The following is a 57671-nucleotide window of genomic DNA, read 5'->3' as shown; positions in this document are numbered from 1 at the left end:
TATATTATAAGATCGTTTTTTATGCAAAAAGAGCAGAATTAAGAGGGGGCTATCCGTCATTGCGAGCGAACGTAGAGAGCGTGGCAATCTCATGAAGTAGTACAAAATTCCTGAGATTGCCACGTCGAGGCTTTGTCTCTCCTCGCAATGACGAGTTAGTAGTATCCACGCAACAAAACAAAATTAACCAAATGACTGAAAAGCTGCAACCACTCCGAGGAATGAAAGATCTCTTGCCGGATGATTATAAAGTTCACGACTATATAATTAACAAAGCAAAAGATGTTGGAGTATTGTACGGCTATAAACAAATGAGTACTCCTATTTTGGAGTATACTAAAGTCTTTAACCGTTCGATGGGTGAAAGCTCTGATGTAATCAGCAAAGAAATCTATAGTTTTTTAGATAAAAGCAATGATTCCGTAGCATTACGACCTGAATTTACAGCATGTATTATAAGAAGCCTCATCTCAAACGGATTACAACATAAATTACCATTAAAGTTTTTCTCTACCGGTCCTGTTTTTCGTTATGATAGACCGCAAGCAGGGCGTCAAAGACAATTTCACCAACTAAATTATGAGTATATCGGTGCTAAAGGAGTAATTACTGATGCTGACACTTTGAAGTTAGCCGTTGATATATTAAAAGCACTCGAAATAGAGCAGGATACTACCTTAGAGCTTAACTCTCTTGGATGTAATGAATCAAGAAGCGTTTATCAGCAAAAATTAGTAGAATATCTAAATGATTTTAAAGATCAATTATCAGAAGAAAGCAAAATAAGGTTATCCAAAAATCCAATGCGGATACTTGATTCTAAAAGTGAGACCGATCAGAAAATAATAGCAAACGCACCGGTTTTATCTGAATATTACACTGATGAATCCAAAGAATATTTTGAGGAGTTAATAAAGTATCTAGATATTTTAGGCGTGAAACATAACATAAATCCACGCTTGGTTAGAGGGCTTGATTATTATTGCCATACTGCTTTTGAATTCACTACAAAAAAGCTAGGGAGCCAATCTACTATTCTAGCCGGTGGACGTTATGACGGGCTTGCTAAAATCATGGGTAATAACGATGATGTGCCGGCTATCGGTTTTGCTGCCGGTATTGAGCGAATTGCTTTAATACGGGAATATAATATATCTGAAGTTAAGCCGGTATTTGTATTACCTATAGGCAAAAGTAATATTTGCTATGCTTTAGAAATTGTAGATAAATTGCGCACAGAAAATATTGCTATTATCATAGAACCCCTAGGTAAAATAGCTAAAAGAATGCAACGCATTTTTAATGAAAATGCTAAATTTATTATTTTTATAGGTGACGAAGAGCAGGCGAATAATAACTTAAAAATTAAAGACTTAAAAAAAGAAGAAGAATATATAGTAGATTTTGCAAAAGCTCTTGAACTATTGAAGAAATAAGATTTTTTATTGTTATACTGTGAACCTTCCATGGTATCCATCAAAACTAACTTTAAGTAATAAGCATTTATGAATCTTGCCACAAGCTCGGCATTGCCCGTATGGCTCTTATGTTATGCCTGCATAGGTCTTGTTGTGTAGATACTGGAGGTCGTCATTGCAAGGAAAAACTGTAAGTTTTGATGAAGCAATCCAGTAAAAAATTCTGATTTACAGAATTTTTTTATTATTGTTTTGGACTGCCACGCAGTCTACGACTGCTCGTAATGACGGGGCGGTATCTACGCCACAACGCCTTTGCTGGAATGACATAAAACCAAGCCATGCAACAAGACCTGTAGTTGTTCACAATGGCGATTAGGTGTCTATACAATAACACCATTTAACCACGACATCTAAAAATATGATTATTATAAACGATTTAGCCACGATTATTTAAATGCTACTACAAAATTATCCTAAGTTTTAGGCATTGCTCATTAAATATAGATATCATCATTGCGAAGAGGCGTTGTTGCGTGGATACCACCACGTCATTGCGAGCAGCCATAGGCTGCATAGCAATCTCGTCAAATATCCTGAGATTGCTTCGTCAATTGCTATGCAATTTCCTCGCAATGACGATAAAAATCGAGTCATACAACAAAGCAGAATCTTAAAGTTAATCACTCCACATTATAAAACTCCAAATGATGACCGCTAATAAACTTTTTTATTTCAGCATGGTTACCATACTCATCAACATTTAATAATAATCCTTGTTCATTAAAATATAATATATTCGTAAATAATCGGTCATCACAGTCCCACTTAGCTTTAAAAGCATTTTCCTTAATAAGTTTAACTCCGTTTACTCCGTGTTTGTGATATATTATTCCTTTTTTTAAAGCAGAAACAAAAGAGGTCACTTTACTTTTATCAAAGGTATTATAGATTTTTTTAGACATTGTACCGTAACAATCTAATCCTCTATATTTGCCAAGAAATTTATCCGTACCTTTTGTTACTTCCTGATTATCAATTTTAATTTGACCTTCTTTAGGAATATTCCAAGAATTATTATTGAAGTTGGTAATCTTTTGAATGGCTAGATAAAATTCATGTTTCTTTTTTAGTTGATAATATTGATGGATTTTTTTGTATCATATTGAAGGGTTAATTGTTCTAAGTTTTCTATTGGCTTATTATCGGGGGAATAGCTTGCAATAATCCCTTCTTGTTTTTTTGACTTAATTTACTTGCATATTCTTGTACTTTTTTGGGTTATTATTTAATAAGGCGGTAACTACTCCAATTTCTAAAGTGTTTTCGTTGCAAGAAGCATTTTGCAGAGCATTTTCAACATTTTGGAAAATCTTTTCAGATTTTTCAGAAGTTAATTTAGTCTCGTTATCTGCTATTAAACCGGTATTAACGGCGTTAAGAACCTCTGCTTTTTCATTGGACGTTAGAGTATTATTTTGAGGTAACGTATAATTTGGGTCCACGTAACTCCGAAGTGTTATAATAGCCTTTTCATACAAATTTATTTGATGCTCAGGTATCTTATTTAAAAGATCAGAAGCCGTTTTAAATTGCTTACTACATAGGGCAAGTGAGAATGCTAGAAGTATGTTGTTTGGGGTATCACTAATTGCTTTTAGTTTTTCGGTTAATATTGATTGCTGGTTTTTGTTAATTTTTTTTATTGGAAATGCTGTTATAAAAAGCCATGTATTCACAGCCATCATATATTGATGAATAGAAAGGAACTAAGGTATTTTTTTAATTACATCTAACGTCTTATAAGAAATTTCATATGGATTAGTTAACATTTCTAGAATGTATTTTATATATTCTACCGGCACATATTGTATTAAGTCATTAGCTTTATCACATTTGCCTTGTATTCTATAATTAGACCATAAATGATAGGCTGCTGTTGGATGTGTGGGTAGAAGCACAAAAGCATGTTCATAACATTTAGTGGACATATCATAGCTTCCGGTTTCCTCATAAACACGCCCTGTTCTATAATACCACTGGGCTAAAACCTGATTTTCAGTATTAGTATTTAACGAAAAAATAGATTCTTCAAGTAAAGCTTTTACCTCTTCAAAATTTTTATTTTCCATTAATAAATCAGAGAATTGACCTGACAAATCTAAGCTGGATTTTATATACGGTACTAGTGCTTGGGTAATTTTAAGTTTAGATTCCGGTTCAATAAGCTTTAGCACGGGGAGCAGATATTCTGCACATTTGCTATATTGTTCAACTTCTTTTGCAAAGTAATTAAAATATAGATTTATTGCTGCAATTATACATTTAAATATCTCTTTAGCAGCTTCATTGTGTCTATTTAATATACTACATTGAAAGGCAAGACTCATTATTTGAATTTTGGTTAGCGTATCAGGTGGTATAGAAATGATTTTATCCGGCATCCATTTTATGAGTTCACCATCTAATTGATATTCAAAAAAGCCTGGTCTCTGTATTATTGCATAATTTTTCAACAATTCATGATTTGTGTAACTTTCATATGGATAATTAGGCATTAATTTATGTATTAGTGAATGTTTAATTTCTGTAGCTTTCTTGCTACTTACTGTAGATTTTTCACTATTTACAATGTCCAAATATATAATGCATTACTTCTATAACGGCACCAACAGTTAGTATAGATGAAAAGTTTTTATCCATTTCTACTACATCAAGACCGGAAAAGTTTTTTCTAAAATTTCTTATGTTACTTTCTGATAATATATTGAGGGTGTTATAAACCGTGGTAATATCAGGCTTAAAAGTAATTGAAGGCTCTGCGTTGTTCATGAATATAATTTAGTATTAGTTGGGCTTAAGAACTGCTACAATGTGATAGGAAAGGTTTAAAATTTTACATAGAATTATTATTAAAAACTTACAGTGTATGAACTTTTTATTACTGGATTCCTGCTTCTAGCTAGGAATGACATCGAGAGGCTAAATTAACTCACAAAGCAATTCTTTCTAAGTAATGTCTATTCAAACCCAAATCCAGTAAAATATTTATGAAAATATCCGGTATCATGACCTATCATTTTAACTTTATCATAATGATGAGGTGATTCAGATTCACGATATATAGTTGTGCCGTCATCCATATAGTAAATAGAATAAGATGGAAGGTCATAAGATCTAAAAAAAGTGTCTTTACGTATAACTTTAGGAGCTTTATCGGATTTTTGTATATTTTCTGATTTCAGCATATTAATTTTCTTAATAAATGATTGTTTTATTAATATATAATTTTTATATATTATCACAAGAATAATTATAATAGCTATCTACAGAACCTAGAAATTCAGATTTATCAATTGCAGTATTATATTCATAAGGATATTCTAAATATTTTTGCAATTTTAAAGTATTTTCTTGAAACAATGGGTAATTATTTGATGGTTCGTGCTTTGATAAATTGAAATATTTTCTCGCTAAGCATTTCTTATCTTGAACATTATTAAAAGCTTTGATTTTTGAATATCCGTCTTGTTGTTTTTCTTGTAAAAAATAATCTTCATAGTCCTTATAATTCTTTGGAAGATTTAATATAAATCTAACATATTGTTCTAACTGAAAGTTAGTTAACCAAGTAAATATAGAATATAAATTTGCTCTATAGTCCGAAGAAAAAATAACAGCAACTTCTGATTGCTTTACTTCTTCTCTTTTCTTTCTCAATAACGTTATTAGATAATATAAATAACTCTTTATTAAAATGTTTTTTATTTTCTTGAGCTTGAATGATCATATCAAACAGCTCAGTTTCTAATTCGTTTGAGGTAAATAATTGTTTGTATTTATTAAGCCATGGACCAAAAGCTATAGATTCAAGTTTTTTAAATATTGAATTAATTTTACGTGCAATTTTAAGTTAAATTTAAGAGCAGCATTTTATATGAACAATTGACATAAGTCAAGAGATATTAAATTAATGGTTTAAAAAATATGTGTCACCTCGTGATTTATTCACAGAATCCAGTTAAAAATACTAATATTATTAGTATTTTTAGTTGTTTTCTGGATACCGTGGTCAAGCCACGGTATGACACTGAAGTGTTTTTCAAAAGCCATACTAAATTGATTACTAAAATTTTTCACATAACCTAATGACAAAAATAAAATATGAATATATTATTTAATTTTAGAATAATTTAATAATATATATTCAATGAGTGCAGATACTAATATTAGCGACGGTTTAGAAGTCGTTACGCAAGATCATTTATCGATTTTTTCTTTAATAAGCTCCTCCGACATTATCGGTAAGTCAGTTATGCTGATGTTGCTTATTGCCTCTATTTGGTCATGGGCTATTATTTTGGATAAAATATTTAAGCTAGTGCAAGTGCAGAAAAGCATGCGGGCATTTGAAAATGTGTTTTGGTCTGGTGGAGTATTAGAGCAATTGTATGAAAGCATAAAGAGGTCGGTTAATAATCCGCTAGCTTTAATTTTTGTCTCAGCTATGGATGAGTGTAAAAGCTTAAGCACTAAAGGGCTTTCTGAAGGCTTAAAAAACAACCATAAAGAGCGTATAACGGGTGCAATGTACTTAGCTCAAAATAGGGAAGTCGAAAAGCTCGAGAAAAATTTAAGCTTCTTGGCAACTGTTGGATCAAGTGCTCCTTTCGTAGGTTTATTCGGTACCGTTTGGGGGATTATGCATAGCTTCCAATCGATTGCTACTTCAAAAAATACTTCTCTTGCCGTAGTAGCTCCCGGAATTGCCGAGGCGTTACTTGCAACTGCGATAGGCTTATTTGCAGCTATTCCGGCAGTAATTTTTTATAATTATCTGATTTCCCGTATTACTCTTATCAATAATAAGATTGAAGATTTTATTAGTGAGTTACACTCTATACTTTCTAAGGCAATTGATCAGGAGAAAATGTAATGGCTATAAAGCTTGCCGGAAGTAATAGAAAAAGTAAAAGAGCGGTAGTTAGCGAAATTAACGTTACGCCGCTTGTTGACGTGATGCTTGTGCTATTAATTATTTTCATGATTACTTCTCCAATGCTTGTTTCAGGAGTAAACGTGGATTTGCCTGAGACAAATTCAAGCCCGATTTCAGGTCAGGATGAGCCTTTGGTTGTTACCATCAATAATAAAGGCAAAATTTTCTTACTTGAAATTCCAATAGAAAGAATGCATTTAACCGACAAGCTTGCAAATATAACTAAAGAAAAAAAGGATGCTAGAATTTTTGTAAGAGGCGATAGAAATGTTTCTTATGGGCAGGTAGTAGAGATAGTTGCCGAAATTCATGCTGCTGGCTTTTCTCGTGTAGCTCTTATTTCACATATTAAAAATAATGAAAAGTAATCAAAATAAGGATAATTTTACGGTTTTCCTTAGCTTCTCTGTTGTTCTGCACTTACTTCTTTTATATTTTTTTCTATTCGGTATGCCGTCACTTTTTGAAAAATTACCGGAAGAGCAAACTATAACTTTTGAAATGTTACCTATTAGCGATAAATCAAATATTATCACTCAGACAAAGCAAAAAGAAGCCTCTATAGAAAACGAAGACGCTAAAAAATCTGAGCAGAGTAAGCCAAAAGAAGAAGAACCGCAAGCTTTGCCTAAAGAAGAAAAAGCAAAAGAGCCTGAGGCTAAAACAATGGAAGAAAAGACTAAAATAGAAGAGAAAAAACCTATAGAAGAACCAAAGTCTGAAGAAGCAAAAGAAGCGTTACCTGAGAAGAAAGAAGAAGTAAAGGAAGAAAAACCTAAAGAAGAAGAAAAAAAACAAGCAGAAGAAAAGAAGAAGCCCGAAGAAAAGAAAGAGGAAACGAAACCGGCTGAGAAACCTAAAGAGGTGAAGAAAAAAGAGCCTAAAACCGATGAGCTTGATTCTTTGCTGAAGAATTTAGAGCAATCTTCGGAAGGGGATAATGTAAAATCCAATAAGCATCAAAGGTCAAAAAGAGCTGATAATGCAAAAGAAGCTAAAGGGGTTTATACGGATGGGCTGCCTCTTTCTGATAGTGAAACATCTTTGATAAAAAGACAGATTGAAAGACATTGGAGTAATATACCGGCAGGAGTTAGAGGTAATAATAAGGTAAAAGTCATTATTAGTATTACGCTAGATAAAGCAGGTAATGTTGAGCAGGCAAAGGTTAATGAAAAAATCTGTCCTAATATTCCAGCTAGTGTTTGTGAAGCTTTGGCGGATAATGCAATTAGAGCGGTATGGCAAGCAAGCCCTATCGAAAACCTTGACTCTGCACGCTTTAACCATTGGAAAGAGATTAATTTTAGCTTTGATCCAAGTAAATTGTAGGTTGGGCATTGCCTGCGTGGATACCACCCCGTCATTATGAGCAGTCGTAGACTGCGTGGCAATCTCATGAAATAATAACAAACTCCTGAGATTGCTTCGTCAATTGCTATGCAATTTCCTCGCAATGACTATTTTCGAGCCACGTAGGCAAGCCTTTCGCAGGAATGACATTAAGAACCATGCAATAATTAAAAAATATTATTCATCATGTTCGTGGTGATCACCGATTAATTCAAGCCCCATATCTTTTTGCTCATTATTGAAACAACAGTAGCAGCAATAACCAAACAAGAATGATAAGGTTGCTTCCATTAAAAATAGGGGCAAAGCAGCATTACTAGAGCTTGCTAACTCATATTCTGAAGGTAATAAATCGTAGGGATGTCTTTGTTCATAAAACCTAGTTATTATGTTTACTATTTGTAAATAAAAAAACTCTATAACTTTGTCTATTAAAATTACATTTATTTCACAAAGTTTTAAGAGCAGGATAAGTAAATAATAATACATGGCATAAATTTAGACCGAAATGAACTATCATAGAGCATAATATTTTGCCTGTTTTATAATATGCATAACCATAGAAAAAACCGCATATAGTGCTTAAAGCTATATATATTAGTCTGCCTTGAAAAGGTTGGTGATCCCAAATATTAAAGATGCTATAATAACAGCTAAAATCTGCTGTTTTGGTAAAAGATTTTGTAATGTTCTTTGTAAAAATCCTCGAAAGAATACTTCCTCAGCCATACAGACGAAAAAGAAATATTGTTGTAATGAGAAAAAATGTAGGTGATAGTTAAGGATGACATATAAACCTTTGTAAAAAACTATTTTTAATATATAATTATTTTTTAGCATTAAAAATAGAAAAATTATTAAATATAGAGATTTAATAAATAATAATTGGATTTTAAAAAGAAAATATAAAAGATAATCATAAAAAAAACCAATAAAATAATATATATAGAATGGAACGATTTTATGAAAAATATAGAATATTGGGAAAAAAATTTTGAAAGCTGTAAATATTCAGGTCAATTAATCGAAAGGCTGTTATTTTTAAATACCCAAGTAAAACAACCTATCGATATTAGAGAAGTTAAAAAAGGTATTTATTATGCTCGTAAATATCATGGTGAGCAAATGCGTCAATCAGGGGACCCTTATTATTCTCATCCAATCGCAGTAACAATTATGGTAGCGGAATTTTTAGCAAAAGAAGTGCCTAAACTCTTTACTTTTAGAATGCTACAAGCTGCATTACTTCATGACACTATTGAAGATACTAAACTTACTGAAGAAATGATTAGCAATATTTTTGATGAAGAAGTAGCAAGGCATGTAGCAGGTCTAACTAGAATTAAACCTTGGGGCAGAATAAGTAGCGAGAAAAGTCTTATTTTATTAATTAAACAAAAAAGATACGATACTGCTCTTATAAAACTTTTTGATAGAATACATAATTTACAAACTTTGGAAGCAAAATCGCCTGAAAAAGCTCATAAAATAATTAAAGAGACATTAAAAAGCTTTTTAGTGTTAAGTGAAATACTTGAAATACCTTCAGTTTCAGAGCTTATATATGCTGAATGTTATAAAAATAATTTAAAATTTAGTATGAATTCTACTTTTAATAAAATTATAAATTTTGATTCATTTCCATTTTCTCAAAATAAGTTACTCCCATAAAAAAAGTTATACCTACCGGAATGAAAATTAAAAATAATCCCCAATATCCTAGATAATTGGTAATATAAACTAAACCAAATGACGTTATAATATAAGTAAATAATTTTGCTATTGCACTTAGCATACTAGTGTATGTAAATCTCTTAAGAACCGGAAAATATTTATAAAATATAGGAGCTGCCGGTACGTGATCAAATACGAATAATGCAGCTAAACATTGAAAAATAAAAATATATAAAGGAGTAGGGTTATAATTTAACATTATAGGAAAAAAAATGAGAGAGGTAAAAAATAGATATAATTTTACCTTTAGGATTTTTAAAGGATGGATTTTATAGCTAATAAATGCAAGACCGATAATACCGAGTAAATCTATTATAGATACCCAAAAATTTTGATTTATAATTTGATTTGGAGTAAATCCGCATTCTCTTTTTAATATATCACCGCAATATATATATACGAAATAAAAACACGGTGGTCTAGCACACTGGATAAAGAAATACCAAATAGAAGTGGTGTTTGGAACTTTTTGATCTAGAATATCTTTGTCAATTTCTTCAAGCATAATATTATTTTCTTGAAGTCTTAGTTTTAATTTGTTTCTTTTATTTGAAAATGCATCTGCTTCTTTTAAACTAGTCCTTGCAATAGTACCTACAAAAGCGATAGTTGCACCAACGAAAAAGGCTATACGCCAACTTGATTCATGGTGATAAATATTTTGATTAGTAAAAATTGATGCAATACCTAGTGCTACCGTAGTGCCTACGGCAGAAAATACGGTTATAATTGTTACTAATGGATATTGTATAGGAGGAGATGAATTTTCGGTTAAGTACAGCTCTGCACCTCGTGCTTCTGCAGTTGCTGACATACCTTGAATTATACGACATATAGTAAGAATCCAAGAGGCTGTTATACCTATCTGTGCATATGTTGGCATGCTGCCTATAATCACACAAGTAATAGCCATTAATAGGGTAGTTAAAACAACTACAATCTTACGTCCAAAATGATCGCCTATATACCCAAATATTAATGCTCCTATAGGTCTTAGCAAATAGGTAGAACAGAAAGAAAAGGCAGTAAGCAACGAAAAAGTGAAAGGATCATATTCCGGAAAAAATAAATTATTTAAAAGCATCGCCATATGCACATAAAGCATAAGGTCAAAATACTCTAGAAATGTACCTATAGAAAGTAATCCGACTGCTTGTTTTTGTTCTGTATTTAAACGTCTTTGTTCTTTGTCGTAGCCTAACATAACTTTATATATTAATTAGATTACAAAATAAGCTATACTGCTTTTGATTCAAAGTCAATAAAGGATTAAGAATTTTTAATAAATATTGTTACAAAATATTTAGGTTCCGTAAAGTTATCTAACTTAAAATTTTCAAATTATCTATTTTTCTCTGAAAGCTTTAAATGCCGTATCAGTAACGGGATCAAGTAAATATCTAAGTAGTGTTCTAGTACCTGTTACGATTTGTACCTCAGCTTGCATACCAGGGTGTAATTCAAGATTTTTAACTTTAGCAACTTTGTTAAATTCATCCATATCGATTTCAACTCTTGCAACATAATAATTATCTTGCTGTTGTCCCGGGTGCTGTCTTTCATCTTGTACGATATCGGGAGATATGCTTACTACTTTACCGGTAAATATTGGAGTTGTTCTTGATTTAAATGCACTGAAACGTATTTTTGCAACTAATCCCTCATGTACTGAGTCAATGTTTTTTTGAGATACCTTTGCTTCTATTATTAATGGGTCATTAGTTGGCGAAATTTCCATAATAGGTTGTCCGTGACTTATAACACCGCCTATTGTATGATATTTTAAATTATTAACTATACCGTCAACAGGTGATCTGATTATCACACGATTAAGCGAATCCGTCAGGGCATTATATTTTTCTTTAAGAGATGCGGTTTGTACTTGAGCTTCACGAAGCTCTGTTAAAGTCCGTTCAGTGTATTTATTTTGTTGATTTATAATTTTAATTTGAGTTTCGGTAATAGCATGGCGTATTCCTGCTATTTCAGCTTCAGTTGTTGCAACATCGCTTTTTGAAGCGGCAACTTTTGCCTCTTGGTCTAATAAGGCTGCTTTTTGTACAAAGCCTTTTTCTTTTAACGTTCTTAAAGCTTTTAAACGGTCTTGATAAACTTCAGCAGTTTTGGAGGTGGCAACTTTTTTTGCTTCTAAACCTTCAATTTTTTTCTCAAGTTGAGCAATATTTTGATGTAATGCATCTTTCTCTGAGTTATATACTTCTTTTCTAGATCTAAATAAATTTTCCTGCGTATGAATTATTTTAGCTACTTCCGGTAAATTGATATCCTGCATTAGAAAATCAGAGAATTCGATTTGTTCTAAATTATCACGTTCGGCAATTAAACGATTTTCAGTTGCTAAAAAATTACGGTATTGACCAAGAATATTTTCATGTTCGCTTTTTATTTTAGTTTCTTCAAGCTCTATTAATTTATCGCCTTCTTTGACTTTATCACCTTGCTTCACATAAATAGCATTGATTATTCCGCCTTCATGATGTTGAATCGTTTTTTTATTTGTGCTTGGCATTACGATACCGACAGCTACAGCACCACTATCAAGCGGAGCAAGAGCCGACCATAATCCGCCTATTAATACTAAAAAGATCACAACATAAATACCGAAAAGTATAGGTGATCTTGCAGCTTGGGCTACGTTATTACGATCTTTATCAGTTTTCTTGGTAATAAAATTAACAAACCTATCAAGTTTTACTAATAAGAATTCTATAGCATGAGAGGTTTTCTTTAATGTAGTATTTATTAAAGCTTTACGTTTAGAACTTTGACCTTTAAGGTTTAGCGCATCTTCTCTTAAGGACAATAATTGTTTTAATTGTTCCGGAATAATTTGAGGTTTATTGTGTTTTAAGTCCTGCATAATATTTAATCATTATTATATTTAGTCAGCATTGTTTGTATTTTGCGTCATTGCGAGGACATGACGTAGTAATTGACGAAGCAATCTCGATAGAATTCATGAGATTGCCACGCTTACTAACGTTCGTTCGCAATGATGATTTGGAAGCCACGCAGCAATGCCAATCAAGTCACGATATGACACTTTAGTTATTAATATGAATTGTACCGCTTTTTAAAGTTTTAAAGTGTTTTTGAATCTCTTCTTCCGTTCCGTAAACTGCAACGGCTCCATCCTGTAATATTAGAATTTTATCAACAACGGATAATACGGATGGCCTATGTGAAATTACAAGAACTGCTATTCCTTTAAGTTTTGCTTGTTTTAAGGCACTTGCAAGGGCAATTTCACCTGCCTCATCTAAATTAGCATTAGGCTCATCTAAAATGATGAGTTTTGGATTACCGTAAAAAGTTCTAGCAAGCCCGATACGCTGTCTTTGACCACCTGATAGATTAGAGCCTGTAGGACCGATATCAGAATCATAACCGTCAGGGAATCTTAATATCATTTCATGAGCTCCGGCTATTTTAGCTGCTTCAATAACTTTTTGTGGATCGGCATCTTCTTCCATTCTAGCTATATTTTGTTTAATACTACCGCTAAAAAGTTCTATTCCTTGAGGAAGATAGCCGACATGTCTACCGAAATCTTCTCTATTCCAACGATAAATTTCAGCACTATCTAAACGTACGGAACCTGATAATTCTTTCCATACCCCGACTATGATTTTAGCTAAAGTTGATTTTCCTGTAGCCGAAGGACCGATAATTGCTAAAACTTCGCCCGGTTGTACTGCAAAACTAACACCTTTTAAGATATATTTCGGTACGGGAGGTTGCGGTAAATGTTTCGGTATAGGGTGAGCATAATAAATATTTTCAACAGTAAGATGACCATCAACGTTCGGAATTGGCATCGTTTCGTCTCTAGAAGAATAAGTGTTAAATAAATTATTAATGTTTTTGTATGATTTAATAGCACTGCTCATACTTTTCCATAAATCAATAGCATTATCGAAAGGAGCAAGAGCTCTACCGACTATGATAGAACTCATAATCATATTACCGGGAGTCATATCTGCACTGTGAGATTTTACAACAATGTAAGCACCGACTCCGGTAACAGCCATTTGCATTATATTACGGATAAACCTTGAAAAGTTAGAAATAACACCGTTACGATAGCTAGCAACCGATTGCTTATCAAGTGCTAATATGTTAAATTTATGCCAATTTTTTGTAACATTCTTCATCATTCCCATTGCTTCAATTGCTTCTGCATTTCTGTTTGCAATATCGGCTTGTGTCATACCTTTTATCGAAAATTCGGTAGCTTCACCGAGTGTTTTATTAGTAGCTGCAGCGTTAAAGAAAGCGGTTGAAACTATTATAATTGCACCAAAAACGGTAATAAGACCGATATATGGATGAATTGAAAAAATAACCGCAATATAGATAAGGCTCCAAGGGGCATCGAATAAAGTATTAATTCCTGTACTTGTTAGGAATGTTTTGACGGCTTGAAAATCACGTAATAATTGGCTAGAACCCATATTTGCTCGTGTTGCAGCTGCAGAAATTGAAGAAGCAAAAATGACGGGAGCTACTGTTCTATCAAGCCATTCTCCTACCTTTATAAGTGTAAAAGAACGAGCAATTTGTAATAATCCGTAAACAAAATAAATATATGCGATTATTATTGATAAAAATAATAATGTTTGTAGATTACCGCTTCCAAGGACTCTATCAAGAACTTGTAGTGAGTAAAGAGGAGTAATTAACATTAGTAAGTTGATTACAAAAGCAAACCAAAAGACTATCCAAAAAGCTGTTCTACATTCGCCTAATGCTATTACTAGCGGGTTTTTTTTATTTAGATTATTATTTTTATTATCCATATTAGTTATATTATAAATAATTATTAATTAATTCTTCAGCAATTTGAACACTGTTTAAAGCTGCTCCTTTACGTAAGTTATCACATGTGATCCATAGATTTATTGTATTGTCTCTACTTACGTCATTTCTAATTCGGGAGACATATACGGCATCTTCGCCTACCACTTCAACGGGTGAGATATATGCAAGGTAATTATTATTAGAAATTGTAACAATTCCATCGGCATCTTGTAATATTTCTTCGACTTCTTTGGCATCAATTTTGTCGTTAAATTCTATGTTAACCGATATAGAATGACCGATAAATACCGGTACTCTAACAGAAGTAACGCTAGTTTTAAAGTGATTACCTATAATTTTGTTTAGTTCAGAAGCAATTTTTGCTTCTTCACTTGTATAGCCATCTTTATTTAAATCACCTATATGAGGAAAAAGATTAAATGCAATCTGTTTTGGAAATTTCTTAGGATCATTCTCTCCAAAAACATATTTAGATTTTGTTTGGTCGTAGAGTTCATCCATTCCTGCTTTACCTGCTCCTGATACTGATTGATAAGTAGATATCACTACTCTTTTAATCTTTATTTCATTATCTAGCGGTTTTAATGCTACTGCAAGCGGAATGACGATACAGTTAGGGTTAGCTATGATATTTTTAGTATTAAACTCTTTAAGTGTTGATAAATTAACCTCAGGTACAATTAACGGCACTTGATTATCAACTCTAAAAAGTGAGGATTTGTCGATAACTACACAATTACTAGCAGTAGCTTTTGGTATAAATTCTTTTGAAACTTCTGAACCTGCACAAAAAAAAGCAATATCGATATCGTCAAAATGTAAACTTTTTAAACTATTAATTTGTAGTATTTTTTCTCCAAAGCTTGCTTCCCGTCCTAGAGAGCTATCTGAAGCTATAGCATAAACTTTATTAATGGGGAAATTACGCTCAGCTAGAATATTTAGAGTTTCACGCCCTACATTTCCTGTAGCTCCGATTACTGCAATATTGTATTTTTTAGTCATTATTTATTAATCCGATGAGTTTTTCACCTCCGATAATATGGAAATGGAAATGAAAAATAGTTTGTCCTGATTTCTCACCTTTATTAGTTATTAAACGATAACCATCTTTATCTAAACCCGCTTCATTTGCTATATCAGAAAGTTTAGCAAAAAAATGTTTTATTTCGTCTATAGAAGCTTTAGAGATGAAATCGGCATAATCTATATATTCGTTTTTAGGTATAACGATAATATGTACAGGTGCTACGGGTGCCATATCTTTGAATGCTAAAATTTGTTCGTCTTCACAAATTATTTCTGCCGGGAGATTTTTACCTATGATTTTTGCAAAAACATTTTCTTTGTTATACATCATTTTATTCCTGTTAAAAGCTTTATTGCATGGCTTGATTTCCCGTCATTGCGAGTAAAAAATGTAAGTTTTGACTAAGCAATCCAGTAAGAAATGCTAAAATTAGCATTTCTTTAATTTTTTTCTGGATTGCCGTGCAGTCTACGACTGCTCGCAATGACGATTTAATATTTATGAAACCACGTTTCTGTTAAACAAGCATACTACGTTTTAGAAATTTTAATTCAGCTTCAATTCTAGAGTTGGCAATTATTATATCTTCTAGTCGGTAATTATTGCTTTTTAAATAATTTTCTCTAATATCTGAAGCAAAAAAGCCGAAGCCTAATATTAAGACTATCTTAAATATAAACTTTAACTCTTCGATATTAATCGCCGTAACGATTGTATTCGCTATTACGGCAACAGCAACAACTAACCACATTTTATGGTACAATGCCCAAAATATACTTAAAAGAGCCGCTATCCATGAAAAGCCTTCTTCAATAACAATAAAATTATTATTTTTTTGTGTGGAATTAATGTATATTGCGTATATATTCATTATTTAAGTTTAAGCCTTGAAAATTCAAGGGACAATAATTAATTAAATTGGATTAGTCAAGTATACTCGTTTAATTTGGAAAATTGGCTACGTCGTTTTGGTAAGTCCTCGGATGCTCACATATTAATATACGCTCCGCTCCTCGGCTTACAGACTCCTTGCTCTTTTCCAAATTAAACTTCGTCTATTCGTCTTATTCGTCTACTTAACAGTAATTCTAATAGTACTTAATTAACAACTTAATATCAATAAATTTTATATTATGTCAGATAATTTAGCCTTACATGGCACAACAATACTTTGTTTAAAAAAGAACGAAGAAATAATTATAGCAGCAGATGGGCAAGTCTCGCATGGTAATACCGTACTAAAATCTACAGCACGAAAACTTCGGACTATAGCAAATAATAAAATTATTGCCGGTTTTGCGGGTTCTACAGCTGACGGTCTTGCGTTATTTGAAAAACTTGCAGTAAAGATAGAGCAACATAAGCATAATTTACTTAGAAGTGCAGTTGAACTTGCAAAAGATTGGCGTAGCGATAAATATTTGAGACGTTTGGAAGCAATGATGATTGTTGCTGATCGTAGTCATATATTAATTTTAACCGGTAACGGTGATGTCGTAGAGCCTGAAAATAATGTTGCAGCAATAGGTTCAGGCGGTTTATTTGCACTATCTGCCGCTCGCGCTCTAATGTCTTACGAGAATAATTTAACTGCTGAAGAAATTGCTTTAAAATCTATGAATATAGCTGCAGATTTGTGTGTATTTTCTAATCATAATATTATAATGGAAAAAGTTGTATGAAAGCTACTAAAACTACTTATAAAAAAGACCCTATGGGGCTTACCCCTTCTCAAATAGTGAATGAACTTAATAGATTTATCGTAGGTCAAGAAAAGGCCAAAAAAGCCGTTGCTATTGCACTTAGAAATCGTTGTCGTCGTAAAAGAGTAGAAGGTAATTTACGTAATGAAATAGTACCGAAAAATATTTTAATGATTGGTTCAACTGGTGTCGGGAAAACGGAAATAGCAAGACGCCTTGCAAAGCTGACTAATTCTCCTTTCTATAAAATTGAAGCAACTAAATTTACCGAAGTCGGATATGTAGGGCGTGATGTAGAATCAATAATTCGTGATTTAGTCGAAATAGCCGTTAATACTGAAAAAACTTTAGCAAAAACGAAAGTAGATATTCATGCCCGTGAAAAAGCGATAGAGAGAATATTAGATAGTTTAGTAGGTAAAACTTCTAGTAGTGAGACTAGAGAAAAGTTCAAAGAAAAAATTTTAAACGGCGAACTTGATGATACGGAAATTGAAATTAGCGTAGCTGATATTACACCTGTCGGCGGTGGAAGTTTTGAAATACCGGGTGTGCCGGGAGCATCTATGGGCGTTCTTAATCTTGGCGATATGATTGGACGAGCCCTTGGCAGCAGTAAGACTAAAACAAAAAAAATGCTAGTTAAAGATGCTATGGCTATTATTATACCTGAAGAATCAGAAAAATTAATAGACCAAGAAAAAATTATTCAGCAAGCTATAAATTTAGCTGAAAATGACGGTATAGTTTTTATTGACGAAATTGATAAAATAGCTTCAACTGGTAGTTCCGGAGCAAAAAATACCGAAATAAGTAGAGAGGGAGTGCAAAGAGATTTGCTACCTTTGATAGAGGGCACGACGGTTAATACTAAATATGGACCGGTTAAAACCGATCATATATTATTTATTGCTTCCGGTGCTTTCCATCTTGCTAAACCTTCTGATTTATTACCGGAGTTACAAGGAAGGTTACCGATTAGAGTAGAGTTAAATTCGCTTACCAAAGATGATATGATTAAAATATTGCTTGAGCCTGAAACTAGTTTAATAAAACAATATTCGGCGTTAATAGGTACTGAAGACGTGCGTCTTGAATTTGCTGCTTCTGCTATTGAGAAGATAGCGGATTATGCGATCACCGTTAATTTAGAGGTCGAAGATATAGGGGCTAGAAGGCTGCATACTATACTTGAGAATTTGCTTGAGGATATAAGCTTTGAAGCTAGCGAAATGAAAGGCAAAAAAATAACTATCGATGATAAATTCGTAGAAAATCAATTATCAAAAATAATAACTAATCTTGACTTAGCTAAGTTTGTTCTATAGTATGTTTTTTCGATCAATGGTTGAGATAAGATTGTTATTTTTCATCATTACAAGGAAATTACGTCAGTAATTGACGAAGTAATCTCAGGAGTTTGTTATTATTTCATGAGATTGCCACGCAGCCTATGTCTGCTCGCAATGATGATTTAGTAGTATCCATGCAATAACATCTACAACCTAGCAAAATAGCATTTTAAGAAAAATTTCATGATAATGCATATAGCAAGTCTAACGTGTTAAAGCAGCGTTATCTTCTATAGGGCTTGCACTACCTACTAAAAAGATTTTAATAAATTTAGCTCCGGCAGATTTAGTAAAAGAAGGAAGCCACTTCAATCTTGCGATTGCTTGTGCGATACTTACCGCAATGAATATTTTACCTAAACTTGAAATTGCGGAATATTTGATAATAGGAGAGCTATCATTAGACGGTTCAATCTTACCGATAAGTGGTGCTTTGCCTGCAGCGATTGGGGCTTCTGTTAGAGGTAAAGTTCTTATTTGTTCAAGTAAAAACAGCTCGGAAGTTGTTTGGTCGGGTAATGATAATATACTTGTTGCAGGTAATTTAATTGAACTAGTAAATCATTTTAAAGGTTCACAAGTTTTAACTCCTCCGGAAGCTAAGCTACAAGATGAGCCGATAAATTATCCCGATTTTAAAGATATAAAAGGTCAAAAAATTGCTAAACGAGCTTCAGAAATTGCAGCATCAGGTGGCATAATCTGTTAATGTTCGGTCCTCCCGGGACTGGTAAATCAAGACTTGCTGCCTGTCTTCCCAGTATACTACCTAAAATGTCTACAAAAGAAATTTTAGAATGTAGTACGATTACAAGTATTGCAGGAAAATTTTTAGACGGTAAACTTACCAAAGCAAGGCCGTGCAGAACTCCACATTATTCATGCTCACTGGCCACTATGGTCGGTGGCGGTGTCGGAAAAAAAGTAAAGCCTGGGGAAATTACGCTAGCTCATAACGGAGTATTATTTTTAGATGAACTACCTGAATTTCCACAGCATGTTATTGATGCATGAAGACAGCCTATTGAAAACGGTGAAATACTAATCTCACGATCAAATGCTCATATAAAATATCCGGCAAATTTCCAGTTAATAGCAGCTATGAATCCTTGTAAATGCGGTTATTGAGGCGATTCTTATAAAGAATGTATGAAAGCTCCAAAATGTGCTAGCGACTATCAAATGAAAGTATCGGGACCTATTATGGATAGATTTGCATATAGAAGTATCTAGTATTAATGTTTATAATTATGACTTGATTGTAGATAACTCTGAGGAAGAATCTGAATATATAGCTGCAAGAGTCGAGAAAGTGCGTTTAATTCAAGAAAAGAGATATGAGGGCTATAATATTAAAACAAATAACAGATTAGATGGGCAGTTGTTAATAGATTATGCTATGCCTGCGGATGAAGGTAAAGATTTACTGAATGAAGCGGCAAATAAATTTTGTTTATCAATGCGTGCTTATAACCGAATACTTAGAGTAGCATGCACGATTGCCGATCTTAAGAATGTTGATAAGGTCTTGAAAGTGCATATTGCGGAAGCTTTGAGTTACCGTAAAATGGAATTTAATAATATGTATACGAAGATCAACTTCAAAAATGCTACGTCGTCCTACAAGAGCTTCGGTACTCACGTATTAAGTATACACTGCGTTCCTCGCCTTGTGGACTCCTTGCTCTTTTTGAAGTTGATCTTCGTATACTGTCTTCATTTTTTGCAATATATTTAAGATGATTTAAGGATAAAAGATATGAGTACTATAATAAGTTTTGATTACGCTATTAAATATTTATTAAAAGATAAAGGGGATTATGAAATAGTCGAGGGATTTATTTCGGCTATTCTTAAAGATGCTGGTTATAGTTCTGTTAAAATAAAAGCCCTACTAGAAAGTGGCAGTAATAAAGAAAATGATAGCTTAAAATCTAGCGTAGCAGATGTCATTGTGGAAGATGAAGAAGGGCATAAATATATAGTAGAAATAGATAAATCCTATACAAATCTTTTTATGCATAAAGCTTGTTTTAATTCTAGTAGATTAATAGTTGATAGTCTTTCTAAGAGCGAGGATTATTCTACTATAAAAAAATAGTTCATATTAATTTAATGTATTTCCCTTTTGATAATATGAAAGCACCTTTATATCACGGTAAGACTATTTTTAGAGAAGTTGATAAAAAACACCCTATGAAATTTTCTTTGGGAGATATGAGAGGTAAAATATTTGATTTATATAATGTATTTCCAGAATATGTTGTAATATCAGTACCATTATTTAATGCTGTTATAAGAGATGAATTGTATGAATGGCTATATGTAGTAAAACATTCTGACGTTAAGAAAGATTTTAAATCACCATATATGAAGAAAGTAGCAAAACGTCTTGATATACTTAAGATGACTCCTAAAGAGCAAATAATTTATCGTGCCTATATGAATAAAAGCTATAAAGAGCGTGATTATATAGTTTCTGCTGAAGAAAAAGGTAGAGAACAAGGTATGGGCAAAAGGAATAGAGGAGGGGAGGAAAAAAGGTAAACAAGAAGGTGAAGTTACAAAAAATATAAAAATAGCAAAAAAGATGTTAATGAAAAAAACTCGATAGAAGAAATACATGAGATTACTGAAGTATCTGTAAAAGAAATAGAGCGATTACAAACAGAAATTGAGAACCTTAAAAAATAACTATCTTTAATGACAAAAATTTACTTTATAGCTGGTGAGGTGTCAGGAGACTTTGTAGGTGGTCGTATAATTCAGCATTTAAAAAACAATACAGGAGTACAACTCAATTCACCTGTATCAAGCTTTGTGAATGATGCTGTACAGTTTGTTGGTGTTGGCGGCAAATATATGGAGGAAGCCGGTAGCTTTAAAAGCTTATTTCCTATTACTTCCATAAATTTAATGGGTTTTGTAGAAATTTTGCCTCATATTTTTAAGCTTAAAAAATTAATTGATAAAACTGTGGAGGATATAATAAATAGTAAAGCTGATTTATTAATTACCATAGATTCACCAGGGTTTACTTATAGTGTGGCAAAGCGAGTAAGGAAACTTTTACCAAAGCTGAAAATGATTCATATCGTTGCACCGTCAGTTTGGGCATATAAAGAGGGTAGGGCAGTAAAATACGCTAAAATTTATGATTGTTTATTTGCTTTACTACCGTTTGAACCTCCATATTTTACTAAAGTCGGTCTTGATTGTAGATATATAGGTCATCCGATTATGGAGCAAGAGTTTTATAGTGATAAAATAGCTTTACGTGAAGAGTTTAAAATAGATGAGAATGAGAGAGTTTTGTGTGTTACTCTTGGTAGTAGAAAGGGTGAGATTCTAAGGCATTTATCGGTTTTTATTTCTTCTATTGAAGAAATATTCAAGAGTTGTAATAATCTTAAAGTTATATTTACTCTTGCAAATCCTGCTCATGAGGCAATAATAAAACCATTTCTAGAAGATGTTAAGTTTAATTATTTATTTTCAAGTGAGAGACTTAAAACTTATGCTGTTGCGGATGTAGCTTTAGCAAAATCCGGTACTAATACTTTAGAGATAGCAGCTTCCGGTACTCCTATGATTGTGGCTTATAAAGTTAATCTTATAAGCTTTTTTATTATCAGGCTATTGATAAAAATAAAATATGTCACGTTGATAAATATTATAGCCGATAAAGAAATAATTCCGGAATTTATCCAATTTAATTGCCAAGCTAATCTTATTAGTAATAAGCTTCAAGAGTTATTATTTAATTCTAAGAAAGCGTATGAGCAGGTAATAGAAAGCCAAAAAATTTTGCAGCAATTAGGATTTAAATCAAACCGATTACAGCTAAATTCAGCAAGTTTTAGACACGATGAATTTAAAGGCAAGCTAGCTAGGCGTACAAAAAAAGTACGTGAACACAGGCTTAGCTTGGAAAATTCACTTGTATCAAGTGATCAAGATGACGCTGTACCTTCTTATATAGCTGCAGAAATTATTAAACAGGAGTTCTTAGAACCTAAAATAAAGTTGTTAAAAGAGAAAGATTAGTACTTGAAACCGTTGGTCCACAACATTTTCTGAATTATAATAAACATTAATATTAATATAATAACAAAATATATTTCCATGTTTTTTCTTATAGTATTAATTTGTTTCATTAAAATTTTTAAATCATTGGAAATTTTTTTGTATTCCTCATTGTTATCAGAACGCATTGTTGTCAAGAAACCGGATAAGTTTCCTAACTTACTTTGTAAAGCTTTTAACCTTTCAGTATGTTCTTCGTGTTTTAGATCGGTATTGTGATCTTGTATCATAATATATAATGCCCATTATAAAATCAGTATTAACGCTGGTATAGTAATATGAACTATGAATAAAGATTTATATTTTTTGTTTGTAATAAAAATTCTAACTTTTCATTTTACAGGAGTATACTATTGTTATAGTAAATTGGTTTGCGTTATTAATTTGTTGCTCATTAGTCATCTAATTTTAATTACCAAATATTAAAACTATTGATTGATTTAGCAAAGACTATATAATTTAAATTTAGCAAAGAGTTAATTTTACTATATGTTATTTCAAATGTCAAGAAAAAACCATATTTCGTGGTAATTTTTTATCAATATTTTTAAGCCTTATAAAAATAATAGTTTATGTTAAACAACCTATTAAAAACTAAACTTTTTATAGTTATAGTATCTCTAACTATATTTATTACTTTGCTAAATTTTAGTATATTTTATATTTTGGTGCCGGGTAATCTTACTCAAAATAAAACAATAATTATTGAACCTAAATTATCCGTAAATCAAATAGTTACAAAACTTTATTCTAATGAAGTAATCAAATATCCAAGAATTTTTAAGGTAATTGCTAAAATTTATTCTATAAAAAGACCTCTTAAAAGTGGTGAATATGTGTTTACTCGTAATATATCGCCTCTGCAAACTTTAAGAATATTAGCAAGTGGTAAATCTATAATACACAAGATAATTGTCCCGGAAGGCACGGTAGTTAGTGAGGTTATAAGGAAAATTAATGCAGAAAGTCGATTACTTGGAGAAATAAAAGGGATAATACCTGAAGGTTTTTTAATGCCTTCCACGTATTTTTTTTCTTACGGTGATCAAAAAGAGCAGATAATTGATCACATGAGAAATTTAATGTCTGCTAATTTAGATAAAGTAATGCAAAATCTTGCACCGGATTCTCCATTAAAAACTAGACTTGAGGTATTAACGCTAGCTTCAATAATTGAAAAAGAAGCCGGCTCAAATGCAGAAAAGCCTATTATAGCAGCAGTATTCATTAATCGTTTAAAGAAAAATATGAAGCTACAAGCCGATTCGACTACTATATATGCTGTGACTGAAGGAGAATTTAAATTAGCAAGAGCTTTAACAAAAAAAGATTTATTGCAAGAACTACCCTATAATACTTATTATATAAAAGGTTTACCACCCGGTCCGATTTCTTGTCCGTCGTTAAAATCTTTAGAAGCAGTGGTAAAATCTGCTAAAACGGATGCATTATTTTTTGTAGTTGACGGTAAAGGCGGGCATAATTTTTCTAACAATCTTAATGATCATAATAGATTTGTTGAAACTTATCGAAAAAGTTTGATTGAAGTACCTGAGCCGGCAATTGATCCTGAAAAACCATCTACTCGATGAACTTCAAAAATTGGCTACGTCGTCTTATAAGAGCTGTGGTGCTCATGTATTAAGTATACGCTCTGCTCTTTGCCTTATAGACTCCTTGCTCTTTTTGAAGTTGATTTGCGTATATTTTTATCTACTTAAGGGATGTTATCATGAATAATAGTGAATTTAGTAAAATAGCCGAGACAACAATTGCATATATAGCAGAAAAGATAGAAGAGCAGGATAAAGAAGCAAGTATAGATGTAGATTTACAAGGCGATATATTAAACCTTGATACTGATAAAGGGGTATATGTAATAAATAAACAAAGTGCCGCCAAAGAAATTTGGTTGTCGTCGCCGGTTAGCGGTCCTTATCATTTTTTTTATGAACAAGGCGAATGGACCAATAGAGCAGGGCTTGAATTAATGGCTATTTTAACTGAAGAACTTAATATTAAATTTGATACTCGCCCCACTTGAAAAATTAGCAACAATGTCTTTGTAAGACCTCGGATGCTGAACGTTTAATATACGCTCCGCTCCTCGGTTTACAGACCGATTACTCTTTTCCAAGTTAAACTTCGTATCACTACTCTTCATTTTACTTCGGAGTATATATGAAAGATTTTGAAACTGCCGATAGTGCCGAAAAAGTTTATGATTTAATAATAAAAAATGCTCCTACTCGTGCATCTATATTCATTGATGTTGACGATACGCTTATAACTCCTAAATCAAAAACTTTTAAGAAGCCGCCTTATAATCAAATAATTGATAGAATAAAGAAAAATAAAAGTAGTTATGACAATTATGAGGAAATTATCAGTAATTGGCGTTTGCAGCGAAAAGTAATATTAATTGATTAAGAGTGGGTAGAAGTTATAAACAAGCTCAAGGAAAAGTTTCCGGTTTATGGTCTTACACAAATGAATACGGGAGCATTCGGCAATATTCCTTCTATGCAAGATTGGTGATATAAAGAACTAAAAGAGCTGGGTATCGAATTTTCAGATAATGAAAAATTAGCAATTTATAATTCAAGACAAAAGGATGATGCTATTTTTTATAAAGGTATATTTATAACCGGTAATCGCTCAAAAAGTGGTACTTTATCAAAATTTTCTGAAGAGCTAAATGCTAGTTTTATTGTATTTGTTGATGATCGTGCGAAGCATATTGAAGATGAAAATTTAACAAGCGAACCTTGATCCTACACTTGCCGAATTTTAAGAATCCTATTTAATAGAAAACGCTAAATGGCTTGAAGACATAGAAGCTTATGGGCTAATGGTTAGGAAGTAATAATTAAATAGAATACATGCCTACATAGATATCGTCATTGCGAGCAGCCATATAGGCGGTGTGGCAATCCATAAAAAATAATAAAAATTCTGTAAATCAGAATTTTTAACTAGATTGCTTCGTCAATTATAAAATAATTGACGAAGCAATGATGACTCAGTATCCACGCAACAATGCCACGCAGGAATGGTATCGAGAGTCGCACAACACTCTAAATAATCCCTAAAATCCATGAGTTTTAAAAATGTACTTTCTAAAAAATTTTTTGATAATATTCATAATTCTAATTTCAAATCTAGTATCCGCAAATACTTATAGGCAGATAAATTACAAAATAACACCTTTGTCTACTACGTCTGTTTCAGCTATCAAAGTTGAGACGGAAATAATCGGCAATATGAGTGGTGAGGTTGTTTTAGATTTATCTTATGCATGGGCAAATGCCTACATATTACAAGCAAATCAAAAATGTTAAGCTAGAATATCCTATTGGAAAATTACAGTTTAGAAATCAAGACTCGAATGAAGCTATTTTAAATACAGGAAAAATCAATATTATTCGTTTAAGCTACGAAATATATCAAAAAACCGGTAATCCTTGTGATATCCACAAAGCAATAATGAGACAAAATTTAATTCATTCACCGGGTTATGGGCTTTTTGCTACTCCCGGTGATCTAAATGGAAATGATATAGTAGCGTTTAACATTGAATGGAATAATATTCCTGATAGCTGGGAAACAATATCAGATTATGGTCTTGGTAAAAGCGCGAAATTTAAAGCTATGCCGATTGAATTATATAGTGCAGTTTATGCAGTGGGTGATTTACGTGTTTACAAAATTGTCGATCAAAAAAATCCTGTATATCTTTCGTTACATGGTCAATTTGATCTTAAAGATGAAGAAATAGCTTCTTATATAAATAAAATTATCAAGGGACAAAGAACATTTTTCCATGATAATGATTTTCCTTATTATCTAATAAGCTTAATCGAGGGGAATCAACCTAGACATATGGGCGGAACGGGCTGAACTCATAGTTTTACTGCATTTATTCCTCAAGGTTTGGACAAACAGGATTATATAACGTTACTTGCTCATGAACATCTACATAATTGGACAGGGAAGAAAATACGTAATAACTTAGAACGATTAAATTATTGGTGGAGTGAGGGATTTACCGATTATTATAGCAGGATTTTAGCCTTACGTTCCAGTGTTATAACGCTTGAGGAATTTGTAGAAGAATTTAATAAATTCTTTGAGAATTATTATTTATCACCTATTATAAATGAACCTAATAATTTAATCGAAACAGATTATTGGCAAGATTATGCAGTACAAAGATTGCCATATTATCGTGGATTTGTTTTGGCACTTTATTTGGACAATTTCATTAAAGAGAATAATAAGAGTAAATCGCTGGATAATGTTATACTTGATTTATTTAAAACCTCAAAAGAACAAGAATTTTCAAGCGATTATTTAAAACAATAGTTAAAAATTATGTTCCAAAGGGCATAGATAAAGAGATAAACGAATATATAGAACAAGGTAAAACTATAGATTTAGCTAATGTTGCTAAAATGCTGCCGATCGAGAAAATAATAATGTGGGCATATGATTGTGGTTTTGATAGAGATGCTTTAATAAATAATTATACAATAAAAAATATTGACGAAAATAGTAACGCTTATAAATCTGGACTTAGAAACGGGGACATAGTTATAAAAATATGATTTTCCTAAATGGGGTTCTCCTGATCAGATAGTTACAATCAACACAATTGAAGGCGAGTTTCAATTTAGACCTGAAAGTGCTAATAAAAAAGATATATACAGGTTCAAGCCTACTTTGTCTAAAGAAGATAAGCTAAAAATCAAAAAGTTTTTTAACAGCTAAACCTTCTTTTTATCTTAAAGTATTATTAATTTTTTATTAATAATATCCATTGACACAACCCAACAGTTAAGTTATGGTTGCACCACGATTTAATTTTAAGGGGAAAAATCATGACAAAAAACTATACGGGGCCATAAACTTCAAAAAAAACATCTAGTTACTTTGACAGTACTACAATTCATTTTCAAAATGCTACCAAAGCTGCGACAGCTTTCACAATGTTATGCTACCTTAAACGGAACATGCTATTAATGTGATAGAAAACGGTGCAAAAACTGTATGTTCCGTTCAGGGTTTTGTTTCTGATTTGAACAACTCTAATTATTCTGTTGTATCTACATTTGCTCAAGCAACCGTAGCAAGCCTTGCAACTTTTGCTTATTACAATCCTCCGGTTCTTATCGGTGCTTTTACCTTAGGAGCAATTTTAATTTCGCCGTCCGATTCTATCGAATGTGTAGAAAATACAGTAAAAGCAGGACTAACTGCAGGATATGTAGCTTATGAAACTGTAGGAAGGTTTAGTAGCAGGAACAGCAGGTATAGTTTCTCTTATTGCCGATAAATATTTACGGTGATACCGCAGAGCTTGCCGGTGCTATTAATACTAACATGATATATGACAAGAGTATTATAGTTAAAATATTGTCATACTCAATCATCATTGCGAGGGGTTGCATGGCTTCTATGTCATTCCCGCGAAAGCGGGAATCTAATAAAACATATAAAAACTTGTTTTTATATGTTTATTTTACCAAATATACAATTTTTGTACCAATAAGATTATTTTTACTGGATCCCCGCTTTCGTGGGAATGACTAGAGAGAGTCACGCACTAGTTAAACGCTTTATTATCTCTTCTCTATCAATCAAAGGTAAAACGCCTGCGATTTCCGGTCCTGATTCTCTGGCGGTTAAAGCAAGGCGAAGAGGTAAAAATAACTCCTTACCTTTCCTGCCTGTTATATTTGTTATTTCTTTAGTCCAAATGCTCCAGCTATCTTTAGTGATTTCACCTTCCGGTAATAATTCTGCTGCTTGCTTTAAATATTCCTTATCTAAATTTAGATTTTCTACATTCGGAGCTTGATGGCAAATTTCCCACCAATCTTTTACATCACGTAATTTTTGCAAGTTAGGGCTTACCGATAACCAAAAATTTTCATCAATATACTCGGCATCTATTTCTTTAAGGCGTTCTTTTACTGTATCAAAATCTAAACTTATAAGTAATTTATGATTTAATCTTTCTAAATCTTCCGGCTGATAGATAGTTGGACTTTTAGAGAAACTACTTATCTCAAATTGATTTGCTAGCTTCTCCATTGATTTATAAGGCAAGATTTGTGCTGATGAACCAAGTAAACTAAAAAAGCTAGCGATTGCCATAGCTTCGATTCCGACTTCTTTTCTAAGAGTTGCGATCTCAAACCCTCCAACTCTTTTAGAAATTTTCTCATCTTTATTGATTATTAAACTTAAATGCCCAAAAGTCGGAGGAGTAGTATTTAAAGCCTCAAACATTTGAATTTGAATGGCGGTATTGCTAACGTGATCTTCACCCCTAATAATATGAGTAATATCATAATCAATATCATCAATAACTGAGCATAACATATAGGTCATACTACCGTCTGCTCTTATCACTATTGGGTCGCTTAAAGCCTTGCCGTCATATTTAACTTCGCCTTTGATCATATCATGCCAGCTAATCGGTTCATGATTTACCAAAAATCTATAATGCGGTTTTCTTCCTTGTTCTATATATTTCTTTGCTTGCTCTTCAGTTAGATTTAAGCTAGCTCGATCATAAATCGGTGGTAAACCTTTAGATAATTGAAATTTACGCTTTAATTCTAGCTCTTCAGGAGTCTCATAGCAGGCATATAATCTTTTTTTGTCTAGTAATAGATTTTTGATTGCATCATATCTACTTAAACGACTTAATTGATTAAATGTCTGATCCCAATTAATTTTTAAAAATTTTAGATCTTCCTCGATAGCGTCTTTATATTCCTGTTTACTACGCTCTAAATCCGTATCGTCAAATCTTAAAATAAACTGTCCGTTATGCTTCTTTGCATATAGCCAGTTAAGCAATGCTGCCCTGATATTCCCGACATGTAACATACCGGTCGGTGACGGAGCAAATCGTGTTATAACTTTTGTCATAAATAAGTAATTTTATTAATTGTCATCTCCCGTGGCTTGACCACGGGATCTTGTATCACAGCCTGTGTCCTGAGACCCTGTGATCCAAGTCACGGGGTGAAACCATTTACGCCTGTTTCTTCTCTAATTTCGCTTTATTCTCTTCAATTAGCTTCATCGCATCATCTAAGCTTAAATTTAGAAAATCATATTTTTTTTGCACCGAAATAAATTTACCCATATATTTTATGTAAGGACCGAATTTACCGTATCCTATCATAATTTCCTCGTCGCTATCTTTATGAATACCTATTTTTAGCGGTAAGCTTAGAAGCTTTAATGCTATATCAAGTGTAATATCATTTTGGTTCAAGCTAGCAGGCACAGGGCTACGTTTCGGCTTTACTTTGCCTTCTTGTTCGCCAAGTTGAATATAAGGTCCGTAAGGTCCTTTTTTCAGATATATTTCTACTCCGTCTTTATCCGTACCTAAAACTTTATTCTCATTAGGCATAGCGGCAGGCTCGCCTTCATTCTCGTTATTATCGTTACCGCTAACAATAGATTTTCTAAAAGTACATTCAGGGTAATTACTACATGCTAAAAACGCTCCGAACTTACCAAGCTTCAAGCTAAGCTCGCCCGTGTTACATGAAGGACAAACTTTAGATTCTTTATCCTCACCGAACAGGTGATAATCAAGGGCTTTCTGTACATAGCTAATAATCTCGGTTATTTTCTGCTCGTTTACTGATTCAATATTATGGTTAAAACCGCTCCAAAAATTATTTAAAGCAGCTTTCCATTCAAGTTTGCCGGCTGCTATTTCGTCTAATTCGTTTTCAAGTCCTGCAGTAAAATCATATTCAACGTATTTTTTGAAGAAACCGACTAAAAATACCGTTACCAAACGTCCAAGCTCTTCAGGTATAAATCGTTTTTTCTCAAGAGCAACATATTTTCGATCTTGTAAAACCGATAAAATACTAGCATAGGTCGAAGGACGACCGATCCCAAGCTCTTCAAGTTTTTTCACTAAACTTGCTTCTGAATATCTTGGAGGCGGTTCGGTAAAATGTTGATTTGGAATAACTTCTTTAGTTTTAAGCGGCTCTTGTTCTTTTAAAGGCGGCAGCATTTTATTTTCTTCTTCAGCTTCATCGTCCACACTTTCACGATAAACCTTATAAAATCCGTCAAAGGCTATAGTCGATCCGTTTGCTTTTGCCAAATATTCTTTATTTTCCGAAGCTAAATTTGCAACTACCAAATCCATTATAACATTTTCCATTTGGCAGGCTATAGTTCTTTTCCAAATCAACTCATAAAGCTTATAATAATCCTTTTCTAGCTTTTCTTTTAAGCTATCAGGAGTATAAGTAATATTTGTGGGTCTTATTGCTTCATGAGCTTCTTGAGCATTTTTTACTTTGGATTTATAAATTCTAGGGCTAGTAGGTAAATATTTATCGCCGTAACTTTTATCGATTAACTTACGTATATCTGCTATTGCATCATTTGATAATGTAACGCCGTCGGTTCTCATATAAGTAATAAGCCCTATAGTTTCCTTACCTATATCAACACCCTCATAAAGTTTTTGTGCTATTTGCATAGTCTTTTTAGCACTAAAACCTAATTTTCTTGCTGCTTCTTGTTGTAGTGATGAAGTAATAAAAGGAGGTTGTGGTTGACGTTTTTGTTGTTTTTTTTCTATCTTATCAACATGAAATTTTTGAGATTTTAATTTTTCGGTTAAATCTTTGGCGTTTTTTTCGTTAATAATTGAGAATTTTTCTAACTTCTGATCGTTTACGTGAGTCAATTTAGCAGTAAATAGTTCGTTATTACTATTTTGCATTTTAAGGCTAATATCCCAATATTCTTCTGACTTAAAACGCTCTATTTCATCTTCTCGCTCACATATTAATCGCAGAGCCACGGACTGCACACGTCCTGCCGATTTACATCCCGGTAACTTACGCCATAAAAGAGGTGAAAGGGTAAAGCCGACTAAATAGTCTAAAGCTCTTCTTGCTTGTTGGGCATTTACTAAGTTAGTGTCAAGTTTCCTAGGGTTTTCAACGGCATGAATAATTGCTTTTTTAGTGATTTCGTTAAATGCTACCCTTTTGAAAAAATCATCGGATTTAACTTGATTCTTTTCTTTTATTACCTCTGCAACATGCCATGAGATAGATTCACCCTCACGATCAGGATCGGTTGCAAGATATACTGCATCAGCTTTTTTAGCATCTTTAACTAAGGCATCTACATATTTACCGGCTTTATCGGAAATACCATATTTCATTGCAAAATTTTCATCAGGTAACACCGAGCCTTTTTTAGAAGGTAAATCTCTAATATGACCGAATGATGCAATGACCTTAAACTCATCACCTAAATATTTATTTATCGTTTTTGCCTTTGCCGGCGATTCTACTATTACTAATTTCATCTACTTATTATAAACTAATGAATTTTATTGCCGGCGTGACGCATTACTGTCCCGGCGAGTTCTAATTCTAATATTACCGTATATATGATAGGAAGCGGTAATGCTATTTCTTTTTGTAAATGTTCAAAGTCTATGGGTACTGCCGATAATGATTCCAATATAGCAGTACGCTCCTTTTGTGACGGTTCTTTAACATATTTCGTATTTACTGTGCCTAGCTCAACAAAATCCTTAAATAATCCATCATCTTTTTTCATAAATTCTTCATATTGCGGTAAATTAGCTACAATATCGTCTACTGGTTCCACTAAATATGCTCCCTCTCTAATCAATTTATTTGTACCTTGACATCTTGGATCTAAAGGAAAGCCGGGAACGGCACATATTCCCCTATTTTGTTCAAGTGCAAATTTTGCAGTTATTAATGAACCGGATTTTAAGCTTGCTTCTACTACCACTACTCCTAAGGCTAGTCCCGATATTATCCTATTACGCTGCTATCTATTCCTTGTGCTAACCCTGAAACGGTTATGTCTTTTACTAAATCATTTGCAATTTTATGAGCAAAGCTTCTTCCGTTTGCAGCAGCGTTTTTTGCGCCTACTATTGCAACACATTTATTATGATTTAATAACTCTATATTACCTTTATAGCTTAATATTGGCGGTGGATCATAAATTTCAAGTAATAATTTTGATATTCCGGAGATTTATATGCGATGATCTTAGCATTGTCTTTTTCAAGAAGCTCTAACTCTTTTTCAGCATCGCTTTTACTGAAAATTTTAATTGGTTTTGACTTTCCGCCTCGCAATGAAAAATCCGGAACGTTATCTATGGCAGTTGCTACATCACCGAATAATTTAATTAAACTAAAGAAAGTTTTAGGACCGATATTTCACTCCTAATAAGACGTAAAATATTAATTGTTTCAATATTATAAGATATTTTAGGAGCAGAAAATAATTCTTTCAACATTATTTAGGGTTATTTGATATTGCGTTAGTGCTGTATGTCATTCCTGCCTAGGCGGGAATCCAGTCAAGCATATAAAAATTTGTGTTTTTATATGCTTATTTTGTTAAATATGTAATTGTTTATCAATGTTAAGGTTATTTTTTCCTGGATTCCCGCTTTCGCGGGAATGACATCGAACCATGCAACAACACTAGACAAGCCACGGTAGGACAGTTTTCCACTTTAATAACACAGTAATATATTACAGCTTCTCTGCATGTGAGCTTAAATAATGTGCTATACCTTCATGTGATGGGGTAATTGCTTCCTCACCTTTATGCCAGCCGGCAGGACAAACTTCGCCGTGCTTTTGATGATGAGTTAAAGCATCGATTACTTTTAATGTATAATTAATATCACGACCGATAGGTAAGTCGTTAACTAGCATGTGACGTACTATGAAATCCTTATCGATTAAAAAAGTTCCACGCAAAGCAACACCGTCTTCATTAAGTACATTATATTTTGAAGAAATATCCTTTTTTATATCGGAAACCATTGGGAATTGTACTTGTCCAAGTCCGCCTTTATTATGCGGAGTATTTTTCCAAGCTAAATGGCTAAAATGAGAATCAACGCTAACAGCTACTACTTTAGTACGTCTTTCGGTAAATTCACCAAGCTTATTGTGAAATGCTATAATTTCCGATGGACAAACAAAAGTAAAATCTAGGGGATAAAAAAATAACACTATATTATCCCCTGCAGCATAATCGCTAAGTTTAAACTTATCGTCTATATTATTATTAGGCATAATAGTTTTAGCTGTAAAATCCGGAGCAGTTTTGCCGACAAATACTGACATATTCATAACCTTTTATTAATTAATAATCTGATATGATATATAAAAAGAATTATTATTACAATAATAATTCTTTTTAAATTGCTACTTATCTATTTTCGTTCCCGAAGAAGCTTTTAATTGGTTAAATATAGTTAATGCGCCGGTTACAAAACTACTCGGTTCTGAAAGATTGGCGGGTAAAATTACGGTGTTGGTATCTTTAGCCAAATTACCGAACGCACTAATATATTGCTCGGCTATTTTGAGAGCTACTGCATCACTTCCTCCCGTTTTTTGTACGGCAGTTGCGACAATCTCAATACTATTTGCTGTAGCGGTAGCGACTAAGCCTATTGCTTCAGCTTCACCTTTTGCCCTGTTAACTTGATCTGTATAAGAAGCTTCTGAATTCAGTACGATTTGTGCTTTTTCACCTTCTGCATGGTTAATTTTTGCTTGTCTATTACCTTCCGACTCTAGAATTTGAGCTCTTTTTTGACGCTCTGCCGCTACCTGCAATTCCATAGCTTTAAGTATAGTTTGCGGAGGTTGAATATCTTTAATTTCATAACGCATACATTGTATGCCCCAATTTATAGCAGCCTGATTAATAGCTGCTACAATTGCTACGTTTAAAGTTTCGCGCTCTTCAAAAGTTCTGTCTAAAGGGAGTTTACCGATTTCCGAACGCATAGTAGTTTGAGCAAGTTGTGTTATGGCATAGTAAGGATTATTAACACCATAAGATGCTGCCATTGGATCAATGATCTTAACATATAAAACACCATCTATAGATAATGTTACGTTATCGTTTGAAATAGCTGTTTGAGCGGTAACGTCTATTGCTTCTTCTTTTAAAGTATGTTTGTATGCTACTCTCTGAATGACAGGGATGAGTAAATTTAAGCCAGGCTGCAGTACCTTATCAAATTTTCCAAGTTTTTCTACTACCCATGCTTGTTGTTGCGGTACAACTTTAACCATTTGTATTATAACTAAAAGCGCTATAATACTGAAAATTAATAATGCATATTCCATAATTCAATACCTTTTTTTATTTCCACTCTATATTATTTTTAATTATAAAAAAAGGATTTAAGTTAAACGGTACTTAATTATATATTTTTTTTATCACTAAAATGGGTTTTAATTACTGTGAGTAAAGAAAGAATGCTTGAATATTCTTCAAGTTGTTCATTTACATTTTTTATCTCATTTAAAGCGCTATTAAAATCTTTCTGCAATAAATACGTTTCAGCAGCTTTATTTTGTTCTAGTGTTTTAAGTAAAATACTTTGTAAAAATCTATAATAATAGTCGTCTAGTTTAGGTATATCAGACATAATAATAAATCATATAATTATTGAGTTCTTAATTTATATATAAATTTTTTAATAATTCAATAATTTTTAACTAGATTAACATATTTACATATACTTAAGTCTTTATCTATTATGTCGGAATCTATATTTAAACAGTCAAGGATTGAATGAAATACATAATCATGGCTAATTTCGGTATTAGCATAATTTTTAATTGAAGATACTGATTTAGGATATTTGGCTTGAAAATCATCTGATACCCAAACTATAAGAGGTACGGTTATTTGTTCTGCAAGTAGTGGACCGCCGTGACCGTAATAACCATTTTCTCCGAGGGACTCGCCGTGATCAGATACATATAATAAAAATGCATTTTTATCTTTAAGCAAATCTATTAAATTAGATAAAAAAAAATCGGTATATAAAATAGAGTTATCATAACTGTTAACTAAAGCAAGCTTATCGCAATCACTTGCATCTCCCTTAACCTTAATAGGACAGGTAGGGGTAAAATACTCAAACTCTTTTGGATATCTCGCATTATAGTTCCAATGGCTGCCGGAAGTGTGAACTACTAAAAATTGTTTCTCTGAGTTTGTTATTATTTCTTTTATAAAAGGCAATATTTTTTCATCATGATCATTTAAAGAAAATAGGGCAGAGCCGCCCGGTACTATAGTAAAATTAACGTCATTATATATATTACTGAGGTCAAAATTTGCAAAACTCCTCATTAAAGTTTGAGTACCGATCCAGGTAGTATTAAAGCCAAGATTTGTTAAAATTGATAAAAAGCTGTTCTCTTGTCTACTATTTTCAATTTGACTTGCAGGATAACGTGAAAGTAACGACGGTACGGAAAGATAGGTAAGGTTAGAAGAAGATTTAGCTTTGAAAGAAATTAGGTTTTGAGTAGTCTTTAAGTAAGGAGTCGTATCTCTTTCATAACCGTTAATACCGAAATGATCAAATCTTGCTGATTCTCCTATAACTAAAACACCGATAATATCTTTATCTGACTTATCTATAAAGTTATATTGTTTGCTAATATCTATACATGCATAATTTTTATCACCGAAATTTCCGGCAAAATTAAGGTAGCTATTATGTAAATACTGAATGGGAAAATAATTTTTTAGTATCTTAAATGAAGGAGTAATAATATTATATACAAAAATAAGTAAGCAAGCGGCAGATAATAGTTTTATTACGAATGATTTAGAATTTTCGGCGGCAAAAGATTTGAGAGTATAAAAACAGGTAAAAAGGCAAAAAATTATCCATATTATTAACTTAATGCTGGTTAATTCATAAACTTCGTTTAAATCCGTTGAGAAAAAACTACCTATTACTTGTTTAGTAGGATTGATTTTGAAGAAATAAATGTAATAACTAGCAATAGCGGATGTTATAAATAAAAACCCCACGCCGATTTTTAACACTAATCTATGTACGCTAAGACCGAAAAATGCTATAAAAGAAAATATATAAATATAGCAAAAATCTTTTGATAACTCTAATATCCCTCTAAAGATTGTTGCTTTATAATAATCAAATTTATAAATCAATATTACGGTATTAAATAATAAACAATAAATAAAGGCTAAAATCGCCGATAATTTAATTAATTTCGTATCTAAATGTTTCTGAATAGTTTTTAGCATAAATAATAATTAATAAAGTAATTTTTATAACTATCATGATCATAAAAAATCTTCAAGAATTTTATCGGCTTTTAATACCAAATGCTCCGCTTATCGCTATTGATTACGGAAGTAAAAAATTAGGAATCGCATTATCTAATCAAGAACGTAGTATTGCTATGCCCTTAAATACTATAACCGAGATAAATAAAAAAATTGTTATTACTCCCTTGCTTAATATCATCGAGAAATATAAAGTTTGCGGTGTTATAATAGGTCTACCGATTGATATGAGCGGAGCAGTAACGGAGCAAACAAATATAGTGATGAAATTTGCTGAAGAGCTAGCAAAATCTATAAACTTGCCTATATATTTACAAGATGAAAGATTAACTACCAAAGCTGCAAATAATTTCCTTAAATCGTTTGGAGTGAAAAGAAAAGACCGTAATAATAACGATGATGCAGTAGCTGCTAGTATGATTCTTGAAACTGTGCTTGATTCTATAAAAAATATTTAATTAGGGAAGAATTGAGGAGTTGTTGCATGGATCGAAAAATCTACTCAATGTCATCCCCGCGAAAGCGGGGATCCAGTACAATAACTTCAATATTGATATAGAAGTTGCATATTTGACAAAATAAACCTATAAAAACTTGTTTTTATAGGTTTTACTGGATTCCCGCCTACGCGGGAATGACATAAAACGGTCCATGCAACAAAGCCAAGAATAAATTACCTCCTATTTCACTGGGACAAATTTTACTAGCAGAATTTATGGAACCTATGGGGATGAGTCAAAGCAAACTTGCTCGTGATATTGATGTACCCGTTACTAGGATCAATAATATAATTAAGCATCATCGTTCAATTGCCGCTGATATAGCCCTTAGTTTGGGTAAGTATTTCAATATTAATCCTCGTTGGTGGAGGAATATGCAAGACCAATGTGATTTAGAGCTTGCAGAAGATGAAGGTTGGAAAATTACAGAAGATAGAATAAGAACCTTTTCTATGGCAAGTTAATTATTTATAACTCAATATTGTTACGCACTCAAAACACTATTGTAAAGATATATTATTTATGATAGAACCGATTCGGTAAAAATAAATAAAATATATTATGAAAATATTAATTTTAGGTGTTACCGGTATGCTAGGTAATAGCATATTCAGGTTTTTAAGTAGTGATAAAAAATTTGACATTTTTGCGACAGCCCGAAATAATTCAGCTCGTTCTTACTTTTCTAAGGATTTATCCGATAAATTAATTACAAATGTAGATGTTGAGAACCATGATGAGTTAGTTGAGGTATTTAATCAAACAAAACCCGATATAGTAATAAATTGTATAGGGCTTGTAAAACAATTGGCAGATGCTAATGATCCGTTAAAAGCATTACCGATAAATAGTTTGCTGCCTCATAGGCTAGCTAATTTATGTAAACTAGCCAATTCAAGGTTAATCCATATTAGTACTGATTGTGTGTTTTCAGGAAAAAAAGGTAATTATAAGGAAAGCGATTTTTCTGACTGTTATGACCTTTACGGTCGTTCAAAATTTCTTGGTGAGGTAGATTATCCGCATGCTATCACATTGCGTACTTCCATTATAGGTCATGAGCTAGCAGGCAATAGAAGCTTAATCAATTGGTTTTTAAGTGCAGAAGGTTCAGTGAAAGGGTTTGAGAAAGCTATTTATTCAGGATTCCCGACAGTAGAGCTTGCAAGAATAATAAGGGATTTTGTATTACCTAATAAAGAGTTGCATGGGCTTTATCATGTTGCCTCAAAACCGATTAATAAGTTAGAATTGTTAAAATTAGTAGCAGAAATATATAATAAAAAAATCGATATTATTTCGTCAGATGAGCTTGTAATAGATCGCTCACTAGATAGCACTCGTTTTAATGAGGTAACGGGATATACGTCTCCTGAATGGCGTGAGCTTGTAAAGCGTATGTGTGAGTTTAAGTAAATTGTCATTGCGAATATAGGCTTGTACACGGAATCCAGCATAAAGTGAGATAAATCGAGCTTTTTATGTTTGTATTTTTTATAACTGGACCCTGTGGACAAGCCACAGGATGACTATCTTAGGGTGTTTCTCGATTGACAGAATGAATAATAACAAAATAGGTATTTATATATAATGTTTGTAGATACAACTTTAATGATTACAGGAGGCACCGGTTCGTTTGGTAATGCGGTGCTTTCTCGTTTTCTTAAATCCGATATTATTAACGATATTAAGGAAATTCGTATTTACAGTAGAGATGAAAAAAAGCAAGAGGATATGCGTATTGCTTTAAATAATCCGAAACTTAAATTCTATATCGGGGACGTACGCAATTATAAAAGTATTGATGAGGCAATGCACGGTGTAGATTATGTATTCCATGCCGCTGCTTTAAAGCAGGTTCCGACTTGTGAATTTTATCCTATGGAAGCAATAAATACTAACGTCTTAGGTGCTGAAAATGTTTTAAGTGCTGCTATTAATAACAAAGTTACAAAAGTTATTGTACTGAGTACCGATAAGGCTGTATATCCAATTAATGCAATGGGATTATCTAAAGCATTAATGGAAAAGTTAGCAATAGCAAAAGCACGTATGCGTTCTCCAGGTGAGACTGTGCTTTGCGTCACTAGATACGGTAACGTTATGGCTTCTAGAGGTTCGGTCATTCCTCTTTTTATCAATCAAATAAAACAAGGTAAGGAATTAACCATTACAGAACCGTCAATGACACGTTTTTTAATGTCGCTTGTAGATTCGGTGGATTTAGTGTTATATGCGTTTGAGCATGGTAATCAGGGTGATATTTTCGTACAAAAATCTCCGGCAAGCACAATTGAAGTACTCGCAAAAGCGTTACAAGATATATTCGATAGCAAAAATGAAATACGTTTTATCGGTACACGTCACGGTGAAAAACATTACGAATCGTTAGTATCATCAGAAGAAATGGCAAAAGCTGATGATTTAAGGGATTATTACCGTATCCCTATGGACGGGCGCGATCTTAATTATTCAAAATATTTTGTTGAAGGTGAAAAGAAAGTAGCTCTTTTAGAGGATTACACTTCCCATAATACAAAACGTTTAAATTTAGAAGAAGTAAAAGAGTTATTACTGACTCTTGATTACGTACAAGAGGAGCTAAAAAATGCTTAAGGTAATGACAATTGTCGGTACTCGTCCTGAACTTATTAAACTATGCTGCGTGATTTCCGAGTTTGATAAATATACTAATCACATCCTAGTTCACACCGGTCAAAATTATGCATATGAATTACATCAGGTTTTTTTTGATGATATGGGAATTAGAAAACCCGATTATTTCTTAGAAGTAGCAGCAGATAATACGGCAAAATCTATCGGGCTTATTATCGAAAAAGTTGATGAAGTACTTGAGAAAGAAAAGCCCGACGCCGTTTTATTTTACGGTGATACTAATTCATGTTTATCGGCAATTGCCGCTAAACGCCGTAAAATTCCGATTTTTCATATGGAAGCGGGAAATCGTTGTTTTGATCAGCGTGTACCTGAAGAAATAAACCGTAAAATCATTGATCATATTAGTGACGTTAACATTACGTTAACCGAGCATGCAAGACGTTATTTAATTTTCGAAGGTTTACCGCCTGAGCTTATTTTTAAATCAGGTTCGCATATGCCTGAGGTCCTTGATCGCTTTATGCCTAAAATATTTGAGTCTGATATTTTAGATAAATTGTCACTTACCACAAAGCAATATTTCTTAATTAGCTCACATCGTGAGGAAAATGTTGATGTCAAAAATAATCTGAAAGAATTATTAAGTAGTTTACAAACGCTTATTAAAGAGTATAATTTTCCTGTAATCTTCTCAACACACCCAAGGACTAAAAAAAGGCTTGAGGATTTAGAGGGGTTTAAAGAACTTGGCGATAAAATAAGATTTTTGCCGGCCTTCGGGTTTACGGACTACGTCAAACTTCAGATGAATGCATTTTGTATTTTATCCGATAGCGGTACTATCACTGAAGAGGCGTCTATACTTAATTTACCTGCTTTAAATATTCGAGAAGCACATGAACGTCCTGAAGGTATGGACGCCGGAACGCTTATTATGTCGGGTTTTAAAGCTGAACGGGTACTACAATCGGTGAAAGCTATTACGGAAGAACACGAGAATAATAAACGCTTGCAAGATATCGTGCCGGATTATGCAGAAGCAGGACTTGTATCAAAGAAAATATTACGTATAGTTTTAAGTTATGTGGATTATGTTAACCGTACAGTATGGTTTAAAAAGTAATCCTATTCATTATTATCATATCAAAAACATGAAATTCTTTAAGTTAATAAAACTTAACACTTTATTTTTAAGTGTTTTTTTACTAATAACTCTTATATCTTCTTTTTGCTATTCCAAAGAAAATTCTTATAAAAAAATAGTTTTCCCTGTTAGTACAGAGACATTCGGCGGCAAAGGCGTATACGCAATGTATAATGAGATGAAAAAAATAGGTCATGATGTCAAAATTGTAATAGTACCTCATCCTCATCCCAATATTCAAGGAGGAATAGATACCGGGTTTATTAGTAAATTTGATACACAAGATGCGATATATCCATGCGGTAAGTATGCTTCTTATTCAAATGTTAATACAAAATGTGAAATTTCTGAACTAAAAAATTATCAGTCGGATTTTATCTTTACGCAAAACCCTTACGAAAATTTTCAAGGCTATATATCAGAACCTTTTACGGCTGCTAATTTGTATAAGAGCTTTAGAGGAACTAAAACAAAAATTATGTATATAGTCTATGGTCCGCGTATCTTTCATCAAAAAAATATTGATGATGATAAGTTATCAAGTTGCATAGAGACGGTATTTGTTGATTCAGAAAGTACAAAGGATATCTTTATTAGTAATTATAAATTTCCTAAGGATAGAGTTATTGTTTCAGGTTATCAACCATACTATGAAGTAAGAAATTATAATATTAAAGAAAAACCAAACTCGGAAACCATTTTATGGCTTCCTAGATGGGAATTATCATTTAAAAATAGAGATTTATATGAAGGAGGTTCTACTTTCTTAAATTATCACTATTTTTTCTATAATTATGCATTACAACATCCTAATATTCATTTTATTATAAGACCGCATGTTACACTATTTACCTATGCGGTCGGTAAAAATTACTTAAGCCAAAGTGATATGGATAATATATTAAGTAGATTTAACTCTTTAAAGAATGTTACTGTTTCTGCACATGCATTCAGGTCGTTACTGGATGATATAATGGTGTCAGATATTGTAATAAGTGATGGTACTTCATCTCTTGCTGAAGTAGTAGTTGCCGATAAGCCTATAATTTACTTAAGTAATGGTTGGAATAATGAATTTAATAGCAATGCTCTATCTAAAGAATTAAAAAAATATATGTATTTTGCTTATGAGCCGCAAGTTATTATTAACTATATAGAATTTATTAAGCAAAATCATTATTTATTTACCTTATCATGAAAATAGTAGTGGCAGAAATCAATTTAAAAAGATGCTTGATCCTGTAGAAAACCCTGCTGCATTTATCGCCGAATATTTATTAAAATTATAATAGTTTAAATAATTTATGTTAGAAGAAATTTATAATGATGGAGAAAGATTAATTCCTGGGGAAACTTATGATGTTTTAGAGGTAATGCGTCATAAAAGTAGCTATAAGATTTTTAAAAAAATTATAGAAGCCGATATACTTAAATAGCCCATTAATGCTAAATCAAAAAATAAAAATTTTAGATATAGGTTGTGGAACGGGACACGGAACTTTCATGCTTAGCGATATATTAGGAGTAGAAATTACAGCAATAGATATCAGTAAAGAATCTATAATTTATGCTGAACAAAATTATGGAGTATCTAATATACAATATATTAAATCTGATTTAGTTAGTTTTATTAAAAAGGCAGAAGAATATGATTATATTGTATCACGACATGCACTTGAGCATATTGAAGATGGGTTAAATCTAGCACTTAATCTTAAATATAAAAAACGATTAATAGTAAATGTACCTTTTAATGAACCGGAAGGGAATATACATCATTTAGTTAATTGAATTACTGAAAAAGACTTTGAATCATATCCGAACAAAGAATTTTTCTATGAAGGAGTAGATGGTGTAACTAATGACACGCATTCTAAAAAAATCCTCCTAATTCTATAATCTGTATATCTAGTAACTCAGATTTAAAGCCTATAAAACAATTATTTAACTATCCAATATCAGCTTGGACTCTAGAATTTTTAGAAAAGCTAGGTTTGCAATCCCAAGATATATTAAAACAATTGCTGCAAACTAGAGATGCATTTAAAAATAGCGAAGAGAAAAACTAAATTAAATAATACTGTAACAAAGCTAAATAATGCTTTAGAAGAAATAAAAATTCTTAAAAATAAACTAATTATTAGTGAAGAAGAAAAATCTATTTTTCTAAAGCTCTATAGAAAATTTAAACAATAAAACTAACATTTTATAAATTTTTTTTAAAAGTTATGACAACTAGAAAAGATAAACCTCTAAATATTTATCATACTTTAGTTTCCATTATTATACCTGTCTATAATGGGGCTAATTATATGAAAGAAGCTATAAATAGTGCTTTAGCACAAACTTACAAAAATATTGAAATTATTGTTGTTAATGATGGTTCAAAAGATAATGGAGAGACAGAACGTGTAGCATTATCATATGGTGATAAAATACGCTATTTTCATAAAGAAAACGGAGGTTGCGGTTCGGCCTTAAATTACGGTATAAAAAACATGCAAGGGGAATATTTTTCGTGGCTTAGCCATGATGATATATATTATCCTAATAAAATCGAGCATCAAGTTGACATATTAAATAAATTAGATAATAAAGATACTATCATTTACGGTGGTTATGAATTAATCGATGAAAAAGGCAACTCTCTACGTTATATTCAACCGGATAGTGTGCTACCTATAAATAAACTTAATATTTCTTTATTACCTTTATTACGAGGATTAATACATGGTTGTTCGTTATTGATTCCTGCTAAATATTTTCATGAAGTCGGTACATTTAATGAGGCTTTACCGACAACGCAAGATTATGATTTATGGTTTAAAATTTTCCGTGTTGCCCCTATTCATTTTGACGAATCTATCCTAATTAAATCTCGTTTTCATTCAGAGCAAGGTAGTAAAAAAATATCAAATCATAACGAAGAATGTAATGTATTATGGTCATCGTTTCTTCACGAGTTAACAGAAGAAGAAATGATCAAAATGGAAGGTTCTCCTTATTTATTTTTAACTCGTACAGCTACTTTTTTATCCAATAATACTCCGTATAAAAAAGCCTGTGATTTAGCAAATACTATGGCTAAACAAGTACTAAATGATACTAAAATTAGTGTTATTATACCGGTATATAATAGAATAAATTGGGCAATTGAAGCTATAGAAAGTGTACTTATTCAAACACACAAAAATTTTGAGATACTTATAATAGATGATGGGTCGACTGATGATATATCAGAATTAACTTCAATATGCAAAAAAGATAAAAGAATAAAATATTTTCATAAAAAAAATGCAGGACCTGCTGCTGCACGTAACTTAGGTATTAAAAATGCTATAGGAAAATATATTGCTTTCCTTGATTCGGACGATTTATTTTATAAGGATAAAATAGAAATCCAATTAAAGTTTATGGAAGAAAATAATTTTATATTTTCTCATACTTCATATCAAAAAATAAATGAAAAAGGAAAATATATAGAATCTGTTCATTCCGGGCTTTTTAGTGGCAATGTTTTTCCTCAAGTCATACAAACTTGTCCAATAGCAATGCCGACAGTTATGGGAACTTTGACATTATTCCAAGGAAATTTATTTCCTGAAAATATAAGAAGCGGTGAAGATTGTTGTTTATGGATATCTATTGCTAGTAAAAACTCAATAGGCGGTATAGACAAAGAATTGTCTAAAGTACGAATTAGCGGTGGTACTAATACGTTTATGGACCCAAATAAATATTCAGTAGGTTTAATAAATATTACTTCTTATGTTCTTAATGATTCTTATTTAAGTAAATTTAGTCCGTTTACTATTAATTTGTTATTAGCAGCTGTTACACAATTAAGATTACTAGAAAATAAAAATGAAGACTATAAAAAAAGTAATATTTCTTTTTTCAAAAATAACTATGTAATTCAAAAAATACGAACCTATTGCTTTGTGACAAAAATTTTGATTTTATTAACTATTACTTCTATAAGGCAAGAAGGAATACGTATAACATTCTCTAGAATACAGAGATGGCTTAAAAAGCATATATAAATAACTATTCCTCAAGTATCTCAACTTTTGAGCCGTCACCAATTTTAGTTATACCTTCGGTAACGACTAAGTCACCTGCTTTAATATCGTCAGAGATAATTTCAATTAGACCTTCTGTACGTGTACCGATTTTTACATATAATTGTTTTATCGTATAACCGTCTATTTTATAAATAAAATTACCTTGATTATTTCGTTGAATACAACTTTCAGGAACGGTTAGGTTTTTATGAGGGTTAATTATAAGCGTAACATCTACAAAGCTATTATGCAGGATTTTTGTACCCATAGGTAAAATAATTTTAGCTGTTAAAGTACCATTATCTGATAAGTAATGCGATACTGCCCCGATTGTACTTTTAATTTTTCCTGCAATTAAAACTTCAGTATCGACTCCAACTTTTCCGCTTAAAGACTCCGGCAATTCAATAAAAATACTTTGTGAGTTTTCTGTTCCGGTAATGCTAAAAAGATAGTCACCTATTTTTACTTCATCGCCGACCATAGACTTAATTACGCCTATTTTACCGGAGTAGGGTGCAGTAATTATCATATCATTATATGTTTTTAGAGCTTTGGAATAATTAAATTTTGCATCTTCAAGTTTGCTTTTTGACCTTTTATATTCCTCGTTGCTTACAAATTTTTTAGCGAATAAAGCTTCTTTTCTATTATAATCTTCTTGTTTTGTATTTAATAACGCTGCTGCTCTAGATTTAGTGGTTTCTGCTATGTTTTTATCTATAACTAGCAATATATCCCCTTTTTTTACTATTTCTCCTTGATGTGCTGAGACTTGTTCAACTACTCCGGTGGCATTAGCATAATAATCACGACTATTATCATTCTGGCATTGCCCTACAATATTAAATATGTCGTAAAGCTCGGCAATTTGTACTTTGGTTGCTTTTACTCCTGTAATTTTTTCTTCTTCCTTTTTACTTGCCATAGTAGAAAGCGAGATAAGTAAGGTAAAAAGAACAATAAATTTTGCAGACATCATATTATACTCTAAGGTAAATAGGTGTCATCTAGTAGTTTGTCCACGGCATCTAGGAAAAGCAACTAAAAGTGTAGGTTGTTGTGACATTTTTAGCTGGATACTGTGGACAAGCTACTAGATGACAAAGTATACTTTTTAAGTTCCTCATCCGTTAACCATTTATATTCTTTTTCTAGAATTTCAAATCTAATTTTTTCTAATTGTGCATCAAGAACAGGTTCAGGAATGATAGCAGAACCGGTAAACTCAAATCCTTGATAGTTAATTTTTAGTTTCTTACAAATTTCTTGTAATGATAATAAATTTTCTTCTATATCATCGATATATATTATTGATTGTGGATAATAATTTGTTTTTCGTAATACATACTCAAGCATGCTTCCTTTATCATATTCCGCAGTGTAAATTATTCCGTCTTTTAATGTAGGTTTACCGTAGCCGGCATTAAAATCTTCTATTATTATCTCATCTTCTAAAGATGAAAATTCTTGAAAATTTACCTTTAATTCAGTGAGTTCACGAATTCTCCATTCGATCATATCTTCAATTACGCCGAATTTACCGGTAGGAAGTTTAGTAAGACCCATTGCCGGTACATTTTTTTCTGTAAGTAGAGCAAATATCGTTAAGATATCTGGGTTAACAAATCTAGCTTTCCTATCTTTAAGAACAATACTAAGTAATAATTCACATTCTTTTCTAGTAAGTCTTTTTTCAATGTTCTTCATTAATTCTTTTCTATAATCATGTGTTAACCTAGATTCATCACTATCCATTACAATTACTTCATCTACATCAAAAAGCACCAAGCTAGTATTATCGGCTTGTTTTACCGCTTCTATAACTTCTTTAAAATCATGAACTTTATTTATTTTGCTATACATATTTATTGTTTATTTAATATTACTTAAGAGTCTAATTACTTCTTCTAAGGAATTTGTCATTACCTTTAAATCTTCTTCTCTAGATAAATTATGGTGACCGTCTTTAATTAGCTTCATTACTATTTGTTTGCTCGTTATTTTTTCTAATAATTTTACTGAAACATTATAAGGCACGTCTTCATCTAATATCCCATGAATTAGATGTACCGGTATATTTATATCAATCTGTTTCTTTGTCAATAATAAATGTTTTTTTGCATCTTCTATCAGTTTATAGCTTATAGGATATTTATGCTCACAATTTTTACTGCTTACTTCTAGTATTCCCTCTTTTTGCATCTTATTTTGATCATTTAGCGATATATTTTGCCAAATATTTTTAGTAAAATCTGGAGCAGGGGTTATACACACAAGCCCCTTTATTTTATCAGGAAATCTTAAAGCCGCAAGAAGTGCTAGCCATCCTCCCATGCTTGAACCTACTAATATCGCCTCCGTATTAATTAATTTGTCTAAAATTAGTGATACTCCTGCTAACCAATCACTAATTGTTTGATCCTTAAATTGTCCCGATGCGTTTCCATGGCCGAAATTATCAAACACAATAAAATTATAATTGTTTTTTTTACAATAATCTATTAAATAGATAGCCTTAGTTGATTGCATACTAGACATCAAGCCGTGTAAAAAAATTACAGATGGAATATTTGTATTAATTATTCTATAATTATCATAGACAATAAATTTGTCTTGTGTTTTATTATAAAGCTTGTGCATTTTAAATAATTATTTTAATAGATTGAGATTTAATGCCTTCATTAAAGTCAAGTAAACGATACAATAAATATACTATTTTGCAAGTAGTTCCTGCTCTAGTTTCGGGAGGGGTTGAAAGAGGTACTATAGAAGTTGCAAAATATCTTAAGATTCTCGGTCATACTCCTATCATAATTTCAGCAGGAGGTACTCTAGTTAAAGAGTTAGATAAGGAAGATATATTGCATATTAAAATGAATAGTAACAGTAAAAATCCTGTTGTAATTCTGAATAATGCAAAATTGATAGCAGAAATAATCAAAAAATATAATGTTGATATAGTTCATACAAGATCAAGAGCACCGGCATGGAGTTCATATCTAGCAACAAAATGGACAAATGCTAAATTTTTGACTACCTTTCATGGGGTTTATAGTATTCCGAATAGTTTTAAAAAATATTATAATAGCATAATGCTAAAAGGCAAGAAAGTTGTTGCCGTGTCTAATTTTGTAAAACAACACTTGCTCGAAAACTATAAAATTGATGAAGATAAAATAGTAGTAATTGAGCGTGGAGTGAATTGTGATTATTTCGATCCCGCAAATTTAACGCCGGAAAAACTTGAAAAATGTTGTGATAAATATGATGTACCGAGTAACGTGCCGATAATATTAATGCCTTCTAGAATGACAAGCTGGAAAGGACATCTTGTTCTAGTAGAAGCATTAAGTAAATTAAAACATAGAGACTTTTATTGTTTAATGGTCGGTGATATATCTAGACATCCCAATTTTACTAATAGAGTAAAAGAACTTATAGCTAATCTAAAACTTCAAAATAAAATTCAAATTTTCGGTAATGATTCGGATATAATAAACCTATATGGGATTTCCGATATTATCATTTCTGCCTCAATCGAGCCTGAAGCTTTCGGGCGTACTATTATAGAAGGGCAGGCGATGGAGAAGCTTGTTATTGCAACTAATATCGGTGGGGCAGTAGAGACAATAAATAATAATATAACCGGTTTCCACGTAGAACCAAATAATGCCGAAGCGTTAGCACAGAAAATCGATTATTGTTTCTCGATTTTAGGTACTGATTCTGCTAAGAAAATCCAAGAAGCGGCAAGACATACGGTAATTAATAATTTCTCCCTTGATCTGATGCTAAGAAAAAACCTTGAAGTCTATAAAGAAATCTTAAAAAAACTCCCATAATTGAACATCTAGATTTAGTATATACTCATGATAAATGAAAAGTAGTGCCAGTATATAGGGTTGAATAGAATAGCTATTCTCCTAATAATTTTATTTCAGCATACAAATCTTCAAGATTTATATACTGATCATAAAAATTATTATAGTCATGAGATTTACCGTCATGATGCACTACAAGCATTAAAGTTTCCGGTAAAAATTCTTTTAAAGCTTGTTGTGCATTTTCTATAGATATTTTATCAAGATTAGTAAATATCTCATCTAAAATTAATATTTTAGGGTTTGAAATTATAGCTTTAATGATTCCAATTTTTTTCTTTTGACTGCCACTTGGTGCATTTATTACATCATAATTTTTATCACTTAAGTGCGTAATTAATGTACCTAGATCTTATTTTATAAATAGTGTGTTAATTTTTTCTTCTAATAATTGCTTATTACTTTTAATGATTGATTGATCAAAGCCGGAGGTTATTATTTCAAATAAAGTAGATTAAACCGGTATGTAACTATTCTGATCAATAAATATTATTTTTGGATTTTGATAATGGGTAGGTATGGAAATTTCACCAACGCTATGTATGGATCAGCAATACAATTGACTAAACTCTTTAAAAAAGTAGTGTTGCCTTTTCCTGAGGAAGCTGAAAGAAGATCATGTGCTCCTAGTTTGAATACTAATTTTTCAAAACTCAAAATAGTTTTTTCTTCTATAATTAGGTTATAATCAGAAATTACAAGTTCAGCGTTTGTATCATTAGTAGACCATGTTATTCCTTTTTTATTCTCAGAAGAAATTGCCTCTATTAATTTTGTAATTCTTGCTTGTGATATAACTGCTCCACTAAAGATTATTTTTAATGAGGAACTTGTTAAGAATGATTTTAAGGTTTCAAGCTAAGGATTAAGTAGTAGAGCTTGCTCAGGCGTAATCTCTCCATTTTTTACTTTATAAAAAAGTGATTTTATGAATTTATTGGAGATATCTAGTATAGTAGTTATAGTATTTTTTGTGCTATCTAAAAACAACATTTTCTTTGATATTTCTTTTTTAGCTTTAAGTTGCTTGGCATATTGATTTTGTATAAATTGAGCAGAATCAGTTAACAAGATATTTGAAATATTAGAGGATATATTTCTTACTATAGAAGCTTTATTTTTGTTAATTTTCTCTGCTTCTTGCCTGTAAGAAATATCCAGTTGATAAAAATCCTTGCTTAATATTTTCAAACGCATTAAATATAATAGCTCCTGGAACTAAATTCATTATATCTTGCAATGCAATAAGCTGTATAATTTTTTGAGTGGTTAAATTCCCTAATTGTAAAATTCCAATAGTGAAAGTATTATTAAGATCATTAAATAAATTATTAGTAATAGCTTCTATATCCTTTAATCCTAAGATTTTACTTTTATATTCCTCATTTAGTAACAGTTCTAAAGCTTTTTGTTCGATTAAATCTTGAGTATTTTGTGTTAAAGAAGCTTTATATGATTGGAATAGTGTGCTTATTATATTTTTTCCACACCATAAAATACTGATTCTTGCTCCTTGAGAAACAAGAGGTCCTATAGCAGCATTAGGGTCTTGTATGAGTAAGGTTAATGCAATTAATGTTATTGCCATCATTTCCGGTATAGTTAATAAAACTACTATTTATGTATGCTTCAATTAAATCTAAAACCCTTGGGTTACATCTTTAATTTCATTTTTTGAATCATTTTTAAAATTGTTAGAAAGTATATTAGGATCAATTACCCTAATATTAGGAGTTAAGTGTGTCTGAATTTCTTTTAAATTTTCCTGATAATTTAAGAAATCAGTCCCATAATATGCTAAGCCTACTATTGCAGCTGTAGAAGTTAAATAAATTGGTACTGAATAATTAGGAAAAGTTGTGATGAGATTTGTAGTAATAGGGTAGATTAAACTTCCTTTAAATGTAGCAGAAGTAAGATAATGTTTCTGAAAATACCCTTCGGTTATTAAGATTTCATCAGCAAGAGTTGCCGCAACAAAAAGACTGCTTCCTGTTGTCCTATTTACAATAAAACCAGTTTACCGCTAATTATTAAATGTGTTCCATATGCTAACTTCTTGGAAAAGGTAGAAGCAGCATTATATGTTCTTAAAAATAATACGCAAGTAGAAACATTATTTATTAAAAATAGATATCGTTATTGTGAGCGGGCGTTGTTGTGTGTATCGAAAAAGGCACTCGGTGTCATATCGTGGTTTGACCACGGTATCCAAAAACAACTAAAAATACTAATAATGTTAGTATTTTTAACTGGATCCCGCAGTCAAGTCGCGGGATGACAACTGAAAAACTGATCCACGCAGCAATACCTTTCGAGCGATTGAAAGTAGCGTGGCGCTCCATAAAAATAATAAAAAAATGCTAAAGATTAGCATTTTTATACTTCCTTGCTTCGTCAAAAATTACAGTTTTTTCTTAGCTCAGACGTTAAATTCTTAACTAATCTACCTTTAATAAACGCTGCCGAATTAGGTGATAAGTTGTATTATAGTATAAAGAAAAAATGTAGGTGTAGGGAAGAAAGTAAAAAGGCAGATAAATAAAACCTGCCTTTTTGTAATTATTAACGAGAATATAACTCGATTACTAAATGCACTTCTGCTTCAAAAGGATATGGGACATCAGAAAGAGCAGGAACTCTTAAATATTTACCGGTTAATGAAGGTACATCAAATGATAAATACCCCGGTGTTGTTTGACCTTGTTTTGAAACGGATTCTTGGATAAGCGGTATTTGTTTTACGGATTCTTTAACTTCTATAACATCGCCTGCCTTTAGTCGTATGCTTGCGATATCGGCTTTCTTACCGTTTAATTTAATATGTCCGTGTGAAACTAACTGTCTTGCAGCAAAAATAGTTGGAGCTATATTCATTCTATAAACTACCGTATCAAGTCTACTTTCAAGTAACCCAATGAAGTTTTCACCGGTATTACCTTTCATTTTTTGAGCAAGTGCAAAAATATTTCTAAATTGTTTTTCAGTGACACGACCGTAGTGGCATTTCAATCTTTGCTTAGCTTTTAAATGTAAACCATAATCTGAAGTTTTAATCATGGTATTCTGTCCATGTTGCCCGGGACGATAATTTCGTGTATTGAAAGCATCCTTGCTATCACCCCATAGACTTACTCCAAGTCTTCTACTAGCTTTATATTTAGAAAGAACAATTTTTGTCACTGATAATATCCTTAACTTATTATTTGAATTACAAAAAAATATATACATTTCTTGCATCAAAGTCAATCATTGATTTTTAACCTAAAACTTTTTATATTTAATTAAAAAATATTTCATATGAGTTCTTTAGTAAGACCAATCAATTTAGGTAAAATCAATCATTCACAAAGTACTGTTAAAGACTATATTTTACTTATGAAACCGCGTGTAATGTTGCTTGTGATTTTTACGGGTTTTGTAGGTATGTGGCTTGCTCCTTATTCCGTGCATCCGTTTATTGCTGGTATTGCAGTTGTTTGCATAGCTCTTGGGGCAGGTAGTGCAGGGGCAATTAATATGTGGTACGATAGAGACATCGATAGCTTAATGAAACGTACCCAAAAAAGACCGATAGTAAGAGGAGTTATAGAATCTGATGAAGCTTTATCTTTTGGTTTGATAACGGGATTTTTTGCAGTATTTTTTATGGCTTTATGTGTTAATCTACTTGCATCCTTTTTACTGCTATTCACTATTTTTTATTATATCTGTATTTATACTATTTGGTTCAAGCGTCGTTCTATACAAAATATCGTTATTGGCGGAGTATCGGGAGCATTACCTCCTGTGATAGGTTATGCAGCGGTAAGCAATACTATATCTCTAGAGTCGATTATATTATTTTTGATTATTTTTATTTGGACGCCGCCGCATTCATGGGCTCTTGCTTTATTCTGTAACGATGACTATAAAAACTGTAAAGTACCGATGATGCCTGCAGTAAAAGGGACTTTATATACTAAAAAACAAATTCTAATTTACAGTATTCTTTTATTTATTGTTTCGCTAATGCCTTTTTTTATTGGAATGAATAATTTTATATATTTAATAATTTCTGGTATTCTTGGGGTAGTATTTCTATATTATGCCGGTTCTTTATTCTATGACACCCCTGATAACAAACAAGCTAAACGATTTTTTGCCTATTCGATATTTTACTTGTTTTTTATATTTTTACTTTTGTACTCAACTAACACTATATCCACTATTATATTAGCTGAGAGATAATAGTGTTGGGTTACTTTTATGGAAGATAAAATTGAAACCCAACGTGAAGAAACATATCATAAGTTTATTTTCATGCAAATAACTTTGCATGTTCGGTAAACCAGCCTTCATAAGCAATAATAGGAGCAAAGTTTAGATGAACTTCGTAACCTGCTTCAATAAAAATATTCACCGCTTTTATTCTCTCGATAATTGGACTCGTTTTTGGCTCTAATATCTCACTCATTCTTGCCGGCATCAAACTAAATCTAATCCTTATTTTGTTTTCAGGATTAAAATTAAGTAATTTAGGATTGACATATTTAGTAGCAAAAGTTGCTTTAGCACGTGGATCTTCTTTAAAGAAATTAAATATCTTTAACCAATTAGTGTGTTTCCAATGCAAACTTACATCGGTAGAACAACCTATATCATATGTCCAATATTTAGAATCTGTTTGATTGGAAATTTTAGTCGGTAAATTTGCTATATAAAGTTTTCGTATTTTGTACTATTTTCTTAATCATACGATTTTAAATTAAAGTTTATTTAAAATACTTACTTAGCTTTACAAACTTCAGATTTATTTACTTACATTGAAATTGTAGTTATAAATTATTAATTACAAATATATCATAAGTATAAGTCATGGAAAAACCAAGTTATCTAAATTTTGATAATAAAAGTTATAAATGGAAAAATGATATTGAGTATCGTAAATGCCCAGAAAGCTATAGAGTAGGTAAAGGTGAGCAAGGAGTATGCATTTGTCAACCATATAAAAATGAAGTTTTGCCTTATTGGAAGTTTAAAACTCCTGAAATTGCTAAAGAAAGTAGTGAAAAAATATCTCGATCTTCATAACAGATATCACAATATCAAGAAGAAAAAGACAATCTATGAAAATTCGTTGAAACTGATCCTGAAGAACTTTCAAATTTTATTAAAACTTATGATAAAACTGAAAAATATAACAATAGAGAAGCTGAAGTTTTTCATAGTTTAAGTTCTATTTTAATGGAAAAACAACAAGATAATGCGATTAAGTCATTAAAGAAAGTTATTGAACTAGATCCAAGTAAAGCATACTCTCACGAAGAGTTTTTTAATAAATTACATAAAATAAATCCGGAGGAAACACTCGCTTCTATCAAACGAGCTATAGGGTTAAATCCAAATAAAAAATCATTATATGAAGACCTTATTATTTTGTTGAAAAAAAGGCAAATTATGATGAAGAAGCAGCAAAAATTACTAAAGCAATTCAAGATTTCCCTAAAAACATACCTAATTTGGTATTAGATACTGAGAAAACAAAGGATGTGTATCCAATTAGGTTTGGCACAGGAATAACTGTATCAAAACGTGGGTATTTACGAGTTTTGCACTGTCATCTAGTTTGCTTGCTAACTAAGTCTGGAAAAAATAACTTCAACATTGTTACTACACTATATGTTTTGCTGGATGATGACATAGAGAGGAATAATAAGTCACACAACACCTGTGACGGTCACATCAAAACAGTTTCTTCAATCCTTTTTGTAGAAGCTTATTTCACAGGATCTGCTTGTTGGTTTTCCTGCGGAGGGTTGTGCTTTGTTCCTCTGTATTTGTATCCTTTTTCTTTCTGAGACCCAAAGCATCTTTAATAATATTTTCAGGTTTCTTCTCTCCGCTTTTTAAGTCTTTAATAACGCTATTAAATACGTTTTTAACTAAATATGTTTGAAAGGCTTGAACGTCTAATTTATGCTGCGGATTATTTATGAATCCGTATAATTTAATGGCTATAGGCGGTAAATCCGCAATAGTAACGCTTGCACTAACATCCATCATATATTGTGGTAAGTTAATTTGACCGCTTGCATTTGTTGTGGCAGGTGAAGCATCTAAACTACATTCATTTAAATTAAGCTTGCCTTGCGTTATATTTCCGCTGGCAATTAAATTTTTGAAAGATGTGGATCCGCCACTAAAGGAGCTGTTAATAAGTCGTAATACTCCTTCGGTATTTTTAGCATTATTTACTGCATCTGCGATTCGGTTTAAATCAAATCCGCTTATTTCCCCGTTATCGCTATTTACGTTAAATTGTCCATTTAGATTATTAACATATGTATAAACGCTATTACCGCGAGAAGTAAGATCGGCTTTAAAGCTTAGTCGCCCATCAGTTATTTTTATTTTATCCGATTGCGGAGTGAAACTTTTGAGATAGGCATTTTTTAAATCGATTTTAATTGCAGCGTTTTGATCTTTGGCTGAACTCACATAACCGGTGCTACTTAGTTCGCCACCGTAAATGCTTGCATTAACTGAAGTAATATTCAGCGTACCGCCGGTGATATTTAATTTTGCTTTTAAATTATTTATGATTAATGAGTCGTTAGTTAATTTATCAATATTTGCGGATAATTGCCCTTCAATTTCATTTAAAAACCCTAAATTAATAGGATTATTTGACCAAGGAGAATTATTTTTAGCTGTAGGTATGTTTTGAGTAGAAGGACTATTAGTTTTATTTGGAGCAGGAGTAGGACTATTACTTGTAAGAATTTTATCCAAATTAACTAACGGACTGTATAAGTTAAGATTAAAATTTGGCTTCTGAGTTGCTAAATTAATATCTCCTTTAATAGATATATTAGTATTAAAAGCGGATATTTTATTATTAATATGGAAAGTATCTTTAATTTTTTGCATTCCCCCGTTTAACTGTAATACTCCAATCTTACTTAAATTACTTACTCCCATAAGAGACATAAACGACTCAAAATTATTAATTTTTAGATTGTGCGAAATAGTTATATCTTGTGCTAAATTTTTAAGCTCAATATCTCCCGTTAGATTACTATTTGCAGCCGATAAATTAATATTTTGTAATTTTATTGCTTGAGAATTACTAATTACATTAGAAGTAAGTATAAGTTTTTGGTTAATAATAGGCGGTAATTTATCGGTCTTTAGTTTTAGAGCATCAAGTATAGGTTTTAAACTATCAGCTTGTAGCATAATATTTGTCTTATCTAAATTAGAGCTAATCTCGGTTATAATGTTACCGGGATTGATAATAATATTTGATTTTAGGTTATTACGCTCTATATCATAATTTGCATTTGCTAGTAATTCTATATTTGGATAATTAAGTCTAGCATCTTTAATAGCTATATTTTTACTATTGGCAGTAATTGCCGTAGTTAGCTCGTAGTCATTTTGTAAATCAGCAGGCATACTTAAAGTTTTAGTATTACCTTTAATATTTGCGTTACCTATGAAAGAATTATTTTCGCTATCAAATTTTCCTTCGATTTTAATTTTTTCACCGGCAAGATTAATATTGGCACTTAACGGAATTATTTTACCGATTTCTTCAATATTTCCGTCTATATTAATTTGCTGTTCCAAAGCCTTTAAAGCTAAAGTCAAATCTATAGGACCTTTAAGGCTTTTAATTTTAGTCTCTAAGTTAATATCGTTAAATATTTTCTCACTGTTTTTTTCTATATATATTACTGTGCCGTCTATAATTTTAAAATAACCAATCAAAATAGGAAGTGCTAATTCAGTTTTAGTATCGGTAGATTCTACAGAGCTAATTTCATTTGTTTTGGATGCATTATTAGGTGTAGAAAATTGCCAATTTTTTTGTCCATTACTTAAAACTTCTAGATTTATAATCGGTTTTTGCAGTTCTATAGAAGCTACTTCAATTGCTCCTCTAAAAAGAGGAAAAAGTCGCAATGACGCTTTAGCACCTTCAACGGAAACTAGATGAGGTTCTTTTGTACCGTTTATTGATGATAATTTAATTTCTGATAGTGATATTGCGGGATTCGGTAGTAAAGATAATTTTATGTCGCCGTTAATAGTTAAATCTCTATTTGTAGCCTCTTTAACTTTATCTATTACTATTCCTTTATAATTATTTAAAGGAATAAAGAAAGGAATAACAATTAATAATAATATTATACTTATAAATATAATAAGTGAGTATTTTAAAGTTTTAGGCATAGAGCTTAACCTTCTATTTTATATACATATATTAATTATAGTATTTAAGGATTAATTGTCAATTTTATATAATTTACTCAATTAAGGATTGAAATAATTATATTCTATGTCATTCCCACGAGGCGTTGTTGCGTGGATCAGTTTTTCCGTCATTGCGAGTAGGCATTGTTGCGTGGACCAGTAAAACCCACTGTGTCACTCCGTGGCTTGACCACAGGGTCCATAAAAACAATAAATACTAATAAATTTAGTGTTTTTAACTGGATCCCGTGGTCACGCCACGGGACGAGACAGAGGTGAATAAGAATCGTAGGGTACTATAAAGAAATTGAAAACTACGGTAAATTATTCAAGCTTCTCTTTGATAATTTAAAATTACATAATCTTTAGTTATAATAGGAAAAAATTCTTTATTGAAAGGTAATAATTTGGTTGTTTGATCTGAAAATTCTATTTCAATTATGTCACCGGCACCAAAGTTAAGAATACTTTTAATTTTGCCTATTTCTTTATGAT

65 protein-coding genes and 8 pseudogenes (2 of these 73 cut by a window edge) are annotated in these 57671 nt (G+C 31.8%); 37 read left to right on the top strand and 36 right to left on the bottom strand.

Annotation, left to right across the window (positions count from 1 at the left end; genetic code table 11):
- From O6R16_RS03880 to O6R16_RS03865, 4 genes and pseudogenes are all read left to right on the top strand, one after another.
- Window positions 1-42 carry the final stretch of an amino acid permease gene (locus tag O6R16_RS03880; RefSeq protein WP_499680077.1) on the top strand. It extends 1356 nt beyond the left edge of the window, so the window shows 42 of its 1398 coding nt (coding positions 1357-1398); its start codon lies beyond the left edge, outside the window; the stop codon is at window positions 40-42.
- A 149-nt stretch (window positions 43-191) separates the two neighbouring features.
- The gene (gene hisS / locus O6R16_RS03875) at window positions 192-1436 is read left to right on the top strand and encodes a histidine--tRNA ligase (protein ID WP_499680094.1); all 1245 of its coding nucleotides are present in this window, start codon (window positions 192-194) and stop codon (window positions 1434-1436) included.
- 229 nt (window positions 1437-1665) lie between these two features.
- Window positions 1666-1797, top strand: a complete 132-nt coding sequence (locus tag O6R16_RS03870) for a hypothetical protein (protein ID WP_499680076.1) — start codon at window positions 1666-1668, stop codon at window positions 1795-1797.
- Between the two features lie 128 nt (window positions 1798-1925).
- Window positions 1926-2071 (top strand): annotated as a pseudogene (locus O6R16_RS03865) (polysaccharide polymerase); the annotation flags it as partial.
- A 159-nt stretch (window positions 2072-2230) separates the two neighbouring features.
- Here the strand turns inward: O6R16_RS03865 and O6R16_RS03860 are convergent.
- The 6 genes and pseudogenes from O6R16_RS03860 to O6R16_RS03835 all read right to left on the bottom strand — a co-directional run.
- Window positions 2231-2670 (bottom strand): annotated as a pseudogene (locus O6R16_RS03860) (hypothetical protein); the annotation flags it as partial.
- Window positions 2666-3149 (bottom strand): annotated as a pseudogene (locus tag O6R16_RS03855) (hypothetical protein). The pseudogenes O6R16_RS03855 and O6R16_RS03860, both read right to left, overlap by 5 nt.
- Window positions 3150-3187: 38 nt before the next feature.
- Window positions 3188-4057, bottom strand: a complete 870-nt coding sequence (locus O6R16_RS03850) for a tetratricopeptide repeat protein (RefSeq protein ID WP_499680075.1) — start codon at window positions 4055-4057, stop codon at window positions 3188-3190.
- A complete protein-coding gene (locus O6R16_RS03845) occupies window positions 4041-4250 on the bottom strand; it encodes a hypothetical protein (protein ID WP_499680074.1) in 210 nt (69 codons plus the stop codon). Before O6R16_RS03845 ends, O6R16_RS03850 begins: the two co-directional genes overlap by 17 nt.
- 188 nt (window positions 4251-4438) lie before the next feature.
- The gene (locus O6R16_RS03840; RefSeq protein ID WP_499680073.1) at window positions 4439-4723 is read right to left on the bottom strand and encodes a hypothetical protein; all 285 of its coding nucleotides are present in this window, start codon (window positions 4721-4723) and stop codon (window positions 4439-4441) included.
- The gene (locus tag O6R16_RS03835; RefSeq protein WP_499680072.1) at window positions 4710-5138 is read right to left on the bottom strand and encodes a hypothetical protein; all 429 of its coding nucleotides are present in this window, start codon (window positions 5136-5138) and stop codon (window positions 4710-4712) included. Before O6R16_RS03835 ends, O6R16_RS03840 begins: the two co-directional genes overlap by 14 nt.
- Before the next feature lie 490 nt (window positions 5139-5628).
- Between O6R16_RS03835 and tolQ the strand changes: the two genes are divergently transcribed.
- Genes tolQ through tolA form a run of 3 tightly spaced genes read left to right on the top strand, consistent with a single transcriptional unit; the run spans window position 5629 to window position 7749 of the window.
- Window positions 5629-6354 (top strand): protein TolQ, encoded by a 726-nt coding sequence (gene tolQ / locus O6R16_RS03830; RefSeq protein ID WP_499680071.1) that lies wholly within the window; start codon window positions 5629-5631, stop codon window positions 6352-6354.
- On the top strand, window positions 6354-6785 hold the full coding sequence (gene tolR / locus O6R16_RS03825; RefSeq protein WP_499680070.1) for a protein TolR: 432 nt from the start codon (window positions 6354-6356) through the stop codon (window positions 6783-6785). The genes tolQ and tolR overlap by 1 nt, the downstream gene beginning before the upstream one ends.
- Window positions 6775-7749, top strand: coding sequence for a cell envelope integrity protein TolA (gene tolA, locus O6R16_RS03820; RefSeq protein ID WP_499680069.1), 975 nt, complete (start codon window positions 6775-6777; stop codon window positions 7747-7749). The genes tolR and tolA overlap by 11 nt, the downstream gene beginning before the upstream one ends.
- A 198-nt stretch (window positions 7750-7947) precedes the next feature.
- Here tolA and O6R16_RS03815 read toward each other — a convergent pair whose 3' ends face one another.
- From O6R16_RS03815 to O6R16_RS03805, 3 genes are read right to left on the bottom strand one after another with little or no spacing between them, the layout of a single operon-like run.
- Window positions 7948-8259 carry a hypothetical protein gene (locus tag O6R16_RS03815; RefSeq protein WP_499680068.1) on the bottom strand — a complete coding sequence of 104 codons (312 nt, stop codon included), beginning with the start codon at window positions 8257-8259 and terminating at the stop codon, window positions 7948-7950.
- The gene (locus O6R16_RS03810) at window positions 8219-8347 is read right to left on the bottom strand and encodes a CPBP family intramembrane glutamic endopeptidase (RefSeq protein ID WP_232218715.1); all 129 of its coding nucleotides are present in this window, start codon (window positions 8345-8347) and stop codon (window positions 8219-8221) included. The genes O6R16_RS03815 and O6R16_RS03810 overlap by 41 nt, the downstream gene beginning before the upstream one ends.
- A 20-nt stretch (window positions 8348-8367) precedes the next feature.
- Window positions 8368-8499 (bottom strand): CPBP family glutamic-type intramembrane protease, encoded by a 132-nt coding sequence (locus O6R16_RS03805; protein ID WP_499680067.1) that lies wholly within the window; start codon window positions 8497-8499, stop codon window positions 8368-8370.
- Window positions 8500-8733: 234 nt separating this feature from the next.
- On the opposite strand from O6R16_RS03805, the gene O6R16_RS03800 reads away from it, so the two are divergent.
- Window positions 8734-9441: an HD domain-containing protein gene (locus O6R16_RS03800; protein WP_499680066.1), complete on the top strand. Its 708-nt coding sequence runs from the start codon at window positions 8734-8736 to the stop codon at window positions 9439-9441.
- Here O6R16_RS03800 and O6R16_RS03795 read toward each other — a convergent pair.
- From O6R16_RS03795 to O6R16_RS03765, 7 genes are all read right to left on the bottom strand, one after another.
- Window positions 9392-10708: an MFS transporter gene (locus O6R16_RS03795; protein WP_499680065.1), complete on the bottom strand. Its 1317-nt coding sequence runs from the start codon at window positions 10706-10708 to the stop codon at window positions 9392-9394. The genes O6R16_RS03800 and O6R16_RS03795 overlap by 50 nt on opposite strands.
- 141 nt (window positions 10709-10849) lie before the next feature.
- Window positions 10850-12385: an HlyD family type I secretion periplasmic adaptor subunit gene (locus tag O6R16_RS03790; RefSeq protein ID WP_499680064.1), complete on the bottom strand. Its 1536-nt coding sequence runs from the start codon at window positions 12383-12385 to the stop codon at window positions 10850-10852.
- A 184-nt stretch (window positions 12386-12569) separates the two neighbouring features.
- On the bottom strand, window positions 12570-14324 hold the full coding sequence (locus O6R16_RS03785) for a type I secretion system permease/ATPase (protein ID WP_499680063.1): 1755 nt from the start codon (window positions 14322-14324) through the stop codon (window positions 12570-12572).
- Window positions 14325-14334: 10 nt separating this feature from the next.
- Window positions 14335-15351 (bottom strand): aspartate-semialdehyde dehydrogenase, encoded by a 1017-nt coding sequence (gene asd, locus O6R16_RS03780; protein WP_499680062.1) that lies wholly within the window; start codon window positions 15349-15351, stop codon window positions 14335-14337.
- The gene (locus O6R16_RS03775; protein ID WP_499680093.1) at window positions 15344-15703 is read right to left on the bottom strand and encodes an HIT domain-containing protein; all 360 of its coding nucleotides are present in this window, start codon (window positions 15701-15703) and stop codon (window positions 15344-15346) included. The genes asd and O6R16_RS03775 overlap by 8 nt, the downstream gene beginning before the upstream one ends.
- A 190-nt stretch (window positions 15704-15893) precedes the next feature.
- A complete protein-coding gene (locus O6R16_RS03770) occupies window positions 15894-16247 on the bottom strand; it encodes a DUF2628 domain-containing protein (protein WP_499680061.1) in 354 nt (117 codons plus the stop codon).
- A gap of 70 nt (window positions 16248-16317) precedes the next feature.
- Window positions 16318-16419: a palindromic element RPE5 domain-containing protein gene (locus tag O6R16_RS03765; RefSeq protein WP_499680060.1), complete on the bottom strand. Its 102-nt coding sequence runs from the start codon at window positions 16417-16419 to the stop codon at window positions 16318-16320.
- 90 nt (window positions 16420-16509) lie between these two features.
- On the opposite strand from O6R16_RS03765, the gene hslV reads away from it, so the two are divergent.
- The 8 genes and pseudogenes from hslV (at window position 16510) to lpxB (ending at window position 22478) form a co-directional block, all read left to right on the top strand.
- Window positions 16510-17058, top strand: a complete 549-nt coding sequence (hslV, locus tag O6R16_RS03760) for an ATP-dependent protease subunit HslV (RefSeq protein ID WP_014408447.1) — start codon at window positions 16510-16512, stop codon at window positions 17056-17058.
- Window positions 17055-18407: an ATP-dependent protease ATPase subunit HslU gene (gene hslU, locus O6R16_RS03755; RefSeq protein ID WP_499680059.1), complete on the top strand. Its 1353-nt coding sequence runs from the start codon at window positions 17055-17057 to the stop codon at window positions 18405-18407. Before hslV ends, hslU begins: the two co-directional genes overlap by 4 nt.
- A 289-nt stretch (window positions 18408-18696) precedes the next feature.
- A complete protein-coding gene (locus O6R16_RS03750; protein ID WP_499680092.1) occupies window positions 18697-19140 on the top strand; it encodes a magnesium chelatase domain-containing protein in 444 nt (147 codons plus the stop codon).
- A pseudogene (locus O6R16_RS03745) lies at window positions 19140-19559 on the top strand (ATP-binding protein). The gene O6R16_RS03750 and the pseudogene O6R16_RS03745 overlap by 1 nt, the downstream one beginning before the upstream one ends.
- Before the next feature lie 85 nt (window positions 19560-19644).
- Window positions 19645-20169 carry a magnesium chelatase subunit ChlI family protein gene (locus O6R16_RS03740; RefSeq protein WP_499680058.1) on the top strand — a complete coding sequence of 175 codons (525 nt, stop codon included), beginning with the start codon at window positions 19645-19647 and terminating at the stop codon, window positions 20167-20169.
- 21 nt (window positions 20170-20190) lie between these two features.
- On the top strand, window positions 20191-20532 hold the full coding sequence (locus tag O6R16_RS03735; RefSeq protein WP_499680057.1) for a PD-(D/E)XK nuclease family transposase: 342 nt from the start codon (window positions 20191-20193) through the stop codon (window positions 20530-20532).
- Window positions 20533-20546: 14 nt separating this feature from the next.
- Window positions 20547-21125, top strand: a pseudogene (locus tag O6R16_RS03730) (RpnC/YadD family protein).
- A gap of 9 nt (window positions 21126-21134) precedes the next feature.
- Window positions 21135-22478, top strand: coding sequence for a lipid-A-disaccharide synthase (gene lpxB / locus O6R16_RS03725; protein ID WP_499680056.1), 1344 nt, complete (start codon window positions 21135-21137; stop codon window positions 22476-22478).
- On the opposite strand, the gene O6R16_RS03720 is transcribed toward lpxB, so the two are convergent.
- On the bottom strand, window positions 22475-22747 hold the full coding sequence (locus O6R16_RS03720; RefSeq protein WP_499680055.1) for a hypothetical protein: 273 nt from the start codon (window positions 22745-22747) through the stop codon (window positions 22475-22477). The two genes, lpxB and O6R16_RS03720, sit on opposite strands and share 4 nt — an antisense overlap.
- Window positions 22748-23089: 342 nt before the next feature.
- Here O6R16_RS03720 and mltG point away from each other — a divergent pair, with 342 nt between their 5' ends.
- The 8 genes from mltG to O6R16_RS03680 all read left to right on the top strand — a co-directional run bounded on the left by mltG (window position 23090) and on the right by O6R16_RS03680 (window position 27852).
- Window positions 23090-24109, top strand: a complete 1020-nt coding sequence (gene mltG / locus O6R16_RS03715; protein ID WP_499680054.1) for an endolytic transglycosylase MltG — start codon at window positions 23090-23092, stop codon at window positions 24107-24109.
- Between the two features lie 140 nt (window positions 24110-24249).
- Window positions 24250-24561 carry an iron donor protein CyaY gene (gene cyaY, locus O6R16_RS03710; RefSeq protein WP_010977089.1) on the top strand — a complete coding sequence of 104 codons (312 nt, stop codon included), beginning with the start codon at window positions 24250-24252 and terminating at the stop codon, window positions 24559-24561.
- A gap of 137 nt (window positions 24562-24698) precedes the next feature.
- Window positions 24699-24947 carry a hypothetical protein gene (locus O6R16_RS03705; protein ID WP_499680053.1) on the top strand — a complete coding sequence of 83 codons (249 nt, stop codon included), beginning with the start codon at window positions 24699-24701 and terminating at the stop codon, window positions 24945-24947.
- A gap of 126 nt (window positions 24948-25073) precedes the next feature.
- The gene (locus tag O6R16_RS03700; RefSeq protein ID WP_499680091.1) at window positions 25074-25289 is read left to right on the top strand and encodes a DUF2608 domain-containing protein; all 216 of its coding nucleotides are present in this window, start codon (window positions 25074-25076) and stop codon (window positions 25287-25289) included.
- Between the two features lie 534 nt (window positions 25290-25823).
- Complete coding sequence (locus tag O6R16_RS03695) at window positions 25824-26417, top strand: hypothetical protein (protein ID WP_499680052.1); 594 nt, start codon at window positions 25824-25826, stop codon at window positions 26415-26417.
- 33 nt (window positions 26418-26450) lie between these two features.
- On the top strand, window positions 26451-26882 hold the full coding sequence (locus tag O6R16_RS03690; protein WP_499680051.1) for a M61 family metallopeptidase: 432 nt from the start codon (window positions 26451-26453) through the stop codon (window positions 26880-26882).
- Between the two features lie 89 nt (window positions 26883-26971).
- The gene (locus tag O6R16_RS03685; RefSeq protein ID WP_499680050.1) at window positions 26972-27124 is read left to right on the top strand and encodes a hypothetical protein; all 153 of its coding nucleotides are present in this window, start codon (window positions 26972-26974) and stop codon (window positions 27122-27124) included.
- A 416-nt stretch (window positions 27125-27540) separates the two neighbouring features.
- Window positions 27541-27852, top strand: coding sequence for a hypothetical protein (locus O6R16_RS03680; RefSeq protein WP_499680049.1), 312 nt, complete (start codon window positions 27541-27543; stop codon window positions 27850-27852).
- 263 nt (window positions 27853-28115) lie between these two features.
- On the opposite strand, the gene gltX is transcribed toward O6R16_RS03680, so the two are convergent.
- From gltX to O6R16_RS03635, 9 genes are all read right to left on the bottom strand, one after another.
- A complete protein-coding gene (gene gltX, locus O6R16_RS03675) occupies window positions 28116-29459 on the bottom strand; it encodes a glutamate--tRNA ligase (protein WP_499680048.1) in 1344 nt (447 codons plus the stop codon).
- Window positions 29460-29565: 106 nt separating this feature from the next.
- Window positions 29566-31896, bottom strand: a complete 2331-nt coding sequence (gene topA, locus O6R16_RS03670) for a type I DNA topoisomerase (protein ID WP_499680047.1) — start codon at window positions 31894-31896, stop codon at window positions 29566-29568.
- A 14-nt stretch (window positions 31897-31910) separates the two neighbouring features.
- Entirely contained in the window at window positions 31911-32354 is a 444-nt protein-coding gene (locus tag O6R16_RS03665; protein ID WP_499680046.1) for a DNA-processing protein DprA, read from the bottom strand.
- Between the two features lie 23 nt (window positions 32355-32377).
- Window positions 32378-32536 (bottom strand): DNA-processing protein DprA, encoded by a 159-nt coding sequence (locus tag O6R16_RS03660; RefSeq protein WP_499680090.1) that lies wholly within the window; start codon window positions 32534-32536, stop codon window positions 32378-32380.
- Window positions 32537-32550: 14 nt separating this feature from the next.
- Window positions 32551-32733, bottom strand: a complete 183-nt coding sequence (locus tag O6R16_RS03655) for a hypothetical protein (protein ID WP_499680089.1) — start codon at window positions 32731-32733, stop codon at window positions 32551-32553.
- Between the two features lie 381 nt (window positions 32734-33114).
- Window positions 33115-33717 (bottom strand): peroxiredoxin, encoded by a 603-nt coding sequence (locus O6R16_RS03650; RefSeq protein ID WP_499680088.1) that lies wholly within the window; start codon window positions 33715-33717, stop codon window positions 33115-33117.
- Window positions 33718-33798: 81 nt separating this feature from the next.
- On the bottom strand, window positions 33799-34734 hold the full coding sequence (locus O6R16_RS03645) for an SPFH domain-containing protein (protein ID WP_499680045.1): 936 nt from the start codon (window positions 34732-34734) through the stop codon (window positions 33799-33801).
- Window positions 34735-34811: 77 nt separating this feature from the next.
- Window positions 34812-35039: a hypothetical protein gene (locus O6R16_RS03640; protein WP_499680044.1), complete on the bottom strand. Its 228-nt coding sequence runs from the start codon at window positions 35037-35039 to the stop codon at window positions 34812-34814.
- Between the two features lie 56 nt (window positions 35040-35095).
- On the bottom strand, window positions 35096-36682 hold the full coding sequence (locus O6R16_RS03635; RefSeq protein ID WP_499680043.1) for a phosphoethanolamine transferase: 1587 nt from the start codon (window positions 36680-36682) through the stop codon (window positions 35096-35098).
- Window positions 36683-36717: 35 nt separating this feature from the next.
- Between O6R16_RS03635 and ruvX the strand changes: the two genes are divergently transcribed.
- From ruvX to O6R16_RS03590, 9 genes and pseudogenes are all read left to right on the top strand, one after another.
- Complete coding sequence (gene ruvX, locus O6R16_RS03630; protein ID WP_499680042.1) at window positions 36718-37182, top strand: Holliday junction resolvase RuvX; 465 nt, start codon at window positions 36718-36720, stop codon at window positions 37180-37182.
- A 272-nt stretch (window positions 37183-37454) separates the two neighbouring features.
- Entirely contained in the window at window positions 37455-37688 is a 234-nt protein-coding gene (locus O6R16_RS03625; RefSeq protein ID WP_499680041.1) for a HigA family addiction module antitoxin, read from the top strand.
- A 97-nt stretch (window positions 37689-37785) separates the two neighbouring features.
- Window positions 37786-38640, top strand: a complete 855-nt coding sequence (locus tag O6R16_RS03620) for a dTDP-4-dehydrorhamnose reductase family protein (protein ID WP_499680040.1) — start codon at window positions 37786-37788, stop codon at window positions 38638-38640.
- Between the two features lie 174 nt (window positions 38641-38814).
- Window positions 38815-39840 (top strand): UDP-glucose 4-epimerase, encoded by a 1026-nt coding sequence (capD, locus tag O6R16_RS03615; RefSeq protein WP_499680039.1) that lies wholly within the window; start codon window positions 38815-38817, stop codon window positions 39838-39840.
- Window positions 39833-40966, top strand: coding sequence for a non-hydrolyzing UDP-N-acetylglucosamine 2-epimerase (gene wecB, locus O6R16_RS03610; protein WP_499680038.1), 1134 nt, complete (start codon window positions 39833-39835; stop codon window positions 40964-40966). The genes capD and wecB overlap by 8 nt, the downstream gene beginning before the upstream one ends.
- Window positions 40926-42276: pseudogene (locus O6R16_RS03605) on the top strand (CDP-glycerol glycerophosphotransferase family protein). Before wecB ends, O6R16_RS03605 begins: the two are co-directional and overlap by 41 nt.
- A gap of 15 nt (window positions 42277-42291) precedes the next feature.
- Window positions 42292-42778: pseudogene (locus O6R16_RS03600) on the top strand (class I SAM-dependent methyltransferase).
- A 246-nt stretch (window positions 42779-43024) separates the two neighbouring features.
- On the top strand, window positions 43025-43183 hold the full coding sequence (locus O6R16_RS03595; RefSeq protein WP_499680037.1) for a hypothetical protein: 159 nt from the start codon (window positions 43025-43027) through the stop codon (window positions 43181-43183).
- A gap of 32 nt (window positions 43184-43215) precedes the next feature.
- On the top strand, window positions 43216-45030 hold the full coding sequence (locus O6R16_RS03590; protein WP_499680036.1) for a glycosyltransferase family 2 protein: 1815 nt from the start codon (window positions 43216-43218) through the stop codon (window positions 45028-45030).
- 4 nt (window positions 45031-45034) lie between these two features.
- On the opposite strand, the gene O6R16_RS03585 is transcribed toward O6R16_RS03590, so the two are convergent.
- The 3 genes from O6R16_RS03585 to O6R16_RS03575 all read right to left on the bottom strand — a co-directional run bounded on the left by O6R16_RS03585 (window position 45035) and on the right by O6R16_RS03575 (window position 47694).
- A complete protein-coding gene (locus O6R16_RS03585) occupies window positions 45035-46033 on the bottom strand; it encodes an efflux RND transporter periplasmic adaptor subunit (protein ID WP_499680035.1) in 999 nt (332 codons plus the stop codon).
- An 89-nt stretch (window positions 46034-46122) separates the two neighbouring features.
- On the bottom strand, window positions 46123-46917 hold the full coding sequence (locus tag O6R16_RS03580) for a DUF2608 domain-containing protein (RefSeq protein WP_499680034.1): 795 nt from the start codon (window positions 46915-46917) through the stop codon (window positions 46123-46125).
- A gap of 9 nt (window positions 46918-46926) precedes the next feature.
- Complete coding sequence (locus O6R16_RS03575; RefSeq protein ID WP_499680033.1) at window positions 46927-47694, bottom strand: alpha/beta hydrolase; 768 nt, start codon at window positions 47692-47694, stop codon at window positions 46927-46929.
- Window positions 47695-47726: 32 nt separating this feature from the next.
- Here O6R16_RS03575 and O6R16_RS03570 point away from each other — a divergent pair, with 32 nt between their 5' ends.
- Complete coding sequence (locus O6R16_RS03570; RefSeq protein ID WP_499680032.1) at window positions 47727-48896, top strand: glycosyltransferase family 4 protein; 1170 nt, start codon at window positions 47727-47729, stop codon at window positions 48894-48896.
- A gap of 73 nt (window positions 48897-48969) precedes the next feature.
- Here O6R16_RS03570 and O6R16_RS03565 read toward each other — a convergent pair whose 3' ends face one another.
- The 4 genes from O6R16_RS03565 to rpsD form a co-directional block, all read right to left on the bottom strand.
- On the bottom strand, window positions 48970-49077 hold the full coding sequence (locus O6R16_RS03565; protein ID WP_014014165.1) for a hypothetical protein: 108 nt from the start codon (window positions 49075-49077) through the stop codon (window positions 48970-48972).
- Window positions 49078-49793: 716 nt separating this feature from the next.
- The gene (locus tag O6R16_RS03560; protein WP_499680031.1) at window positions 49794-50006 is read right to left on the bottom strand and encodes an ABC transporter ATP-binding protein; all 213 of its coding nucleotides are present in this window, start codon (window positions 50004-50006) and stop codon (window positions 49794-49796) included.
- Between the two features lie 52 nt (window positions 50007-50058).
- Complete coding sequence (locus O6R16_RS03555) at window positions 50059-50526, bottom strand: hypothetical protein (protein ID WP_499680030.1); 468 nt, start codon at window positions 50524-50526, stop codon at window positions 50059-50061.
- 974 nt (window positions 50527-51500) lie between these two features.
- Window positions 51501-52118, bottom strand: a complete 618-nt coding sequence (rpsD, locus tag O6R16_RS03550) for a 30S ribosomal protein S4 (protein ID WP_499680029.1) — start codon at window positions 52116-52118, stop codon at window positions 51501-51503.
- 117 nt (window positions 52119-52235) lie between these two features.
- On the opposite strand from rpsD, the gene cyoE reads away from it, so the two are divergent.
- Window positions 52236-53165: a heme o synthase gene (cyoE, locus tag O6R16_RS03545; RefSeq protein ID WP_499680028.1), complete on the top strand. Its 930-nt coding sequence runs from the start codon at window positions 52236-52238 to the stop codon at window positions 53163-53165.
- A gap of 70 nt (window positions 53166-53235) precedes the next feature.
- On the opposite strand, the gene O6R16_RS03540 is transcribed toward cyoE, so the two are convergent.
- On the bottom strand, window positions 53236-53574 hold the full coding sequence (locus O6R16_RS03540; protein WP_499680087.1) for a spore photoproduct lyase family protein: 339 nt from the start codon (window positions 53572-53574) through the stop codon (window positions 53236-53238).
- A 218-nt stretch (window positions 53575-53792) separates the two neighbouring features.
- Between O6R16_RS03540 and O6R16_RS03535 the strand changes: the two genes are divergently transcribed.
- Both O6R16_RS03535 and O6R16_RS03530 read left to right on the top strand, forming a co-directional pair.
- A complete protein-coding gene (locus O6R16_RS03535) occupies window positions 53793-54008 on the top strand; it encodes a DUF4385 family protein (RefSeq protein WP_499680027.1) in 216 nt (71 codons plus the stop codon).
- A 153-nt stretch (window positions 54009-54161) separates the two neighbouring features.
- Complete coding sequence (locus O6R16_RS03530) at window positions 54162-54446, top strand: hypothetical protein (RefSeq protein WP_499680026.1); 285 nt, start codon at window positions 54162-54164, stop codon at window positions 54444-54446.
- Between the two features lie 213 nt (window positions 54447-54659).
- Here the strand turns inward: O6R16_RS03530 and O6R16_RS03525 are convergent.
- Together O6R16_RS03525 and rimM are read right to left on the bottom strand one after the other, a co-directional pair.
- A pseudogene (locus O6R16_RS03525) lies at window positions 54660-57155 on the bottom strand (AsmA family protein).
- Between the two features lie 349 nt (window positions 57156-57504).
- On the bottom strand, window positions 57505-57671 hold the end of the coding sequence (rimM, locus tag O6R16_RS03520; RefSeq protein ID WP_499680025.1) for a ribosome maturation factor RimM. Its footprint extends 331 nt past the window's final position; 167 of the gene's 498 nt are visible here — the last part of the coding sequence; its start codon lies beyond the right edge, outside the window — the gene reads right to left on this strand; it ends in the stop codon at window positions 57505-57507.

Source organism: Candidatus Rickettsia tasmaniensis (assembly GCF_036857515.1).
GTDB lineage: Bacteria > Pseudomonadota > Alphaproteobacteria > Rickettsiales > Rickettsiaceae > Rickettsia > Rickettsia rickettsii.
Note: the sequence above shows the minus strand (reverse complement) of the source record. Positions and strands in the feature narration are given on the sequence as shown.

What these genes read in the sequence shown, in the direction of transcription:
- O6R16_RS03805 (WP_499680067.1), bottom strand. Translation starts at nt 8,499, where the DNA reads ATGGCTGAGGAAGTATTCTTTCGAGGATTTTTACAAAGAACATTACAA.
- O6R16_RS03735 (WP_499680057.1), top strand. Translation starts at nt 20,191, where the DNA reads ATGAGTACTATAATAAGTTTTGATTACGCTATTAAATATTTATTAAAA.
- O6R16_RS03695 (WP_499680052.1), top strand. Translation starts at nt 25,824, where the DNA reads ATGCCTACATATTACAAGCAAATCAAAAATGTTAAGCTAGAATATCCT.
- O6R16_RS03800 (WP_499680066.1), top strand. Translation starts at nt 8,734, where the DNA reads ATGAAAAATATAGAATATTGGGAAAAAAATTTTGAAAGCTGTAAATAT.
- O6R16_RS03790 (WP_499680064.1), bottom strand. Translation starts at nt 12,385, where the DNA reads ATGCAGGACTTAAAACACAATAAACCTCAAATTATTCCGGAACAATTA.
- hisS (WP_499680094.1), top strand. Translation starts at nt 192, where the DNA reads ATGACTGAAAAGCTGCAACCACTCCGAGGAATGAAAGATCTCTTGCCG.
- tolA (WP_499680069.1), top strand. Translation starts at nt 6,775, where the DNA reads ATGAAAAGTAATCAAAATAAGGATAATTTTACGGTTTTCCTTAGCTTC.
- O6R16_RS03815 (WP_499680068.1), bottom strand. Translation starts at nt 8,259, where the DNA reads ATGTATTATTATTTACTTATCCTGCTCTTAAAACTTTGTGAAATAAAT.
- O6R16_RS03785 (WP_499680063.1), bottom strand. Translation starts at nt 14,324, where the DNA reads ATGGATAATAAAAATAATAATCTAAATAAAAAAAACCCGCTAGTAATA.
- O6R16_RS03570 (WP_499680032.1), top strand. Translation starts at nt 47,727, where the DNA reads ATGCCTTCATTAAAGTCAAGTAAACGATACAATAAATATACTATTTTG.
- O6R16_RS03645 (WP_499680045.1), bottom strand. Translation starts at nt 34,734, where the DNA reads ATGGAATATGCATTATTAATTTTCAGTATTATAGCGCTTTTAGTTATA.
- O6R16_RS03635 (WP_499680043.1), bottom strand. Translation starts at nt 36,682, where the DNA reads ATGCTAAAAACTATTCAGAAACATTTAGATACGAAATTAATTAAATTA.
- ruvX (WP_499680042.1), top strand. Translation starts at nt 36,718, where the DNA reads ATGATCATAAAAAATCTTCAAGAATTTTATCGGCTTTTAATACCAAAT.
- O6R16_RS03535 (WP_499680027.1), top strand. Translation starts at nt 53,793, where the DNA reads ATGGAAAAACCAAGTTATCTAAATTTTGATAATAAAAGTTATAAATGG.
- O6R16_RS03705 (WP_499680053.1), top strand. Translation starts at nt 24,699, where the DNA reads ATGAAAGATTTTGAAACTGCCGATAGTGCCGAAAAAGTTTATGATTTA.
- wecB (WP_499680038.1), top strand. Translation starts at nt 39,833, where the DNA reads ATGCTTAAGGTAATGACAATTGTCGGTACTCGTCCTGAACTTATTAAA.
- tolR (WP_499680070.1), top strand. Translation starts at nt 6,354, where the DNA reads ATGGCTATAAAGCTTGCCGGAAGTAATAGAAAAAGTAAAAGAGCGGTA.
- hslU (WP_499680059.1), top strand. Translation starts at nt 17,055, where the DNA reads ATGAAAGCTACTAAAACTACTTATAAAAAAGACCCTATGGGGCTTACC.
- O6R16_RS03770 (WP_499680061.1), bottom strand. Translation starts at nt 16,247, where the DNA reads ATGAATATATACGCAATATACATTAATTCCACACAAAAAAATAATAAT.
- O6R16_RS03530 (WP_499680026.1), top strand. Translation starts at nt 54,162, where the DNA reads ATGGAAAAACAACAAGATAATGCGATTAAGTCATTAAAGAAAGTTATT.
- cyoE (WP_499680028.1), top strand. Translation starts at nt 52,236, where the DNA reads ATGAGTTCTTTAGTAAGACCAATCAATTTAGGTAAAATCAATCATTCA.
- O6R16_RS03775 (WP_499680093.1), bottom strand. Translation starts at nt 15,703, where the DNA reads ATGTATAACAAAGAAAATGTTTTTGCAAAAATCATAGGTAAAAATCTC.
- cyaY (WP_010977089.1), top strand. Translation starts at nt 24,250, where the DNA reads ATGAATAATAGTGAATTTAGTAAAATAGCCGAGACAACAATTGCATAT.
- topA (WP_499680047.1), bottom strand. Translation starts at nt 31,896, where the DNA reads ATGAAATTAGTAATAGTAGAATCGCCGGCAAAGGCAAAAACGATAAAT.
- O6R16_RS03590 (WP_499680036.1), top strand. Translation starts at nt 43,216, where the DNA reads ATGACAACTAGAAAAGATAAACCTCTAAATATTTATCATACTTTAGTT.
- O6R16_RS03625 (WP_499680041.1), top strand. Translation starts at nt 37,455, where the DNA reads ATGAGTCAAAGCAAACTTGCTCGTGATATTGATGTACCCGTTACTAGG.
- O6R16_RS03585 (WP_499680035.1), bottom strand. Translation starts at nt 46,033, where the DNA reads ATGATGTCTGCAAAATTTATTGTTCTTTTTACCTTACTTATCTCGCTT.
- capD (WP_499680039.1), top strand. Translation starts at nt 38,815, where the DNA reads ATGTTTGTAGATACAACTTTAATGATTACAGGAGGCACCGGTTCGTTT.
- mltG (WP_499680054.1), top strand. Translation starts at nt 23,090, where the DNA reads ATGTTAAACAACCTATTAAAAACTAAACTTTTTATAGTTATAGTATCT.
- O6R16_RS03575 (WP_499680033.1), bottom strand. Translation starts at nt 47,694, where the DNA reads ATGCACAAGCTTTATAATAAAACACAAGACAAATTTATTGTCTATGAT.
- gltX (WP_499680048.1), bottom strand. Translation starts at nt 29,459, where the DNA reads ATGACAAAAGTTATAACACGATTTGCTCCGTCACCGACCGGTATGTTA.
- hslV (WP_014408447.1), top strand. Translation starts at nt 16,510, where the DNA reads ATGTCAGATAATTTAGCCTTACATGGCACAACAATACTTTGTTTAAAA.
- O6R16_RS03580 (WP_499680034.1), bottom strand. Translation starts at nt 46,917, where the DNA reads ATGTATAGCAAAATAAATAAAGTTCATGATTTTAAAGAAGTTATAGAA.
- O6R16_RS03620 (WP_499680040.1), top strand. Translation starts at nt 37,786, where the DNA reads ATGAAAATATTAATTTTAGGTGTTACCGGTATGCTAGGTAATAGCATA.
- lpxB (WP_499680056.1), top strand. Translation starts at nt 21,135, where the DNA reads ATGACAAAAATTTACTTTATAGCTGGTGAGGTGTCAGGAGACTTTGTA.
- O6R16_RS03795 (WP_499680065.1), bottom strand. Translation starts at nt 10,708, where the DNA reads ATGTTAGGCTACGACAAAGAACAAAGACGTTTAAATACAGAACAAAAA.
- O6R16_RS03555 (WP_499680030.1), bottom strand. Translation starts at nt 50,526, where the DNA reads ATGATGGCAATAACATTAATTGCATTAACCTTACTCATACAAGACCCT.
- O6R16_RS03685 (WP_499680050.1), top strand. Translation starts at nt 26,972, where the DNA reads ATGCTGCCGATCGAGAAAATAATAATGTGGGCATATGATTGTGGTTTT.
- tolQ (WP_499680071.1), top strand. Translation starts at nt 5,629, where the DNA reads ATGAGTGCAGATACTAATATTAGCGACGGTTTAGAAGTCGTTACGCAA.
- O6R16_RS03720 (WP_499680055.1), bottom strand. Translation starts at nt 22,747, where the DNA reads ATGATACAAGATCACAATACCGATCTAAAACACGAAGAACATACTGAA.
- O6R16_RS03650 (WP_499680088.1), bottom strand. Translation starts at nt 33,717, where the DNA reads ATGTCAGTATTTGTCGGCAAAACTGCTCCGGATTTTACAGCTAAAACT.
- O6R16_RS03595 (WP_499680037.1), top strand. Translation starts at nt 43,025, where the DNA reads ATGCATTTAAAAATAGCGAAGAGAAAAACTAAATTAAATAATACTGTA.
- O6R16_RS03845 (WP_499680074.1), bottom strand. Translation starts at nt 4,250, where the DNA reads ATGAACAACGCAGAGCCTTCAATTACTTTTAAGCCTGATATTACCACG.
- O6R16_RS03565 (WP_014014165.1), bottom strand. Translation starts at nt 49,077, where the DNA reads ATGCTTGTAGTGCATCATGACGGTAAATCTCATGACTATAATAATTTT.
- asd (WP_499680062.1), bottom strand. Translation starts at nt 15,351, where the DNA reads ATGACTAAAAAATACAATATTGCAGTAATCGGAGCTACAGGAAATGTA.
- O6R16_RS03640 (WP_499680044.1), bottom strand. Translation starts at nt 35,039, where the DNA reads ATGTCTGATATACCTAAACTAGACGACTATTATTATAGATTTTTACAA.